The organism is Methylobacterium sp. 1973, from assembly GCF_040545035.1.
In the GTDB taxonomy this organism is placed as follows: domain Bacteria; phylum Pseudomonadota; class Alphaproteobacteria; order Rhizobiales; family Beijerinckiaceae; genus Methylobacterium; species Methylobacterium fujisawaense.
Window position 1 is genome coordinate 336501 of record NZ_JBEPLA010000004.1, and the last position, 45132, is coordinate 381632.

Genomic DNA, 45132 nt, shown 5'->3' on the forward strand with positions numbered 1-45132 from the left:
CCGAACGAGGTCGTGGAGTAGCGTCCGGCGCGATCATCGCCGTCGGGCGATGCCGGCCGGGAAGGACGCTCCCATCCCGGGACCGCGCAGCAGACGGTATCCGATTTCCGCATCGAGGGCCGCACCCCGACCGGAATGGCCGGCGCTCCGGTGTCGCGCGACCGAGCGCAAACGCAAAGGCCCGGACGAATCCGGGCCTTTGCGACGATCCTGATGGTTCCGAGCCGTGCCGCGGCGTCAGCCCTGACGGCGGCCCGCCGGCCGGCTGCGGCGCAGGCGTACGATCACCTCGACCCCGGCGATCTCCATCCCCTCGGGGGCCTCGGGCAGCGAATCGACCGTGATGCCGCAATCCGGCATGTCGATGACCTGGCTCTCGTCTTCCAGGTAGAAGTGGTGGTGCTCGGTCGGGTTCGTGTCGAAATAGGCCTTCGACCCGTCGAGCGCGAGCTGGCGCAGCAGCCCCGCCTCGGTGAACTGATGGAGGGTATTGTACACCGTCGCCAGCGACACCGGCACCTTGGCGCGCATCGCTTCGTCGTAGAGCATCTCGGCCGTGAGATGGCGGTCGCCGCGGCCGAACAGAAGCCAGCCGAGGGAGAGACGCTGCCGCGTCGGCCGCAGGCCAGCCCGACGCAGGCGGTCGCGGAGGTCGGACAGCGGGCACCCGCGCCGCGGAGTCCCGTTGGCCTCCAACTGGGGGGCGGGGACCCGGCCGTTGAAGACGGCCTGGAATGGCACCGGTTCGGACATCGCTGGACTGAACGCTCGACGAGGGGCCTGAAGGAACGGATGTCGCCCGAGTATATTGAAGTGGTCAGGCTGTCGCAACCCGAGCGTTGCCGCATGCCTGCGGCCGCAGGCTTTGAAGGCGCGACGCCCCGTGCTAACCCGCGCGCCAGCCGACGGGCCGAGTATAGTCGCCCGCGACGCGAAGATCGCGCACATCCGAGGAAACAGCCAACCCAATGCCGCCAGACGCCGAGACACAAGCGCAGGACGCGAACCGCCGGTCGCACTATTCTTACGAGGATCTTCTGGCCTGCGGGCGCGGCGAACTCTTCGGATCCGGGAACGCGCAATTGCCGCTTCCGCCGATGCTGATGTTCGACCGCATCACGTCCATCGCGGCCGACGGTGGCGCCCATGGGAAGGGCCACGTGACCGCCGAACTCGACATTCGGCCGGACCTCTGGTTCTTCCCCTGCCACTTTCAGGGCGATCCGGTGATGCCGGGCTGCCTCGGGCTCGATGCGCTCTGGCAGATGCTGGGCTTCCATCTCGGCTGGCTCGGCTCGCCGGGTCGTGGCCGCGCCCTCGGCGTCGGCGAGGTGAAGCTCGCCGGCCAGGTCCTGCCGACGATGAAGAAGGTGGTCTACAATGTCGACGTGAAGCGCGTCCGTCAGGGCAAGCTCGTCCTCGGCATCGGCGACGGCTGGCTCGAAGCAGACGGCGAGCGCGTCTATCAGGTTCAGGACATGCGGGTCGGCCTGTTCCAGAGCTGAATCGCGTCGGCCGGGCGTCCGGTTCGCGGCTCGGCCGCAACGCCGGACGATCTCGGTGGTTGAGATTGTGTCCGCGTCACCTTAGCTGACCGGTACGTGGCCCGGGCGACCGAGGCCGCGACGGAGGTAGTGTCACCATCATGCGCCGTGTCGTCATCACCGGGATGGGCATCGTCTCGTCCATCGGCAACAACACGCAGGAGGTGCTCGCCTCCCTGCGCGAAGCCCGCTCGGGCATCGCGCGCGACGCCAGCTACGCCGAGCACGGCTTCCGAAGCCAAGTCTCGGGGGCGCCGACCCTCGACCCCGAAGGCGTGGTGGACCGGCGCGCCATGCGCTTCCACGGCGGCGGCACCGCCTGGAACCACGTCGCCATGGATCAGGCGATCCGGGACGCGGGTCTGGAACAGGGCGACATCTCGAACGAGCGCACCGGCATCATCATGGGTTCGGGCGGTCCGTCGACCCGGGTGATCGTCGAGGCCGCCGCCATCGCCCGGGAGAAGGGCCCCAAGCGCATCGGCCCGTTCGCGGTGCCGAAGGCGATGTCGTCCACCGCCTCGGCGACCCTGGCGACGTGGTTCAAGATCCGCGGCGTGAATTATTCGATCTCCTCCGCCTGCGCGACGTCGAATCACTGCATCGGCAACGCCGCAGAGATCATCCAGGGCGGGCGGCAGGACATCATCTTCGCGGGTGGGTGCGAAGACCTCGACTGGACCCTCTCGGTGCTGTTCGACGCCATGGGCGCCATGTCGTCCAAGTACAACGACACGCCGTCCCGGGCCTCCCGCGCCTACGATGCCAACCGCGACGGCTTCGTCATCGCCGGCGGCGCGGGCGTTCTGGTCCTCGAGGAGCTGGAGCACGCCAAGGCGCGGGGCGCCCGGATCTACGGCGAGGTGGCCGGCTACGGCGCCACGTCGGATGGGCACGACATGGTGGCGCCGTCGGGCGAAGGGGCCGTCCGCTGCATGCGGCAGGCCATGGAAGGCCTGAAGGGCGCGCGGATCGACTACATCAACCCGCACGCCACCTCGACGCCGGTCGGCGACGACAAGGAGATCGAGGCGATCCGCGAGGTCTTCGGCCGGGGCGACGCATGCCCGCCGATCGCCGCCACGAAGTCGCTCACCGGTCACTCGCTCGGCGCCACCGGCGTGCAGGAGGCGATCTACAGCCTGCTCATGATGAACAACGGCTTCATCTGCGAGAGCGCGCATATCGACGAACTCGATCCTGCCTTCGCCGACATGCCGATCCTGCGGGCGCGTCGGGACGACGCGCAGCTTGGGCACGTGCTGACGAATTCCTTCGGCTTCGGCGGCACCAACGCGACCCTGGTCCTGAAGCACGTCGACGCCTGATTACTGAAGGGAACCGCCGGCTCGAGGTCGGCGTTTACTGGATGTTGAGATCTGGTGGTGGCAATGGGGACTTTCATCTTCGGGACGCTGAGCGGACTGGTCATCGCCGGTTGCGCCGCGATCTACGCGAAGCAGGCCCTCATCGACGAGGCGCAGTCGCATACGGACGGCCATTTCTGAGTTCGGCCGCCCCGCCAGGAACGCCCCGCCAACAGGCGGGGCTTTTTTTTGCCTGCCGTCCGACCGCCGACCGGTTTGGAACGCACGGCGAGCCGCGCTAAGGCACCCTTTGGCGGTTCGCTTGCGCGGATCGCGGACCGTCCCCGCCTGGTAGGGGCGGCGTGCTTGGTCAGGATGTGAGTCGGCATGACGGGATTGATGGCAGGCAAGCGCGGCCTGATCATGGGCGTCGCGAACGATCACTCGATCGCCTGGGGTATCGCAAAGGCGCTGCACGCCCAGGGCGCGCGCCTGGCTTTCACCTACCAGGGCGAGGCTTTGGGACGCCGCGTGGCACCGCTCGCCGCCAAGCTCGATTCGGATCTCGTCCTGCCCTGCGACGTCGAGGACCTCGCCTCAGTGGATGCGACCTTCGAGGCCCTCGATGCGCGATTCGACGGCGGCCTCGACTTCGTGGTCCACGCCATCGGCTTCTCCGACAAGGCGCAGCTCAAGGGCCGCTACGTCGACGTGACCACCCGCGAGAATTTCGTGCGGACGATGACGATCTCGTGCTTCTCGTTCACCGAGATCGCGCAGCGCGCGGCCAAGCGGATGACGCAGGGCGGGTCCCTGCTGACCCTGACTTACGGCGGGGCGACCCGGGTCATGCCGAACTACAACGTGATGGGCGTGGCCAAGGCGGCGCTGGAGGCGTCCGTCCGCTACCTCGCGAGCGATCTCGGTCCGGACGGGATCCGCGTCAACGCGCTGTCCGCCGGCCCGATGCGGACGCTGGCGGGCGCCGGAATCGCCGACGCGCGGCTGATGTTCAATCACCAGCGGGCCCATGCGCCGCTGCGGCGCACGGTGAGCCTGGAGGATGTCGGCGGCTCAGCCCTCTACCTCCTGTCGCCGCTCTCGGGCGGTGTCACCGGCGAGGTCCATTTCGTGGATGCCGGCTACAACATCATCTCGATGCCGCGCCCGGACGTGCTTCAGGCCCAGGACGCGGCCGGAGTCGTCGGCGACGCCTGAGCCTCACTCCTCCGGGATGCGGCCCGGAGGCAGCGGGCCGCGCCGGACGCCGCGTTCGTCGCGCACGTCCCGCCGCGCCCGCACGGCGCGGATTTCTTCCGCGGAGGGCGGCGCGGACGGGTAGTTCGAGGCGAACGGATTGGGCGGCGTCTCGCGCCCGGAACCGCCGAAGAGCTTGTCGAGGAACCCCTCCTCGGCGCTGGCGGGCCGGGCGACCAGGAGAAGGGCGAGGGCGAGAAGCGGGCGAAGCTGCATCGGGATCGTCTGGATATCGGGATCCGCTGCCGATAGCGGCACTTTCCGGCGGATCGGAGGCCGCCACGCACCACGCCTGGAACCCCCAGCACATCCGGCGGGTTCGCGCTCAACAATGCCGGGCGTGAACAGGAGGCGTGATGTCTGAGGTTACCTATCGCATCGTCGAGCACGACGGCGGGTTCGCCTACAAGGTCGGCGACGTCTTTTCCGAGACCTTCCCGAGTCGCGAAGAGGCGCTGCAAGCGGCCCAGGCCGCGGCGGCAGAGCAGCAGGTCCCCGGCTCGACCGAGGGCATCCGCTACCAGGATCAGGCCGGCGGCTGGCACGACGAGACCGCCCAGGGCAGCGATCGGCCCCGCGCCCGCGTCGTGGAGTAGCCGGCGCGGACGGGACGGCCGTGTGGAACCCGAACCATCGATGGAGGCCATCGTGGCGCGCGCGCGGCGGGTGACACCGGAACCGCCGCCGCAGGGACGCCGGAAGGCGCCCGCCCTCCCGAAGGGCGTGCGCCGCACGACACCGTCGCCGGAAACGCTGGCGGCGCTCGGCCCGGACCGGTTGATCGGGCTGATCCTCGGCGAGACCGCGCGCAATCCCGCCTTCAAGAAGCTGGTGAGCGCCGCTTTGGCTTCCCTCCAGGGGCCGGACGCCGTGGCGGCCATCGTCGACCGGCGGCTGACGGCCCTGGAGGGGGCCCAGGGCTATATCGACTGGCAGAAGCGACGGACCTTCGCGGCCGATCTCAACGCCACCGTGACGGTGATCCTCGACGAGCTGCGCCCCCTCGATGCGGGCGCCGCCCTCGATCGCCTGAGGCGCTTCCTCAACGGTGCCGACGCGGTCCTGAACCGTGTCGACGACAGCACCGGCGCGGTGCAGGGCGTGTTCGATCGCGCATCGACGGCCTTCGTGGAGATCGCGGGCAACCTGCCTCCGGCGGAGGCCGCCGGGTTGGCGGCACGCCTCGTCGAGCCCTTCGCGGCGGATCCGTTCGGTCCACTGGGACTCGTCCTCGGGGACATGATCCCGACGCTGCTCGAGTCGGCCCTTGCCGAGATCGACGACAGGCTCGCCGCGGCCGACGCCGCGATGCCGACGGGCGGCGATCCGCGCCGCGAGGCGACGCATCATCGGCAGGCCGCCCGGATCCAGATCCTGCGCCTCCGGCAGGCCATAGCCGACCGGCGCGGCGATCCGGACGCCTTCATCGCCCTGGAGCGCACGGTGCTGCCGGGGCGGGAGAACCGCGTCGAGATTGCCCGGCGCCTCCTCGCCGCCGGACGGGCGGAAGAGGCGCTGGACTGGATCCGGCGCATGCAGGATCCGGGATTGCGCATCGCGACGCGGGCAGATCTGATCGCGGGATTCGATACGCGCGGGCCGGAGCGCGAACGGCAGGCGCTGGAGATCGAGATCCTCGATGCCCTCGGCCGGTCCGACGAGGCACAGCTCCTCCGGTGGACCCGATTCGAGCGGGAGCTCGACGCGCCGATGCTGCGGACCTTCCTCGCCAAGCTTCCGGATTTCGAGGACGAGGAGGCGCTCCAGCGCGCCCTCGACCATGCCGAGGCCTTCCCGCAGCCGCACCGGGCTCTGACCTTCCTGACGGCTTGGCCGGATCTTCGCCGCGCCGCCGCATTGGTGGTCGCGAGGCCCGGGATCTGGCAGGGCGATCAGTACGCGGTGCTGGCGCCGGCGGCCGAGGCGCTCGCCCAGGAACACCCCCGGGCGGCCACGATCCTGTATCGCCGGCTCCTCGACTCCATCCTCGAGGGCGGCCGCAGCGCCGCCTACCCGCATGGGGCGCGCTACCTCGCGGAACTCGACGCCCTGGCGGGGCGCCTCGCGGCCGGCGAAGCCGAGCCGGATCCGAAGGCCTACCGCGCGGCGCTGCGGCAGGCGCACGGCCGCAAGCACGGGTTCTGGAGCCTCGTCCGGGATTGAATCGGGTAAACCGGGCGGGTGACCGGCTCAGTCCTCCAGCGTGATGGCATCGACCCGGTCCGGATAGAACGCCACGTGGTCCCGGATCGCCGCGACGGCCGGGTACGGGTCCCCGTAGCTCCAGACCGCGTCGGGGCGCCGGGTACCGTCGACGACGAGGTCGAAATAGTGGGCGTCGCCCTTGTACGGGCAGTGTGTGGTGCGCGCCGAGGCGACGAAGCGATCGGCCCGGATGTCGCTCCGCGGCACGTAGAAGACCGGCGGATACCGGGCCTCCTGCAGCCGGAGGGCGTTCCGGCTCTCGGCGACCGCGACACCCGCCACGACGACGCGGACGCGGCGGGGCTCGGGCTCGATGGTGATCGGGTGGTCCGGTCCAGGCACCTTCATGGCGTGCTCCCTCCCTCGGGCTTCAACTCGACGGTTCCGAGCGCGTCGGCGAGGCGCGTCTTCGCGGTCCCGGGCCGCAGCGGCTTCTGCTGGGTCTCGTGCGGGACCCAGCCCGAAAGCCACAGCACCTCGAAGGTGGCCCGCACGCGCCCATCCGGATCCGCGAACCGCTCGGCATAGATCTCTGCCGTCCGCAGGAGCGTCGCCCGCCGCAGCGGCGTCCGCCGCCGCTCGGTGAGTACGTTGGTCATGCCCATGGCGCGCAGATCGCGCATCAGGCCGAACGGATCGGCGTAGCGGACCGTCAGCGTATCGGTATCGGCCACCGGCAGGGCGAAACCGGCCCGCTGGAGCAACCCGCCGGCCTCACGTACCGCCGCGAAGGGCGCCACGCGCGGGCTGATCCCGCCCTCGACCTCGCTCTCGGCCTGGGCGAAGCTCTGGCGCAGCTCGGTCAGGGTGGCGCCGCCGAGCAGGCAGCCGAGGAACAACCCGTCCGGCCGCAGGGCGCGGCGCAGCTGGATCAGCGTGCCCGGGAGGTCGTTCACGGCGTGAAGGCTCAGCAGCGAGACGGCGAGGTCGAGGCTTCCGGCCGCCAGCGGCAGCGCCTCCGGGTCGCCGACGATCAGGCCGCCGCCCGTCTCGGGCCGGGCCGCGAGACGGAGATGCCGCGCCTCCGGATACCGGGCCGCGAGCATCCGGGCCGCCACCGGGACGGGCGTCGCGAGGTCGAGCACCGAAGTGAAGCGGCGCAGGACCGCCCCCAGGCGGTCATCGAGATCCTCGGCGAGCCGATCGACGAGGAAGCCCGCGTAGCCGCGGCCCTGGGCTCGGGCGAGGCGGCGGCGGGCGAGGGCCGTGTCGAACAGGGCGGAGGGAGCATCCATCGCGGGGGAGATGGCATCTGAAGCCGTCCCGCGCCACCTCTCGCACGGCCGCGCGCACGGATCCGTGAGCCGCGCTAGAATGTCGGAACGACTCGGCAGCGTCGCTGTTCCTGCTGCAACCGGCTTAAACGGCCGAGATTCGTCATGGAGCATTGATCATGAAGCGTATGCTCGTCGGGGCCGCCGTGGCCCTCACCACCCTCGCGGCCGCCGGCGGCGCCGAAGCCAAGGGCTGCATCAAGGGCGCCATCGTCGGCGGCATCGCGGGGCACTATGCCGGCCATCACGGCCTCGTCGGCGCTGCGGCCGGCTGCGCCATCGGCCGTCACCGCGCCAACGCCCGCGACCGCCAGATGCAGCAGCAGCAGATGGCGCCGCAGGCGCGCCCGGTCTCGGCCCAGTAGAAGCGCGGATTCGGGCGGCGCGTCCGCCGCATGACGGCTCTCGAGGCCGTCGCAAGGACCCTGCGCGGACTGCCGCGCGGGGTCGTCTCGCTGATCTATCCGCCCACCTGCGCGGGCTGCGGCGGCGCCACCGCGGATCCCGGCGCCCTGTGCCCGGCCTGCTGGTCGAGCCTGCGGCTGATCGAGGAGCCGGTCTGCCAGCGCTACGGGACGCCGTTCGCGGTCGATCTCGGGGTCGGCCCTTTGCTCTCACCCCGGGCGATCGCCGAGCCGCCGGTCTTCGAGCGTGCCCGGTCTGTAGCCCTGTACGATGCGGTGGCGCGCCGCCTCGTCCATCGCCTGAAATACGAGGACCGCCTCGATCTGGCCCGCGTCATGGCCCGGATGATGGCCGCGAGCGGCCGAACCCTGATCGCCGACGCCGAATGCCTGGTCCCGGTACCGCTCCACCGCGGACGCCTGTGGCGCCGGCGGTTCAACCAGTCCGCCCTTCTGGCCCGGGCGATTGCCGGACCGGCCGGGCTCCCCTTCGTCGCCACGGCGCTCGTGCGCGTCCGCGCGACGCGGTCCCAGGTGGGTTTGAGCCGTGCGGCCCGCGCCGAGAACCTGAGCGGCGCCTTCCGCGTGGCAACCGCCGAACAGCACCGGATCCGCGGGCGCCGGATCCTCCTCGTGGACGACGTCATGACCACCGGCGCGACCGGCAACGCCGCCGCTCGGGCATTGCTGCGCGGCGGGGCCCGGTCGGTCGATCTCCTGACCTTCGCGCTCGTCGGCGACGCCGCCGGGTGAGCGCGCGGGCTCTCCGCGTGGACGGCGCTCGCGGATTCAGGCCGGGGGCCGCATCTGCTCCGGAAAGCTTGCCGCCAGGGTGAAGTCGAAAGCCTCCGCGATCCCTTCGTACCAGAGGGAGAACGGCGTCGGACGCGCGAGGTGGAGGGCGCCCTCGATCTCACGCCCCTCGTGCTGGAGGGCCGCCCCGTGCTTGGCCGCGAGCCGCAGCATCGGTCCGTTCCCCGACAGGCAGCGCACGTGCAGATCGACGACGCCGCGATGCCGCGCCGAGCGCGCGATCCGCGCGAACAGGGCGGCGCCGATGCCGCGCCGACGGAATGCCCGCTCCACCGCGAAGGCCGCCTCGGCATGCGGCCCCAGGACGTAGCGCGAGGCACCCGGTCCCATGGGCCGCAATTCGCCGAGGCCGCGCAGCGCACCACCCACGAACGCGCCGTACATCACGCCCTCGGCGGTCAGGGCCTGCGTGGCGTAGGCCCTGACCCCGGCCTCGCTGACATTGCCCATGAAGCGGCTCGCCCGGGTCTCCGGATCCAGCCGCAGGAAATAGTTCAGGACCGCCGTGCGGTCGGCCGGCCACAGACGGCGGACGGTGTGGGCCAGACCCTCGAGGGCTTGTGCCGCCATGATGAAGCTCCGGTTCGTGCGCGGTGCCGCGCAGGGAGATCCGGACGCTCCTCCCAAAGACGGAGCGGATCTCGCATCCTCAAAGTCGTTGTGCAATGCAGCGAAACGCTTGGCTGACCCTCCGCGGATCTGCCATGCGCAGGGCCGATGGGACGCTTTCCTGCGACTGTTCAGCCGCGGGGTTGATTCAGGCCGAGCTTGCGCGGCACTGGAACAGGTCCCGGGTCGTTGACCGCCGACGCGGGCGCGGGGGGTGCCGAACCGGTGCCGCGACCAGCAGCGAGGAACCGGCGGCGTGAACGACAGATCCGGCAAGCACATCGCCCCGTCGCCGGCGGCGCGGGCCAGCGCGGTCTCGCCTGGGCCGGTCCACGAGCGCTACGAGGCCCTGGTCGCCACCGGGGCGATCGAGCGCGATCCGGCGCAAGGACATCTGGTGCGCGCCCTCGACCGCTTGGTCCTGGACCTGCAGCGTCGCAAGCGCGCCAGCAAGACGAGCGCCCTCGGCTGGCTGTTCCGGCGCAAGGACGAAGCCGAACCGATCCGGGGCCTGTACGTCTGGGGCTCGGTCGGGCGCGGGAAGACCATGCTGATGGACCTGTTCCACGAGGCGGCCCCCGAGCCGAAGCGGCGGGTCCATTTCCACGGCTTCCTGGCTGACGCACACGAACGCATCCACGCCTACCGGCAGGCGCTCAAGGCCGGCACCGTCAAGGGCGACGACCCGATTGGGCCGGTGGCCGACCAGCTCGCCGACGAGGCAACATTGCTGTGCTTCGACGAGTTCACCGTCACCGACATCGCCGACGCGATGATCCTGGGTCGCCTGTTCAACCACCTGTTCCGGCGGGGCGTCACGATCGTCGCAACCTCGAACGTCGAGCCGGACAGGCTTTACGAGGGCGGGCTGAACCGGGCGCTGTTCCTGCCGTTCGTCGCGACCCTGAAGGAGCGCGTGGACGTCGTCCGGCTCGACGCCCGTACCGACTTCCGACTGGAGAAGCTCGGCGGCGCGGCCGTCTATCACGTTCCCGCCGACGCCAAGGCGCGCGCCGCCCTCGACGCCGCCTTCAAGGGACTGACCGGAAAGGTCCGGGGCCTTCCGGCGACGGTCACGGTTCACGGCCGGGCCGTGGAGGTCCCCGAGCAGGCGACCGGCGTGGCCCGGTTCGGTTTCGACGATCTCTGCCGCAAGCCGCTCGGCGCCTCCGACTACATGGCGCTCGCCCGCGCCTACCACACGGTCATTCTGGACGGGATCCCGGTCATGGCAGAGGCGGACCGGAACGAGGCCAAGCGCTTCATCACGCTGGTCGACACGCTCTACGACCGGCACGTGAAGCTCGTGGCCTCCGCGGACGCCGACGCGCAGGAGCTCTACACCGCCGAGACCGGCCGCGAGGCCTTCGAGTTCGACCGGACCGTCTCGCGCCTCATCGAGATGCGGTCGCGGGAATACCTCGCCCAGCCGCACGGCCGGCCCGATTCCGAGGCGTCGGGTGCCAGCACCGGACTGGTGGAGACGTGAGCGCCCCGTCTCGCGTCGGATCGATCTTCTCCTTGCGTCGGCGGAACTGGCGCAGCGCCGGCCCGCTCGGCTGGCTCCTGGGCTCCCCGGCGGCCTTCGTCCTGCTGGTCGTCGCCCTGGGCAGCGGCACGGCGAACTACCTCACCGGCGAGGCCGACCGGACCGCGACGGCCCACGCGAACGACACCGTCGCCGGGATCGAGCGCCTGATCTCCGAGGTGAAGGACCTGGAGACGAGCGAGCGGGGCTTCGTCCTGGTCGGCAGCGAGGATTACCTCACCCCCTACACGAGCGCCCTCACCAAGATTGAGACGGAACTCGCCGGCCTCGGCTCGGCCGCGCAGGATCCGGTCCGCGCCGGCGGCCCCTCGCTCGCCGGCCTGATCGCGCAGAAGCGGGACTTCGCGGCCCGGGTCGTGGCGGCGCGGCGCAATCAGGGGTTCGAGCCGGCCATCGAGCTTGTCCGCACCGGCGAAGGCAAGCAGCTGATGGACGCGATCCGCGCCGAGGCGGCGGCCCGTCAGGCCGCGACGCTGGAGCGTCTCGCCACCCTTCAGGCGATCGAGGGTTGGCGCGGGCTCCTGCTGTTCCTGCTCTCGGGGGCGGCGGCGCTGGGCGCGATCGTGCTGCTCGCCCGCCTCGCTCTGGTGCGCCGGCAGGAATCCTTGCGCATGTCGCGCCTGCTCGACGGCGTGCTCGCCAACGCGCCGGTGGGCCTCGGCTTCCTCGACCGCGACCTGAAGATCCGGCACATGAACCGGGCGCTCGCCACGATGAGCGAACGCGGCTTCGGGGCCGATCTCGGCGCGCCGATCTGGGCCATGCTTCCGACCCTCCGGGAAGAACTCGCCCTGAAGCTCGCCGCGGCCCTGAAGGACGGCCTGGTCTCGCCGAACGTCCCGGTGGCCGTGCCGGCTCCCTCCGCTCCCGGCGGTGTCCGCCACTTCTCGATGAGCTTCTACCCGCTCCGGGGCGTGGAGAGCGCCGCGACCGATGAGAACGTGGAGGGCGTCGGACTCGTCGTGGTCGACGAGACCATCCGCCATTTGGCCGAGGCCCGTCTGCGTCGCAGCGAGGAGCGGTTCCGTTCGCTGATCGAGGCCAGCGCGGCCATCGTCTGGACCGCCAACCCGGAGGGCAGCCTGCACCGACGCCAGGTGGCCTGGAGCCGCTTCACCGGTCAGGACGAGGCCGCCTATGCAGGGCTCGGCTTCCTGGATGCGGTCCATCCCGAGGATCGCCCGCACACCCGGGCCGCGTGGTCCCGCGCCCTGAGCAGCCTTGAGCCCTACGCGACGGAGCACCGGATCCGCGCGGCCTCCGGGGCATACCGGCACATGAGCGTGCGCGCCGTTCCGATCCTCGAATCCGACGGTACCCTGCGCGAATGGGTCGGGACCCATACGGACATCACCGAGCGCAAGGAGGCCGAGGCCGCCATCGAGGCGGCCCGCGCCGCCGCAGAGGCCGCCAACGCCGCCAAGAGTCAGTTCCTGGCCAATATGAGCCACGAGTTGCGCACCCCGCTCTCGGCGGTGATCGGCTATTCCGAGATGGTGCAGGAGGAGCTGGAGGATATCGGCGAGGCCGGCTTGGTCGCCGACATGAAAAAGATCGAGACCAACGCCCGGCACCTCCTCGGCCTGATCAACGACGTGCTCGACATCTCCAAGATCGAGGCCGACCGGGTCGAGGTCTACGCCGAGGATTTCGACGTCGCCACCGTGGTGCAGGAGGTCGCCGTCACGGTCGAAGGTCTGATCGCCAAGAAGGGCAACACCCTGGCGCTGGCGCTGGAGGCGGATCTGGGCAGCGCCTACACCGACGTCACCAAGCTGCGCCAGTGCCTGATCAATCTCTTGAGCAACGCCGCGAAGTTCACCGAGAACGGCCGGATCACCCTGTCGGTCGCCCGGGTCGACACGACGATGCGCTTCTCCGTGACCGATACCGGGATCGGGATGACACCGGAGCAGGTGGGGCGGCTTTTCGAGCGCTTCACCCAGGCCGACGCCTCGACGACGCGCCGCTTCGGCGGGACCGGGCTCGGCCTCGCGATCACCCGTGCCTTCGCCGAGATGCTGGGCGGCGCGATCGCCGTGGAGAGCCGGCAAGGGGAGGGCACCACCTTCACGCTGACCCTGCCGGTCCGCTTCGAGACCGGTGCGGCGGAGGAAGCGGATGCGGACAGCGCCGCCGGTCCCGGCGAACGCGGAACCATCTTGGTGATCGACGACGACGCCGCGACCCGGGATCTGCTCGCCCGCTTCCTGGAGCGCGAGGGCTTCTCGGTAACGGTCGCCGAGGACGGGCGGCGGGGGCTCGATCTCGCCCGCAGCCTGCACCCGCGGGCGGTGCTCCTCGATGTGACCATGCCGCAGATGGACGGCTGGGCAGTGCTGCGGGCCATGCGCGCCGATCCCGAGATCGGCGCGACACCGATCGTGATGGTGACGGTCCTGGACGAGCAGAACCTCGCCTTCTCGCTCGGCGCCACCGACTACCTGCAGAAGCCGATCGACTGGGGAAGTCTGCGCCAGATCGTCGACCGCTTCCGACCTACGGCCGGTAGCGGGCCGATCCTCGTCGTCGAGGACGAGGCGGACGTTCGGGGCCATGTCTGCGCCTATCTCGAACGCGAAGGTTTTCCGGTGCGCGAGGCCGCGAACGGCCTGCGCGCCCTCGCGACCCTCGAGTCGGAACGGCCGTGCCTGATCCTGCTGGATCTGATGATGCCCGAGATGGACGGCTTTGCCTTCCTGCGGGCGCTCCGGGCGCGCCCGGACAGCCGCGACGTGCCGGTGGTCGTGCTCACCGCCAAGGACATCACGGCCGAGGATCGGCGCCGACTGGCCGGTCAGGCCGACCGGGTGCTCACCAAGGGATCGACCGGTCTCGGCGAACTTGCCCGGGAATTGCGGGCCCTGGTCCCGACGATGGACGGCGCGGGCTGACCGGGAAACCGCAACACGAGCCGGGCGAGCCGACCCGGCAGCGCGCGACGAGACCGTGCGATCACCCCCGTCGCGTGGACCCGCGATGCGGGTTCACCCCCCGCGGAACGCCAGCATCAGCGCCCCGGCGGCAATCGCCCAGAGAGCCAGCGTCGACCAGATCGCCCGATAGCGTTCGTTGCGGGCGAAGCGCTCCAGGCGGCGGGCATCGCCCGTTCCGGCCTCGTCGAGGCGCACCAGCACGCGCTTCAACCGCATGGCGAGATCCGGAATATCGCCGACCACGTCGGAGACCACCCGCAGGGCCTCCAGGCCGCTCTGCGCCCGGCCGACCGGGCCCATGTTGCGGGCGATCCAGGCGCGCACGACCGGCTCGGCCGTGGTCCACATGTCGAGCCGCGGGTCGAGGGAGCGGGCGACGCCCTCCACCACCACCATGGTCTTCTGGAGCATCACCAGCTCGGTGCGGGTGCTCATGTCGAACAGGGCCGTGACGTCGAACAGCAGGGTCAGGACCTTGGCCATCGAGATCTCGTCGGCCCGGCGCTGGTGGATCGGCTCGCCGATCGCCCGGATCGCCTGCGCGAAATCCTCCACGGAATGGTGGGCCGGCACGTAGCCCGCCTCGAAATGGACCTTCGCCACCCGGCGATAGTCGCGCAGGATGAAGCCGAGCAGGATCTCGGCGAGGAACCGGCGCTCGTTCGGGCCCAGGCGGCCCATGATGCCGAAATCCACCGCCACCAGGCGGCCCTCGGCGTCCACCAGCAGGTTCCCCTGGTGCATGTCGGCGTGAAAGAAGCCGTCGCGGATCGCGTGCCGCAGGAAGCTCTGGATGACGGTCCGCCCGATGGTCTGCGGGTCGTGCCCCTGGGCGGCGATCTCCGCCGCGCTGTGCAGGCGGGTGCCCTCGATCCACTCGGCCGACAGCACCTCGCGGGCGGTCAGCTCCCATTCGGGCTTCGGCACGCGGAAGTCGAGGTCGTCCTTGGTGTTCTCGGCGAGCTCGGAGGCGGCGGCCGCCTCCAGGCGGAAATCCATCTCCATCAGCACCGAGCGGGCGAGGATCTCCACGACTTCGCGGGGACGCAGCCGCTCCGCCTGCGGGGACAGGGCGTGCACCACCCGGGCCATGAAGCGCATGACCTCGAGGTCGCGCATGAAGCGCTCGCGGACGCCCGGCCGCATCACCTTCACGGCCAGCGCGCGCTGCGTGCCGTCCGCATCCTGGACGATCGCCTTGTGGACCTGCGCGATGGAGGCGGCGGCGATCGGTTCGCTGAACGACACGAAGAGCTGACTGACCGGCTTGCCGAGCGCCGTCTCGACGGTGCGGAGCGCGACCTCCTGCGGGAAGGGCGGCACCCGGTCCTGCAGCTTCTCCAGGTCGAAGGCCGCCCGCATGCCGACGATGTCGGGCCGCGTCGCCAGGAACTGCCCGAACTTGACGTAGGACGGGCCGAGGCGGGTCATGGCCGCCGAGAGCCGAGCGGCGCCGTCGTCGAGACCCGGCCGCTCGAGGGAGCGGCCGAGCCGCAGGGCGAGCCGCAGATGCGGCGGCAGCTCTGCGGGATCGGCGAAGGCGAGGGCGCCCTCGCGGGCCAGCACGAAGCCGACCCGCGCGCCGCGGAACAGGTTGATGGCGGCGCTGATCACCGGTGCTGGCTCCCGTCGCGCAAGGCGGCGGTCAAGAGACCTTCCAGCCCGAATGGATCGCCACGATCCCGCCCGTGAGCGGCCGGTCGGTGACGTGCCGGAAACCGGCACGCTCGATCATGCCCGCGAAGGCGCCGCGCGTCGGAAACTTCCGGATCGATTCCACGAGGTAGCGATAGGATTCCGCGTCCCCGGCGACCCGGGCGCCGATGCGCGGGATCACGTTGAAGGAATAGGCGTCGTAGATCCGGTCGAGCAGCGGGATGTCGACGGCGGAGAATTCCAGGCAGAGGAAGCGCCCGCCGGGCTTCAGCACCCGCCGCGCCTCGGCGAGCGCCGTCTCGATCCGCGGCACGTTCCGGATGCCGAAGGCGATCGTGTAGGCGTCGAAGGTCGCGTCCGGCAGGGGCAGCGCCTCGGCGTTCCCGGTCACGAACGCGATCCGGTCGCCGGCCTCGTCGAGCTTGCGCTCCCGGGCCCGCTCCGCGCCGACGCGCAGCATCGACTCGTTGATGTCGAGAACCGTGACCCGGGTGCGGGGGCCGCCCGCGGCCAGGACCCGGAAGGCCACGTCGCCGGTGCCGCCGGCGACATCGAGATGCGCGAAGGCCCGGTTCTGGGAGGGCCGCAGCATCGAGACGAGCTGCGCCTTCCAGGCCCGGTGCAGGCCCGCCGACATCAGGTCGTTCATGATGTCGTAGCGGCGGGCGACCGAGTGGAAGACGCTGTCGACGCGCCCCTGCTTCTCGTCGAGCGCCACGCGCTCGAAGCCGAAATCCGCGCTCGCGCGCTCAGACGCCCCGTTTCCGGCCTTCATGACGCTCCCATTCCTCGATGGGCGCGTCATAGCGAAGGTCGGGCCCGGCCGCCATGCGTCGAAACACGCGGCTGGGGACCGACCCCGATGCTGAGACGCGCCGAAGTCCTGTCTCAGCCGACGCGCGCGCGGAGCGCGTCCGCCACCGCCGCCGCCATGGCCCGGGTGCCTATCGGGTTCGTGCCCTCGCCGGCGATGTCGGCCGTGCGCGCACCGCCCGACAGGGCGTCGGTGATGGCGCCGTCGAGGGCGTCGGCGGCGTCGCCGAGGCCGAAGGAATAGCGCAGGCACATGGCGAGCGAGCCGATCATGGCGATCGGGTTCGCCTTGTCCTGGCCGGCGATGTCCGGGGCCGAGCCGTGGACCGGCTCGTACAGCGCGCGCCGCAGGCCGCCCGCATCGACCGCACCGAGCGAGGCGGAGGGCAGCATGCCCAGGGAACCGGTGAGCATGGCGGCGATGTCGGAGAGCACGTCGCCGAACAGGTTGTCGGTCACCAGCACGTCGAACTGCTTCGGCCGGCGCACCAGCTGCATGGCGCAGTTGTCGGCCAGGATGTGCTCCAGCTGGAGGTCGGCATAGTGCTCCGCATGGACCTTGGTGACGACCTCCTTCCAGAGGACACCGGACTTCATCACGTTGTGCTTCTCGGCGGAGGCGACACGTCCCGAGCGCTTGCCCGCGAGGTCGAAGGCTACATGGGCGATCCGCTCGATCTCGGCCGTGGTGTAGACCTGGGTATCCACCGCCCGCTTGGAGCCGTCCTCCAGCACGGTGATCTCCTTCGGCTCGCCGAAATAGACGCCGCCGGTGAGCTCCCGGACGATCATGATGTCGAGGCCCTCGACCAGTTCCCTCTTCAGGGCCGAGGCTTCGGCCAGGGCCGGGTAGCAGATCGCCGGACGGAGGTTGGCGAAGAGGTCGAGCTCCTTGCGCAGGCGCAGCAGGCCGGCCTCCGGGCGGTTCTCGTAGGCGACGCCGGCCCATTTCGGCCCACCGACCGCGCCGAGCAGGATCGCGTCCGCATCCTTGGCGCGCTGCAGGGTCGCGTCGGCGAGCGGGCTGCCATGGGCATCCAGCGCGCAGCCGCCGACGAGGTCGGTCTCGGTCTCGAAGGTCGCGAGACCGGTCTCCTTGAGCGCCTCGAGCACGACCTGCATGCCGGCCGCCACCTCCGGACCGATCCCGTCGCCGGGGAGGAGCAGGAGCTTGTAGCTGGCCATGACGGTCTCGCGGGTTGGTCTCGACGTGCCGGCGGGCTTTATCGAGGCTGGCCCGTCATTGGCAAGGCGCCGGCCCGATCGTCGATGCGCCTTCGTCCTCTCAGAGGAGCGCGACCTTGCCGGTGGCGATGTCGTAGAAGCCGCCCACGACCTTCACCCGCTGGGCGGCGACGGCCTCCGCGATGATCGGCCCGGACTGCTCCAGCCGTCCGACGGTGTGCCGGACGTTCTGGGCGATGGCCTCGGCGAGGGGATCCTGCGCCCGCGCCTTCGCGGCCAGATCGACCGCGGGCCGAATCGCGTCGACCAGCACCGGGAGATGGCCGGGAAGCACCGCCTTGGTCCGCATGACGTCGATCGTCGCCTTCACGGCCCCGCATTCGGAATGGCCGAGGACCAGGATCAACGGGGCGCCCAGGACGGACACGCCGTATTCGAGGCTGGCGAGGCCGTCGGTGTTGACGAAGTTGCCGGCGACGCGGACGACGAACAGGTCGCCCGGTCCCTGGTCGAAGATGAAGTCCGGGGCGACCCGGGCATCGGCGCAGCCGACGATGCAGGCGATCGGATGCTGAGCCGCGGCCCGCGCCGCGCGACCGGCCGAAAAATCCCTGTTGGCGGGCGCGTTGGCCGCGTAGCGGCCGTTGCCGTCGAGCAGCCGAGCCAGAGCCTCCTCGGGCGTGATGGCCTTCGACCGAGCCCCGTCGGAGGCCGCTTCGGCGCGAAACGGCGGTGCGGACGCGCCGGCCAGGGTGCCGACGGCGACGGCCGTCAACAGGCCGCGCCGTGAGAGTCGCCGTGAGAGGGAGGGTCGATGCAGATCGCACACGCTTGGCGGTCCCCTTCGTCGTCCTTGCCGGCCGAGCCCGGCGAGCCGCTCGTCCCGGCAGCAGCGGGCCGAGCACTCCGGATCGTATCCCCTGCGGATCTTCACCGCCGAGTCCAAACTTTGCAGGAAATACTGGACCGAAGGGGCTGCGCCGGGCATCCCGAAGGCATGGATCCGGCTGCTGCGAGGCGCGGATGTTGCACGATCATTTTCGGGACCGGATCGCTCTGCTTCGGTCCGAGCGCGATTTCCGTCGGGCGGTCGCCGGTTACTGCCAGGGGATGATCGAGCCGTCGCAGATTGTTTGGCCGAGTCACAAGCTGCTCAATCAGATCGGGCGCTACGTGGTCTCGTTCATGCTGATCCACAACGACTACGCGTGGCGCCACCATGGCGGCCCCCGTCCGACCCTGACGGCGCTCCAGGCGATGGTCGGACTGAGCCACCGGCAGACGGCCGGTTTCGTGTCGACCCTGAAGGCCGGGCGGTTCGTCACGGCGGTGGCGGATCCGGATGATGCACGCGTGAAATGCCTGCAGGCTTCGCCGGCCCTGGTGACCGAGATCGGCCGGTCCGGGCGCCTGTTCGTCGTCGCCATGGACGCCGTCGCGGGTCGCGATCCGGGCCGCGCGGCAGGACTCGACGGGCCCGGCCGGCTCGGGGAACTCGTCCGCCGGTCGGCGGCCCATGTGCTGCGGCACGGGACGCTCATCGCGCCGTTCCCCCGGGTGCTGCATTTCGCCGGCCGGGATTGCGGCTACCCGCTGCTCGCCACCCTCGTCGGCGCCCACTACGCCGCCACGATTCCCGGGGCGCCGCCGGCCGCGCCGCTCAGCCTGCGCGGCCTCGCCGAGCGGCTGAACGTGTCCCGGGCGCATGTCGGCAACCTGCTCGCCGAGGCGGAGGCGGCCGGATGGATCCGGATCGCCGACAGCCGCCTGACCTTTTTCGATCCGACAGTGCTGGCGGAATTCGAGGACTGGGCCGCCGGACAGATGCTGTTCTACGACGATCTGGCGGCGGCGGTTCTCGCGGATCCGCCGGCCGTACGGGTTCCGGACTGTGCCTGCACCTCCTGATCCACCGGGTGCGCGGCGCTCGCTTGTGTTCCGGCCGTTCCGGGGATACCTACGGGCTGCACCGCGCCGTGAGACCATCCGGCGTGGGTCGCCGACAGGAGAGACGAGCCTTGGCCAGAGCCGGCTCAGCGCCCGAGATCGCCCGCGCCGCCATGACGGCGCCGCGGTCGCGCGCGCGCCGCGCCGGGCTTGCTCTTCCGCTTCTGCTTACCCGCCCCTGAGGGCCGTCCGGGCGCGCGCCTGGGCCTTCAGGGGAGTTCTTCCATTCGCGAATCCGCCCGCGAGGGCACCACGCCGCGCCGCGCCATCTCGAGCCGGGCGGCCCGCGACAGGGTAATGCCATGACCACGACGAACACCACCTCCGCCCGCGACCGCATCGTGATCTTCGACACCACGCTGCGCGACGGCGAGCAATGCCCCGGCGCCACCATGACCTTTGACGAGAAGCTCGCGGTGGCCGAGCTGCTCGATACGATGGGCGTCGACATCATCGAGGCCGGCTTTCCCATCGCGTCGAACGGCGATTTCGAGGCCGTGTCGGAGATCGCCCGGCGGACCAAGCGCGCCACCATCGCGGGGCTCGCCCGCGCGATTCCCGCCGACATCGCCCGGGCCGGCGAGGCGGTGCGCCATGCCCAGCGGGCGCGGATCCACACCTTCGTGTCGACCTCGCCGATCCACCTCGCGCACCAGATGCGCAAGAGCCAGGACGAGGTCGTCGAGATCATCCTGAAGACCGTGGCCCAGGCCCGCGACCTCGTGGAGGACGTGGAATGGTCGGCCATGGACGCGACGCGCACGCCCCTCGACTATCTGTGCCGCTGCGTCGAGGCGGCGATCAAGGCCGGCGCCACGACGATCAATCTCCCCGACACGGTGGGCTACGCCACGCCCTCCGAGTACCGCGACATGTTCGCGAATGTGCGTGAGCGCGTGCCGAACGCCGACAAGGCGGTGTTCTCGGTCCATTGCCACAACGACCTGGGTCTCGCGATCGCCAACTCCCTGGCGGGCATCGAGGGGGGCGCCCGGCAGGTCGAATGCACGATCAACGGCATCGGGGAGCGTGCCGGCAACGCGGCGTTGGAAGAGATCGTGATGGCCCTGCGCACCCGCGCGGACGTGCTGCCCTACGAGACGGGGGTCGAATCGACCATGCTGACCCGCGCCTCGAAGCTCGTGAGCCACGCCACGAACTTCCCGGTGCAGTTCAACAAGGCGATCGTCGGCCGTAACGCCTTCGCCCACGAGAGCGGCATCCACCAGGACGGCATGCTCAAGAACGCCGAGACCTACGAGATCATGACGCCGGCCTCGGTGGGGCTGACGAAGACCTCCCTGGTGATGGGCAAGCACTCGGGCCGGGCGGCGTTCCGCTCCAAGCTGGAGGATCTCGGCCTGCACCTGTCGGACAACCAGTTCCAGGACGCCTTCGACCGGTTCAAGGCTTTGGCCGACCGCAAGAAGAACGTCTACGACGAGGATATCGAGGCGCTCGTCGACGAGAACCTCGCCACGGCCCACGACCGCATCCGGCTGGTCTCCCTGTCGGTGATCGCCGGCACCCGCGGGCCGCAGCGCGCGACCTTGCGCATCGCCGACGAGGCCGGCACGCGGATCGAGGAGGCGGACGGCAACGGGCCGGTGGATGCGGTGTTCAACGCGATCTCGGCGCTGGTCCCGCATCAGGCGCAGCTGGAACTCTATCAGGTCCATGCCGTGACCGGCGGCACGGATGCCCAGGCCGAAGTCTCGGTGCGCCTGCGGGACGGCGAGCGCAGCGTCACGGCCCGCGGTGCCGATCCCGACACGCTGGTCGCCTCCGCGAAGGCGTATCTCTCGGCGCTGAACAAGCTCTCGGCCCATTCGGTGCGCGTGCATGCACAGCATGCGGCGGCGGAATGAGAAAAAGCTGCGGCGGGGGGTGGACACCCCCCAGCCGCGTTGGTATCAGCCCGTCACCCCGGACGGACTTGGTGGCCACCGGGCGGTCGCAGACGCGATCGGGCGCATAGCTCAGTTGGTAGAGCAGCTGACTCTTAATCAGCGGGTCCTAGGTTCGAACCCTAGTGCGCCCACCAATCATCTCAAAGACTTAGAGGCGGAATCGCCTCGGTCTGGTTGATGTTGTGTCGGCGGACGTAACATCTGACGTAACGACGAGCGGCTTCAGAGATTTTTTCCAGCCGTTCAGTCTGCTCCGTTTCGTTACGGTTGTGCATCTCCCGCCCAGCTTGGTCGACTTACTAACGCCTGTGAAGTCGAGTGTTCGGGCTCACCCCGATACCGACCGCCGCGCACCCGCATCAGCGAACTCGGCACGTAATCGAAGTCGTGTTCAAGGACGCGAAGCTATGCCCATTATCCACAGCCAACCAAGCTTGACCGTAACGCGATAACTCGGACACCATACGCAACCTGAGATTGAGGTTGCTTAACATGGTGTTGCGTCGCGTAGTCGTGGTCCAAGGCCGCCTCGCGATGGCGGACGCGCGCCTAGAGGCAGCGCGTCGAAGCGAGCACGGTGTCCGGGTGCTGTCGATCGAAACCCTGGTTGCCCGTTTGGCCGGGGGCTTCGCAAGGCCGATCGACGACGAGACGCTCAGGTCCACCTTGAAGCGCGTGCTTCCCGAGACGGAACTCGGCGAGCTGAATCCAATTAAGGCCCTGCCGGGCATGATCGATGCGGCGGCGGAGACCTTGCGGAAGGCTTGGTCCGCCGCCTTCGACCTCCAGTCTGCGGACGGCGGTGGAGGCCGTATCGCCTCCGTTGCATGCCTTGAGCGAGCGGTGGTCGCGGCGCTGCCGCCGGGCATTCTGCCCCCTGGCGACCTGACCGCGGCCGCGGCGGCGCGGATCGACCACGCCTCCGAAATCCTCGGTCCCATCGACTTCGTCGAACTGGTCGACCTCGCCCCTTGCTGGCGCCCCGTAGTTGTGGCCCTTGCGGAGCGCGTCCCGGTCACCTGGATTTCCGGGCCGCGCCCGGTACCCGCCTGGGTTCGCGCGACCGCCATCCGAGTCGTCGGCCGCGAGCGCGAGACGCCGGCCGTCGAGGTCTGCAGCGCGGCTACGCCCCGGCACGAGGCGTTGGAGGCGCTGCGTTGGGCCCGCGGGCTGATGGCTTCAGGCCGAGCCAAGCCGTCCGAGATCGCCATCGCCGCGTGCCGCACTGAGGATTACGACGACGTGCTCCTCGCCCTGCGGGCGGAGGCGAACCTCGACGTCCGCTTCGTGCACGGCATCCCGTCCGCCTCCGTGCGCGAAGGGCAGGCCGCGGCGGCCCTCGCGGACATCCTAGTGAGGGGGCTCTCGCAGGATGGCATCCGCCGTCTCTCCGCACTCCTGCGCCGCGGCCCGGGACCGTTTGGTGCCCTCCCTGACGAATGGACCCGCATCCTCCCGAAGGATGCCCCCCTCGCGGATCTCGCCGCCTGGGAACGGCTGCTCGCGGGACGGGACGTGCAGCAGCGACCGGACGGGCCGGCCCTCGCACAAGACCTCGGCGCCATCCTGACGCTGCTGGCGCGCGGGACGGGCGCCGCCTCTGAGGCCGGCGAGACGCTCCTGAGTGGACTCGCGCTGCGGATCTGGCGCAAGGCACTCCTGGAGGGGGCGCCGGCCGTCATCGACCTGACCCTCTCGCGACAACGCATCGACGATGACGCCGACGCCGGCACCTCGGTCGTTTGGGCTCCGGCCTCGGCACTCGCCTGCGCACCCAGGCGGTTCGTCCGGCTTCTCGGGCTGAGCTCCCGCGGCTGGCCCCATGTCGTCTCCGAAGACCGCCTGCTCTCGGACCACCTCGTGCCGTCCTGCGTACTCGACCCGGTCCCGCGCTCGGTCGCCGACCGGGGGGATTTTGACGCCATCCTGTCCACCAGCGCCGAGGCAGTCGTGCTGTCGCGTCCCCGCCGCGGTGGGGACGGACGACTGCTCGGGAGAAGTCCCCTCCTGCGCGCCTACCCCGACGGCAGGCACCTCGGGCGCAATCGCGTGCCCGAACACGCCGTCGGAGAGGTCGACCGTCTTATGGCCAGGCCCGAGGAGTTCCAGGAGACGGCCCACGCTCGCGCCGCCGTGGGGTGCTGGAAATCGTGGGCTAGCGCCGAGTTAACGCCCCACGACGGCCGGATACGCGCGGACCACCCCGTCGTGGTCGCCATCCTGGGACGCACCCACTCCGCCCGCTCGCTGCGTAAGCTGCTCCGCGACCCACTCGGGTTCGTTTGGCGATACGGCCTCGGCCTGGAGGCGGTCGACCCCAGCCAAGAGCCCCTGATGCTCGACCACAAGGCGTTCGGCACTCTCATGCACGAGGTGCTTGAAGCCGCCGTTGTCACCATGGAGGCCGGTGTCGGCCTGGCCACGGCTGACAGCGCGGCCAAGCAGGCGGCGCTAACCGAGGCTGTCGCGGCGATTGGCGACGCCTGGGAGCGCGAAAGACCGGTCCCTCCGGCCCTAGTCTGGCGCCGCACTCTGGACGAGGTGCACGACGTCGCGCTGGCCGCGCTGTCCCATCCTGACGTGCCCTACGGCGGCCAGACGAGCTGGGTCGAGGTGCCGTTCGGCGGACAGGAACCCAAGTCGAACGCGAGCGCCATCCCGTGGGACCATGCCTTGCCGGTCGAAATCCCGGGGACCGGCTTCCGCATCTCGGGCTACATCGATCGGCTGGACCTTTCGGAGTGCCGCTCCCAGGCGCGGGTCCGCGATTACAAGACCGGGAAGCCGCGCAAACCCTCCGAGATCCTCGCCGGCGGGCGTGAGTTGCAGCGGTGCCTCTACGGTTACGCCGCTCGAGTCCTGCTCGGCGCCGGCGTGTCTGTCGACGCATCGCTGCATTACCCGCGGGAAGGCGTCTGTCTTCCTCTCGAACAGCCGGGCGAGGCGCTCGACGATCTCGCCCGACACCTCACGGCCGCCGGCGCGAGCCTCAGGTCCGGCAACGCGCATCCCGGCCCGGATGCGGAGGACGCCTACAACGACCTCGCATTCGCGCTGCCGGCGAACGCCATGGGGCTGTACTGCAGCCGCAAGCGCGCAGCCGTGAGGGCGGCGCTGGGCGATGCCGCGGGGATCTGGGAGGCCGCCTGATGACCGCACACGACAAGAGTCTGACCGACGCCGGCCAACGCGCGCTTGCCGTAGCCGCGCACGACAGGTCGATGCTCGTCGAGGCGGGTGCCGGCTCCGGCAAAACCGCGCTTATGTCCGGTCGGATCGCCTTGATGCTCGCCTCCGGCGTCGCCCCCGGGGCGGTCGCCGCCGTCAGCTTTACTGAACTGGCCGCGAGCGAGCTGCTGGAGCGCGTCGGCGACGTCGTCGCCCGGCTCGTCGCGGGCGAGGTCCCCGTGGAACTGAGGCTGGTCCTGCCGCACGGGCTCTCGCCGGCCCAGCGCGATTGCCTGGTCGCGGCGGAGGGCCGCCTGGACGAGCTGGTCTGCACGACAATCCACGGCTTCTGTCAACGTCTCGTGAAGCCATACCCTGTCGAGGCTGACATCGACCCGGGCGCCCGGGTCGCCGACGAGGTCGAGGCGGACGGGCTCTTCCGGGACATCCTAGAAACGTGGTTCCGGGAGCAGCTCTCCGCGAGCGGCCTTATCGCCGAGATGACGCTGGTTGACCCGAAGGCCGCGAAAGACGCGGTCGACCACGTGGCCGGATGCCTGCGGGAGGGCCGGTCGGTCGGTACCCGTCCCTCGGAGCCGTTGGCCCTGGCGGCGGCAACCTTCCTCGAACGGGTAGCGGCCTTCGTCGATTTTCTCGGCTCCTCGCCCGTCACTGAGCCCGACACCGTGGCTACCGTGCTGGCGTTCCAGGTGATGGCTGAGCGCGTCCGCTCCCTTGCCGGTAACGACGACGCGACGGTGGTCGCGCTTCTAACGGCCAAGGCGGATGGGAGTCTTTGCAAGAAGGACGGCGACTTCGCGGCCTATCGCGGCGGGAAGGGCAAGTGGGCAGCGGCCGCCAAGCAGGTCGGGATCGCGAAGGCCGAGGCGGACCGGTTGCAGGCGGCGGCCAAGGACCTGCATGGGGCTTGTTGCAAGGCCTGGGGCGGCTTGCGGGCAAATGCCGCGAGCGAGCTCCTGGTCAGGCTAGTCGTGCAGGTGCGCGACGTCCTGCAGCGGTACCAGGATCGCAAGCGCGCGGGCGCCCTGCTCGACTTCGACGATCTGATCGAGTCGGCGGCTAGGCTCCTGCGCGACCACGAGACGGTGCGGCAGACGCTCGGCAAACGGTACCGCCACGTCCTCGTCGACGAATTTCAGGACACCGACCCACTGCAGGCGGAGATCCTCTGGCTCCTGTGCGGTGAGCTGCCGGACGGTACCTCCAGCAGCGGCTGGACCGAGCGCGTGTTGCGACCCGGCGCGTTGTTTCTTGTCGGCGACCCGAAGCAGGCGATCTACAGATTCCGAGGCGCTGACGTCTCCACCTACATCCGGGCGCGCGACTGCATCCGCGCCCGGTCGCCAGACGATGTCGTCTCTGTCTTCACGAACTTCCGTTCATGCCGCTCCATCCTGGCGTTCGTGGACAAGCGTTTCGAAAACGTGCTGCGAGGGGCGGGACAGCCTGGATACCTGGCGCTCGACCCCTTCCACGAGGACCACGACCGCGGCCCCTGCGTCGCGGCACTCGACATTCCGCCCGCCGGTGAAGGCGTGAGGAGGAACGCGGACGCGATACGCGACGCGGAGGCGGAGGCAGTCGCGGATCTCTGCGCGCGCCTGATCGGCCAGCAACTCGTGACCTGCCGGCGTGACGGGACACGCCTGCTCCAGGCCGGTGATATTGCGCTCCTGGCGCCGAGCGGCAGCGAACTCTGGCGCTATGAGGAAGCTCTCGAAGCCCGTGGTATTCCCGTGGCGACTCAGGCGGGGAAGGGCTTCTTCCGCCGTCAGGAGATCCAAGATCTCATCGCCTTGACCCGGGTGCTCGCCGACCCGCGCGACACCTTGGCCCTAGGCGCCCTGCTGCGTGGCCCGGCGGTGGGCTTGAGCGACGAGGAGCTGCTCGATCTGGTCGACGGCCTACCGCGCGAACCTGGCCGACCGGACGCGCGGCCGAAGCTCAGGCTAGATCTCGACGTCACGCACGTCGCCCATCCCGTCGCGCGGGAGGTTCTGGCGCGCCTCCAGGCGTTGGCGAGGCAGGCGCTCGGCATGACGCCGCACGATATCCTGAGCCAGGCTGTTGACGCGATCAGGTTCCGACCCGTGGTCCGGCAGCGGCACGACGGCCACGCCGAGCGGGCGCTGGCAAACGTCGACTTGTTCCTGGAGATGGCGCGTCCGTTCGCCGTGCGCGGCTTGCGCGCGTTTGCAAGGGCGATGAAGGCGTCTTGGGACGGGCGATCCCGCACGGTCGAGGGGAGGCCCGACGCCCAGGAGGCGGCGGTGTCCCTGTTCACGATGCATGCGTCGAAAGGGCTGGAATGGCCCGTGGTGATCCCGATCAACACCTCCACCGAAACGTTGGCGGCGCGGCCACCGCTCGTCGACCGTGCGACGAACTGCCTGTTCTGCCCCGTTTTTGGCGTCCATCCAGTCGGTTACGAGGAGGCGTTGCAGGCCGAGCGACGGGAGGTCGGAAACGAACGCGTCCGGCTCTGGTACGTCGCAGCCACGCGGGCGAAGGAGACCCTGGTGCTGCCGCGGTTCCCGGAACCGGCCGAGGACAACGCCTGGGCATCGGTGATCGCCTTGGACCTCGACGAGGTCTCAGCCATCGATGTGGGCTGCATGCCGGCCCGGAGCGTCGAGGTGCCGGGCGACACGCGCAACGTCCAATCCCGGGACATCTTCGCCGCCGAGGCGGCCGAGGTGGCGCGTCATCGCGGGCTAACCTGGGTAGTACCGAGCCGGGATGATGCCTCGATGCCGGAAATAGAAAGCGCCGGATCCGAGCTCCACCAGATCCGCACAATTCAGGACCTGGGGACGCCACAAGGTGGTCGGGAGCGCGGCACGGTCATCCACAAGCTGCTGGAAGAGGTCCTCACCGGTGAGGTGGACGAGCGTGACGGGCTGGTGGACCGCGCCCGTCTACTCGCGCAGCAGCTGGGCTCGTCCGGGGAGGGCGGCCGGCCCGTTGTTCTCGATCCCGCGGATATCGCCGCCTGCGTCACCAGGGCGCTCGCCCTTCCACAGGTCGCCGGCATCCGCGGACGCCTCCGGGCCGAGGTGCCGGTTTATGGCTTCGAAACGCTCGAAGAGGAAGAGAGGGCAACCGCAGGCGTCGCCGATGCCCTGGCCTGCGACGATGAGGGGCGACCGGACGTCGTCGTCGACTGGAAGAGCGACGTCGCCCCCTCCGCGGGCGCGCTACTGATCTATCGCGCGCAGGTGACACGCTATCTCGCCGCGACTGGCGCGCGCCTGGGCCTGATCGTGTTCGTAACCGACGGAACCGTTGTCTCCGTCGCGCCAACGTGAGACCAGTGCCGAGTTCAACCTCACTCGAACCGTCCGCCTGTCCTCTTCCTTCCCTGAGCTCCTGTTCCGAAGCCGACGTTCGAGCCGCCTTCCTTTAGATTCAATCGCAACACCATCCAGACCCGAGCAGCTCTCTACCGGAACGTGCGCTTCCGGAATGGTGTCGAGCTCGGCTGGAGGGCGGCAGTTGGCGCAGAGCGGCTGATCGGAGTCGGCAGAAAGCGGACTGGCGGCTTTAGAAGGATATCTGGTCTGAGCAGGCCTGCCGCACGAGGTGGGCCGACGGCGTCGAAAGACGTGAGCGCAGTCACCAAGAGAGGCAGGGTCACACGCGCGATAGTGGCGGGCGTTAGCATAAGCAAGGGTTCAATTTCCGAAAGGAGTAAGGCTCGAAATTTCTTTAAACGTCAGTAAGCACAGTGGGCGCGAGCTCAACAGCTCAGCTGCAATAAGTTGGACCCAATCTTTCGAAGATGCGTCTCGGAAAGTCTAAAGCTACCGCATGTTTACGCCATACCATAGCAAGTACGTCGCACATGATCTGACGAAACTCGCTCCGCCGGGCTCTAACGACCAATTATCGATGTCGTTGTTCGACACCTCAGTCGATCTCAACCCTCACCAAATTGACGCGGCGTTGTTCGTGCTTCAGTCGCCACTTGCCGAGGGTGCCATCCTTGCGGATGAAGTTGGGCTCGGGAAGACCGTCGAGGCAGGAATCGTCCTTTGCCAGAAATGGGCCGAACGCAAACGCAAGCTGATCATTATCTGCCCGGCGGCAATTCGACAGCAGTGGGCCGCGGAGCTAATCAGCAAGTTTAATCTTCCCGCAGTCGTCATTGACGCTAGAACCTATCAACAAATGAAAACGGACGGTATTTCGTCGCCTTTAATACGGAAACAGATCGTCGTGCTGTCGTATCACTATGCAGCAAAGCTGCAGGACGAACTGCGGCAGATTGAATGGGACTTGGTCGTTATCGACGAAGCCCATAAACTTCGAAACGCATACCGTCCTGGCAATCGGATCGGGCAAGCCCTAAAATGGGCGTGCGAAGGGCGAAAGAAGCTTCTTCTCACAGCCACGCCTCTCCAAAACAGCTTGATGGAAATTTTTGGACTTGCCAATTTCATCGACCCAAACATTTTCGGGGACGCGAGCACCTTTCGGTCGAAGTATTTGAATGCTGGTGGCGATCTGCCCGAGCTGCGGGCAAGGCTTGCAGATTTTTGCAAGCGAACGCTCAGGAAGCAGGTCCTCGAATACGTCAACTACACCCAGCGGCGCGCAATCACGCAGCCCTTCTTTCCAGCGGAGAATGAGCAGGCGCTCTATGATGGCATTACGCTCTTCCTTCAAAGGAAGGACACTTACGCCATCCCCTCTGAGCAGCGCCACCTGACCGTATTGATCCTGCGAAAGCTTCTCGCTTCGTCTTCATTAGCGATTGCCGGAACTCTCGAGACACTCCGCGACCGCTTGGTGGCGATTCTGAAGGGAGAACCGGCAAAGGATAATCTGACGGAATTGATTTCTCTCGAGAACGAGCTGGAGGAGGAAATTCTAGAGGAGTGGGGCGAAGAGGATCCGCCTGACGACGCAGCGCCCAATCGGATTGACTTCGCCAAGCTTCGCGGTGAAATCGACGATGTTTCCAACCTGATCCAGCTCGCGCGCTCTATCCAGACAGACACCAAATCGACGGCCCTATTGAAAGCTCTGGGGATAGGCTTCTCGGAGCAGAGGCGGATGGGTGCTCTGCGAAAGGCTCTTATTTTTACCGAATCGCGACGTACCCAAGAGTACCTGCGCGATTTCCTCGAACGAAACGGTTACGTGAACCAGGTCGTGACCTTCAGTGGCACCAATTCCGACCGCAAGGCACAAGACATTTATGAGCGCTGGCTCGCAGATCATAAAAACGCGGAACATGTGACCGGATCGCGGGCGATCGATGTGCGTGCCGCTTTGATAGAGGAATTCCGCGACCATGCCTCGATTATGATCGCGACCGAAGCTGCTGCGGAAGGCGTCAATCTTCAATTCTGCTCCCAGGTTATCAACTACGATCTGCCGTGGAACCCGCAGAGGATCGAGCAGCGTATTGGCCGCTGCCATCGCTATGGGCAAACACACGACGTGATCGTTGTAAACTTCCTGAATGAGCGAAATGACGCCGATAAGCGGGTGCACGCGCTTTTTACCGAGAAGTTCAATCTGTTTGACGGCATCTTTGGGGTGTCGGACGAGGTGCTGGGCACGATCGAGTCTGGCGTCGACTTCGAAAAGCGTATCTTGGCTATTTACCAGGACTGCCGCACGCCTGAGGCCATCGCTGCTGCGTTTGACGAGCTGCAAGCTCAACTCGAGGAACAAATTCAAGGTCGAATGGAGGACACGAGGCGGGCGCTACTTGAAAACTTCGATGAGGATGTCCACGGCCGGCTGAAGTTGCGGCTGGCCGATACTCGTGAACAGCTGGACCGTGTCGGACGCCGGTTCTGGGACCTGACGACCACCATCCTGGCCGACAGGGCGACGTTTGACGAAGCCAGTCTCGCCTTCGATCTTCTCACTTCTTCGGCGTCCAACATCCGGCCCGGGCGCTATCACCTGATATCGCGGAATTCTGCGGCGGATCGTGGCACGAACGAGCACGGCCACTTCCTGTATCGCCTGTCGCACCCATTGGGCGAGCATGTCATCTCTGAGGCCAAGGCCGGGGATACGCCGGTGGCGGAACTGCGGTTCGATGTGACCAATCACCCGACACGTGTGGCCGTTGTCGAGGCGCTCAGAGGGCGGGGCGGCTGGTTTACGCTGCGCAAGCTGATGGTGACCACCTTCGAGATTGAGGAATACCTGCTACTTTCCGGCATTGACGACAATGGGCGCTCTATCGATCACGAGGCCTGCGCCAAACTGTTTTCGGTCGGTGCCGACATTCACCCTGTCGATACGCCCGCCAGCGCCATTGCGGACCGCCTTCAGGCCGAGGCCGAACAGCACGTTAAGGCCATGCTGAACCGGTCACTCGATGCCAACCATCGGCACTTCGCAGCGGCACGCGAACGGCTGGAGCGCTGGGCGGAGGACAAGATTCACGCCGCCGAGAAAGCGCTGAAGGACACCAAGGAGCAGGTCAAGGCGGTGCGGCGCGAAGCCCGGGCGGTGACCACGCTCGAGGAAGAGGCAATCATCCAAGCTAAGTTGCAGGAACTGGAACGTCGCCAGCGCAAGCAGCGGCAGGAGATCTTCAACGAGGAGGACGAGGTGGCCGACAAGCGGGATGAGCTTATCGCCAACCTGCAAAGGCGCCTCAGCCGCGGCCACATGGTCGAAACCCTGTTTACGATCCGCTGGGCGGTCATCTAATACGGCACAGTGACATTAGAGAAACAAGAACAATGAGCAACTTCGATGCCCTCGTTGCAAAGCTGCGTGAAATCTTCCAGATCGACCGGCCTGACCTCGATTTTGGGGTCTACCGTATCCTAAACGCCCGCGCGGGCGAGATCGAAGAGTACCTGTCCAAACGGCTTAAGGCGCGGGTGACCGAGGCGCTGGCCGCCGGGGCTGCGGCCAATACCGAAGCGCTGAAGGCCGACATCGCCAAGGCCGAAAAGGCCGCCGAGGATGTAGGGATTAGCGCTGATCAGTCGCCCAAGGTCCTGCAGCTGCGCGCTCAGCTTGCCGCCGCCAGCGCGGGCGCCTCCGAGCACGAGAGTCAAGTGTTCTCACACCTGCTGACCTTCTTCTCGCGCTATTACGACAAGGGCGATTTTATTAGCCAGCGCCGCTACAAGGGCGACACCTATGCCATCCCATACTCAGGGGAGGAGGTGACGCTGTACTGGGCGAACCGCGACCAGTATTATACCAAGTCCGGCGAGTCGTTTTCGAACTACAGCTTCAGGCTGGACGACGGCCGCGCCGTCCACTTCCGTCTTGTCGCCGCCGACATAGCCAAGGACAACCGCAAGGACAATGACAAGGTGCGCCGCTTCGTGCTGGCCAACGCCCGCACCGTGAGCCGCACGGATGAGGATGGCGAGACCTTCGAGGAAGCTATTCTCCCCGTTGCAGAGGAAGACAGCGCGCTGGTGATCCGATTCGACTATGCTCCCCAGCCAAAGGGCACGAAGCAAGAGGCGCTGGTCGATCAGGCCGTGGCGGTGATTCTCGACGATGAGGCGGTCAAGGCACGTTGGCGGACGCTGACCTCTCGCGCGCCCACGGAAAAAAACCCCAAGCGCACGCTATTGGAAAAGCACCTGACTACCTACACTCAGAAAAACACCGCGGATTACTTCATCCACAAGGACCTGGGCGGCTTCCTGCGGCGGGAAATAGATTTCTACATCAAGAACGAAGTTATGAACCTGGACGACGTGCAGGGGGCGGGGGCCTTAGCCGCAATCGAGCGGAACCTGCGGATGATCCAGTGCCTGCGCGCTATTGCGCTGGACCTGATCACCTTTCTGGCTAGTATCGAGGAATTCCAGAAAAAACTATGGTTGAAGAAGAAATTCGTCGTAGCGTCGCAGTATTGCGTTACGCTGGACCGGGTGCCCGAGGCGCTCTATCCCGCGATCGCTGCAAACCCCGCGCAATGGGCGCAGTGGCATGACTTTGGCATGCGAGGGACCGCGGCGGCTGGAACCGTGGAAAATCTTAAAGCTGCGCCGTTCCTCATGGTGGACACAGCTCTGTTCGATGCAGGGTTCCGGGCCGACCTGCTGAATGCGATTCCCGATCTGGATGCCAGCCTCGACGGGCTGCTGGTGCATGGGGACAATTTCCAGGCGCTGATGCTCTTGGGAGAGCGGTACAAGGAAGGTTTCGACTGCGTTTACATCGATCCGCCCTACAATACTGACGCCTCTGCCATCGACTACAAAAACGGCTACAAGTCATCCAGCTGGATCACGCTGTTGGACTCGCGGCTTAGAGCTGGAAAGCCACTACTCAAGCAAGATGGCGTACTATTGGCGGCAATCGATGACGCGCAGTTTCGCGAGCTGAGCTTCTTGGCAGAAGAGATTTTTCCAAGGGTCCTTGGGACGTTTGCGGTGCGTTCGAACCCGTCCGGACGGCCAACAAAGACCGGCTATTCCGTCTCGCACGAGTATATGATCGCTGCGGGCGCTTCAGACAAATCGTCGATCGGTCGGCTTCCGCCAACCACTGCTCAAAGAGCGCGCTTCAATCAAGAAGACAAAAATGGACCCTTTGAGTGGCGCAACCTTCGCCGCGAGGGCTCGGACTCTAATCGCGACGATCGGCGCACGATGTACTATCCGATCTTTATTCAGGGTGACCAATATCGAATTCCGAAAATGGAATGGGATGAAGTCTCGGAAGAGTGGGTCAATGTTGAGGAGCCTCGTGAAGCTGAAGTCATAGTTTACCCGGACAACGAGGAAGGTGTTCAGAAACGCTGGCGCTGGGAAGCTGAGACCGTTCGGACGAAGCCGAGTGAAGTGGCGGTAAGGCCGGATCGGTCAGGCAAGCCATATATCTATGTAAAGAGACGCCCAAACGATGATGGGGTTGTCACTGTATCGACATGGGCGGACGCAAAGCATTCTGCGACGGAACATGGCACTGCCGTTCTGAAATCGATGTTCAATGGTACGAAATTCTCTTATCCGAAGTCAATTCATGCTGTGACAGATGCGATTTACATTGGCGGGGCGGCGGGAAGGTATTCGTCGACCCTAGACTTCTTTTCCGGTTCCGGCACCACTGGCCATGCGGTGATCAATCTGAACCGACTTGATAGGGGCAAGCGGAAATATGCCCTGGTTGAGCAAGGCCAATACTTCGAGACGGTACTAAAGCCCCGCATTCAGAAAATTGTTTATTCCGCTGCTTGGCAGGACGGAAAACCCGCCGCGCCTGAAACCGGCATCAGCCATGCGTTCAAGGTCCTCAAGATTGAGGGCTATGAGGATACGCTGAACAACCTCGACCTGAAACGGACGGACGCGCATACGAGCCTGCTCGACGGGTTCAGCGCCGAGAAGCGCGACGATTACCTGATGCGCTACATGCTGGCTGTCGAAGCGAAGGAATCGCTTCTTTCCATCTCGGATTTCCGCAAGCCCTTCGATTACACACTCAAGGTTGCGGTCGACAGCGCCGGGGCTTGGGAGGAGCGTAAGGTCGATCTGGTCGAAACCTTCAATTACCTGATTGGCCTGACCGTCCGCACCATCGACATTCAGCTGGAGCGTGGCTTCGTGACCGTCACCGGCGCCCTGCCCACCGGAGACGAGACCCTGATCCTGTGGCGCGACTGCGAAAAGATCGGCTACGAGGCGCTGACGCGCCTCTGCGACAAGCTGGCGATCAACCCGGCCGACAGCGAATTCGACGTGGTCTACATCAACGGCGACCACAACATTCCCTCGGTGGTGGAAACGGCCGAAGAGGAGGGCAGCGTGGTGAAAAAGCTGATGCTGCGTCAAATCGAACCCGCCTTCCTGGAGGCAATGTTCAACGTGGATGACGTCTGATGGGCTCAATTTCCAAAGGCAGGCCCCCGAAGAAGAAGCGCACTTTCCATCAGGAGCTGGTGCTGAACCGTTGGATGCTGAGCCATTTCCACGGGGATGGCCTGATGACGCTGAAGGCGCGGCTGGGTGAGGACCGGCACGAAGGCATAGACGACGACGGACAGACAAAGTTTTTCCATGAGCTCAAGCGTGACCTATTCAGCACGGACCTGATCAGCGAGACCGAGTTGCGCCGTTATGACCTGAACATCGTGGGTCACTGGCAGAAGATCACCCAACGTCGCAACGCGACCTCGGGCGAAGTGCTTACAATGAAGTATTTTCAGTACGTGTCGTTACTGTTCACGGAGATTTATCTCGACTGGTATTTCAAGCGGCGGCCGGACCTGCTGGACGGACTAAATGCCAAGCTGGCCGAGTATCACAAGGAAGACGGCGCCGAGCAATTTAAAAATTACATTGCCGACGACCTGAACAAGCTCGCCTTTTGGAACGCGACGGGCAGCGGGAAGACTCTGATCCTGCACGTCAACATTCTACAATACCTGCACTACTTCCAGGCCGGGAATGTCCACCTGTTCCCCGACCGGATAGTCCTCTTGACACCGAACGAGGGCCTTTCGCGCCAGCATCTGGAGGAGTTCCGCGAGTCCGGCATCAATGCTCATGTCTTCGACAAGAACCAAACCGGTTTGCTGTTCAAGGGCTGGGTAGACGTGGTCGAAATCACGAAGCTGGCCGATGAGATGGGCGACAAGACCGTAGCGACTGGCGCCTTCGAGGGTAACAACCTTGTGCTGGTTGACGAAGGCCACCGCGGTACCGGCAGCGCGGGTGGCGTCTGGATGGCGCGGCGGGCCGCGCTGGTGAAAGGCGGCTTTGCGTTCGAATATAGCGCGACCTTCAGCCAGTCGGTCGCCAAGGGCTCCACCGTTGCGAAGGCCGAGGAAGATATTCTGAAGGCCAAGGCGAAGCGGTTGTTCGACAAGACGCTGAGGCAGCTTAACGACACGGAGCGCGCGCAGTTGCAGCTGACGACCGAAGATCGCGCTCGCACCCGGATCGACGGCATCCGCGAGGCTTACGCCAAGGCGGTTCTGATCGATTACAGCTACAAATATTTTTACGCTGACGGGTACGGAAAGGAATCCCTGATCCTCAACCTAGACGACAAGGGCTATAACAAGCACGGCGATTTGTACTTCACGGCCTGCCTGCTCAGCTTTTACCAGCAGCTCTGGCTGTGGAACACGCACCGCGATAAGATCGGAGGTTTCAACATCGAGAAGCCCTTATGGGTCTTCGTCGGTAACACGGTGGCGGGCGAGGACAGCGACATCCTCGAAGTCATCAGGTTCCTCGCTTGGTTCCTGAACCATCCAGGTGAAGCCACAGCATGGATCTCGGACCTTGTGGCGGACAAAGCTCGGCTGCTGGACCCGCGGGGCAATGACATCTTCGCAGGGCGCTTCATGACCCTCATGCAACGCGAGGCGGCTACAATCTACGATGATATACTTAGACGGCTGTTCAATGCGGATGCCCGGCAACGGCTAAAGCTTGTTAACTTGCGCAACAGCAAGGGCGAATTAGTTTTGCGGGTCGGATCGTTCAGGCCTTTCGGCCTCATCAACATCGGCGACGATTCCGGGTTCTTCAAGAACGCAGAGGGCAGTACCGACTTCGACACTGAAGCGGATGATTTCGAGACGGGCCTGTTTGGCACGATCAATCAGAAAGACAGCAAGCTGAACGTTCTGATCGGCTCGCGGAAGTTCACAGAGGGCTGGTCAAGCTGGCGGGTTTCGACCATGGGCCTGCTCAATATGGGGCAAGGCGAAGGTTCGCAGATAATCCAGCTTTTTGGCCGCGGCGTCCGTCTTAAGGGGCGAGGCATGTCGCTTAAGCGATCGCTTCCCGCAGAAAGGCCCAAAGGAACGCACATGGAGCGCCTGGAAACGCTGAACATCTTCGGCGTCCGCGCGAACTACATGGCGGTATTCAAGGATTACCTGAAGGAGGAAGGCATCACGCCGAGCGACGAGATCATTCAGCTCGATTTCCTTACCAGAACTAATCTTCCTTCTGGTACGCAATTGAAGACACTTAAGCTGAGGGACGGCTATCGAGACAACCAGATTAAAGGATTCAAGCGCACCCATTATCCGACACTGTACGATGTACCGGCAGAGTTCGCTGGCAAGATCAAGTCGCCTCATGTCGTGCTCGACCTGTACCCCAGGGTTGAAGCTATCACGACCGCAGCCAGTACTTCAGCGAGCGCGGCAGACAAGCGCAATCGCGGCAAACTGAGCAGGGAGGCCATTGCCTGCTTTGACTGGGACTACGTTTTTAACGCTGTCCAAGAATACAAGCTGTTGAAGAGCTGGAGCAATCTCAAGGTAAACCGGCAGCGCCTTATGCAGTTTTGCCTTGCCGATCATAGCTGGTACACCCTTCTGGTTCCTCAGGAAGAACTTAGAGTACGAGGCTTTGATGACGTGTTGAGACAGCAAGACATTATGCTGCAGCTACTTATCGATTATACCGACCGCTTTTATCAGGGGCTGAAAGCCGCCTATGAAGGCAAATTCTACGACGTCTCGCCGGTCACTGAGGATTCCGGGTCGATCATCAAGCTGTATCAGTTTGAGATCGAAAACACCGATGCCGGGCTTGAGTACAAGGCGAAGCTCGAGGTCCTCAGCGCACTCGTTACGTCTGGGAAACTCGGCGAGGCCAGCAAGTGGAACGCTCCACACATGGTCGCGATCAGCTTTAATCAGCACCTCTACTATCCCCTGCTCTCACCGGTCAAAGACGCCGTCGTACCCCTGAAGATGCGGCCACTCGCGATTGGCGAGCCAAGCGAAGTCCAGTTTGTCGAGGATGTGAGGGCATTCCATGACTCGGACGCTGGCAAGGAGAGGCTGAAAGGTCTCAGCCTTTACTTACTGCGTAATGCGGACAATCGGGCGAAAGGGCTCGGGTTCGCTTTGGCAGGGAACTTCTATCCCGACTTCCTTCTATGGCTCGTAGACGACAACACAGGCAAGCAGTGGCTATCATTCATCGATCCGAAGGGCATCCGGAATCTGGACTTATCGGATCCGAAGTTCGGGTTATATAGAGAAGTTAAGGAGATCGAGAAACAGATAGGCGATGGAACGATCAGCCTTAGCGCCTTCATCCTGTCCGCCACACCATTCCAAGACCTTCTAAATGTGGAGCGGTCCGCCGCCAAGTCAGATCTGGAAAACAAGAATGTTCTATTCATCGATGACAGAAGCCCAGCCTATCTGGACAAACTATTTACGAGAGCTCTTGCCTGATCTGCAATGCACGCTGAACCGTTTGAGTGATCTTGTATCACGCTCGGCGATGTTAATGGCTATGCCGAACTTCGGAGAAGTCGCCAGTGTCACCTGAACGGCCGGAATGCGCGCATCTTGTCGAAAAATTTGTGATGGGTTTGCAGCGCTTCCGTTACCGAGGCGCGCAGGCGAAGGACTGACCATCGGACGACTCGAAAGCCGCCGCGACGGCGTGACGGCAAAGCCTCTGAGAGAACAAGGTCCTCCGAAATGTTGTCCTGGATCTTGCTCGAGGCATTGCCTCCAAGTTTTCCGACGAAATCGGTGCGAAACTGAAGGCCGCTTTTTCCGCGGCACACCTCCGCTTGTGGCATCCCACAAGACGTTAAGCTACACTCGGAGGGCAATACGCTCGCTCTCAGAAAATGGCGCTTAGCGCACTATCCAGGCTTGTGTTACGCATATGCTACGCGAGCCAATAGGCGCTAGCCGGATCTCCCGGCTGAGTAAGCAGAAAACATCACTAATTTAAGTCCACAGCAGGTCATTATAAATGAGCTGCTTTAGAATGTCTGACAACGAGGGCAGGTGCATCGAAACTGGCCGCCGTCCCAATATGCGCGCTTCAATTGGGGCCTGGTCGCAGAAGCCGTCCGCAGCCGACGCTATTTCGGCTTGAATCCGAACCGCACGCCCTCGCCGAGCAGGCGGAGCACGCCATCCGCTTCGTCGCTCATCGGATTTGGCAGGATATCGATGCGCGTCGTGTTCGAGGTCGCGGGGTTGGCCACATAGATGACAACATAGCGCTGACCCGAACGGGGCCGCGCCGCCTCGCGCGCGGCGCGTACCTCGGATTCTCCCATCTCGAACTGGCAACGATCGCCCTGACTGGCCTTGACTTCAATCAGCCAGGTGCGGCGATCATGCTTCAACTCAAAGTCGTATCCGATGTCGTCGGACCACGCCTTGCCCTTTTGCAGAGCGCCGAAGCGCGAAACCCACGCCTTATCGATGTCCTGGTTGCGGAATCGATCCTTCAGCCAGTGATAGACTACAAGTTCCCCAAGTCGCCCGATCATATCCTTCTTGGCCTGTGGAGTCCGGTCCTCGCCGGGTGGCACGCCGCGCGGGTGACGGTTCGTCGGTGTTTTGGGGGTCCGCTTCTCGAAGGCCGCCAACTCGGTCTGCGTGGTAAGCCGCGCCGCCTTGATCTGCTTCGAAAGACGGGCGGCGATCTCTGCTGAAATTGCCGTCCAATCGGCATGCTCCGGGTCGACGTTGCGGTCGTTGACCCACACGGACCGGGCCTTCGCTGCGCGCTCTTCGGCCTCCCGCTGAGCTTCCTTCGCCGCGGCGTCGATCGCCGCGGCACCAATGCCAAGCGCCTCGCGATCGAGGGTCGGGTCCATCCCGTCCGGCCAGAGCCCGAGCTTCACGCACCAAGTGATCAGCGCGCTCTCATCCATCGCCCTGAAATCCACCGCGCCGGCCGCGTCGAGTTCCGAGCGGATGTGTAGCTCCGCTGCCTTGGCCTCGCGCCAATAGTCGGGGATGCTTGAGGCCGAGCCCCTCCAGCACGCTCTCACGACGGGCGTCGCGGCGGTCGCAAAGCGGCTGATTGCGGCTAGGTTGGCGGTTCGAACGTCGGCGAGGTTTGGCAGCGCATGGGGGTTCGAGCCTATCGCCGACGCCCCCAGGCTTTCGAGCCGCTGGGCAACATGCTCCGCGAGCACGGCTTCGGGGACAAAATGGTAGAGAGTCAGCCAGGCCGGATCCGGCTTCATCGAGCGCAGGCCGTCACGGCGCTGCGCATACTCGGGGGCGGGCACGAAGGTTTCCAAGGCAGGTGCCGCCGCATTGCGTAGTGCCACCAGGATGGACATCTCGTGCTCGACGATGTGGTTCAGAAGCTGAGAGGAATGGACAGCAGGGTAGGTCAGCGGCTCGCTTCCCGTCGCCACAAGGCTTTCATTGAACCGCGCGAAGTCGAGTTCGAGAATCTCGCGAAACTGCGCTGCGGACTGGGCTTGCCGGCACGCCTTGAGCAATGCGTCAGGATCCTTCCACGCGGCCCTGATGAGCGGCATCAGCTCGGCAAGCAGACGATCGGGGTCCGCGCCATGCTCGGCTTCAAGACGATCGCAGTCGTTCAGAGCTTCCGCGCCGGATCCATAATGGATTGCGGCACGGATCCACGGCATGCGTAGGTCGACCCGTTCGCCGACGAGATGCTGGACCGAGGCGACCGACCCGTCGTCAAGCTGGAGAGTTCGGCCGAGCCGGGAGATCACATCCTCATCGAGGTGGAGTTCGTCGACTTTCTCGCCGGCTGCGGCAAGCTCGTGCGCGAGCAGTCGCATACCGTTGGCGACCGGAGGCAGGTCGATCGCCTCGCAGATCCCCGGCAAGCACAGTTGGAGCGCGTTCCAGGTGAGGAGATCGCCGACCCGGGTCACAACAAGGGTGGGCTGGCCAGAGCGTCGAAACACATACGCCGGCCGGTCGCCGGCAGCCGTAATGCGCTGATCGTTGATCTCGAATGAGACGTCCTCCGCCGCAACAAGTGCGACATCGCTCATGCGTCCGAGAACGAGGCCGCGGTCCGCAGGAAGCTGACCGGCGTCCGTTCCTCGCAGCCCCTCCATTGCCACAGCGAGCATGATGCGGAGCCAAGGGCATTGATCGAGCACCGTCTCGCTCGTCTCAATGTCACCGAGCGCCACGTTATCGATCTTCACATCGTAGCGCATCGCCGACAAGCGGCTCACCTTCTTACCGAACAGCGCCTCCGCTGCCGAACCCACACGGGTACGATCGACGCCCTTAATGTCGAGGAGTAGGCCATCAATCGACGCCACAAGGCTCGGCGAGAGATCGTCGTCGCTGTCACGTACATAGAGGGGGGCAGTCTCTTTCCCCGGGATGGCTACGGCGAGGTCCGCGCGTCGGCGCACCAGGATCGGCATATCATTCGCCGCCTTCCCGGTGGCGTGCGGTTCGGCGGCGTGCTTGTCGGCGATTAACTTCCAGGTCGCGTTGTAGAGGTTTGTGAGTTGAGGCTCATAATGCGGGCGGACCGTTCCCGCGGCATATTGGGATGCGAGGAAGCGGGCCTGATCGATGGCGGTTGCGCGATCGTTGAGCACGCGGAGCCGGCCGAACGTGCGCAGCTTCGATAGGGAGTCAGGCTGCCGACGATCAATGATCTTGCCGATCGAGACCGCCACCTGCCGCAGGTAGAAAGGAAAGCGGTCGTTCGCCGCGCCGGAGACCCAGACATCGGCCGGCCGATAGAAGCGGCGAACTGGTCCCTCGGATGAAGGATCGTCTGCGGGCAGCCAGGCACTGCTTCGAATGAAGGCGCCCGCCGGAGTCGACCAGAGGTATTGGTCGCTCGAGAAGTGTTCATGACGGAGCTCACCTCTGAGCAGCTCCTCGCCGGCTCCGGCCAGCCATTCGATGACCAGCCCCGCATAGATTTCGCGGCAATCATCCGAGAAGCACTGGTGATCGCTCTGCCCCGGCAAGTACCAGAGTGAATTCACGAACTTGTAATTCGTCGAATAAGCGAGGCTTAGGCTCCGCTTGGCGAAGGTGCTGACGTCGCGTTTCCAGTCGTCGACCGCGCTTTCACTCAGCCCGAGCTTCTTCGCGAAGCCGAAGCCTGTCACCTCATCGGCCCGGGTCAGCGGCATCATGGGTAAGTCGAGTGCCCGCAGACCGATCCCGACCCCCAATCCACGGAGGAACTCCGCCCAAAGGGCAGCCTGCCCCTTGAACGCCCTGTGGCTTGTCGGCGCGAGGAGACGCTTTCGATACGCGGCAAAATCGGCCACGTCCGGCGGCGCAGCGCTGAAAAGCGCGTTCAACCGCCGACCGAGCAGTTCTTCGGGCCAAGTCTCCGAAAAGACGGCGTCGGTCGCGTGAATCATGCCGTCGGTTGTCGGTACGAGGAGCCGGTACGAGGCATCAATCTTGATCGGCCGCGTTGCCTGAGCGCGGCGCCAGATGGCGAATGCCCAGCGCAGCCCAGCCAGCGCCTCCTCGACGGAGGCACCCGCGTTGACCACCTGAGAGATACGACTGAGGACCGTTTCGCCGTCATAGGCCGAGACTTGGCCGCGCTCGAGAAACTCCCGCGCCGCACGAAGCTCACCGTGCCACGGGAGCGTGTTCGCGGCGAAGGCGAAATGAGCTGCCAGCGGCGTTGGCACTCTGAGCAGTTCGAGCGGGATCTCGGCATTCTCGCTCGCCGGGCGTGTCGCGGGCGGGAAGAACAGCGACGGCTCGACCTGCTCACCTTTGCGGCGGCGGCGGCGGACGCGCGGAAGCTCACCGTCGGTCTGCACGGCCGCGCGCCCGGCCCTGACCGTTCCGTCGTCGCACAGGATGACCGGCAACCCGGCCAACATCTCCGGCCCTTCTTTCATGAAGGAGGGCAGATCTCTGTAAAAGGCAGTCCACTGCGTGGTGGCCGGACGCCGACCAGCCCGGAGGGTGCTGGCGACCTTTGCCGCGATCCGCGCGCACTCGATGGGCGCCAACCTGTCGCGGAACAGGTTCGGCGCGTACTGCCGAAGGAAGGCGGTCAGGCGATTAATGCGATTTGGCTTGAGCTCGGGCAGAAGCGGCGCGATCGGCGGAGAGATCGCTGCGCCGTGCTTCGCAACGGTTGAGAGGTCGAAGGTCGCGGAAGCCTCGAAGCTCGCGCGGATCTCCTTGGCCGGACGCCACCCGACAGCAAGCAGACCGCCCAGAGTCACAGCGCATGGAATGACCGGCGCCGATCCGAAATCCTCCTTCCCGAGGCGGCCGATCTCGGTGGCCGAGAGCGCCGCCAAGTCGAGGCGCTCGCCCGGGGTTTTCGCCGCCGTGAGGCTGGATGGATTGGCCCAGACGAGAAGGTCGACGGATGCCTTAGCCCGCGCGTTCAACGTCAGGGCCAGATGACTGCGACCTGCATCTCGATCCGTCAGCCAGCGAACACTTGCAGCAGCGAGGGTGACAGCCTGCGTCAGGAGGAGGCGGTTGAGCGCGACGCCGGCATCAAGGGCCTTGCGGTTCGAGGACGGGAAAAAGCTGCCGTGAAGATGACCCTGGAAGGGCGCGCGGGCCCCCTCGCCCATCGGCAGGAAGGTGTAGAGGCGCGGCGATGAAATCTCGTGATCCAGGGAAACCGCAAGTCCTACCTCACCTGCGCCCGACCATGCCTTCCAACTGCTGTGGAGTTGCTTGGCTTTGACGCCGTCGTCGACCGCGCGCCGCATGAGAGCCTCGGGCGCCTGATCGCGGATCAGCAGCCATTGCACGCCGCTCAGCGTGACGATGGACGCACTGACCGGGGCGGATGCGATTGCTTCTTCATGCCGCTCGAGCGTGAATGCAGTAGAGACCTCTCCCGCGCGGTTCCGGACCTTAGCATCGAGCTTCTGCAGCCGGTCGAGAAAGAGAAGCAGCGGGGCGGAAGCGTCATCGAGCGCGGCCACTTCATCTTGCGCGGTCTGCAGCGAATCCGCGTCTCGGAGCGGCAGCCGAATAACGGACGAAAAGCCACGCGCAGCATAGTCGGAGACAGTCGCGGGCTGCGTACCGAGGGCGATCGGGAGGAAGAACATCGGCAGGTCTGACTGCGCGAAGGCGAGGACGGTCGAATTGTCGATCCGGGAACTCAGGTCCTCCGCCCGGGCGAAGGTGAAGCAGAAGCCCTCGAACCCAGAAGCGCCAATCGCGTCGGATGCTTGCGAATAGATCTCGGGGGCATCGCAGACGTGGCTCACGCTGCGGAAGCCGAGTCCCTTGTTACCGATCGATTCTCCTGGCGGTTTGGTCGACATCCCGATGCGCGAGAGCGCGACCACATTGTTGTGCGCGAACGGCTTTCCGGAATTCGCTACATAGAGCGTCCCGAAATCGCCTTCGTCCTCAACCAGGGTCACCTCGATCCGACCGTCGCGACGGCCGCGCTCGTGGACGTCATTGGCATTCTGGACGAGCTCGATGAGAAACCGGCCGTGGTAATCGGCTGCAGTATGCTCGGCGACGCTCTTGTTTTGGGCATAGACGTCGTCGAGGTAGACACCACCATTGACATCGATCGTCCCGGCAAACGCCTGCAGCTTCCCGTCCGCTATACGATCGATCTGATCGGCGGGCGTTAGAGCCTCGCCCTCCTCCGCAGCGACGGCGGCGGGCATAAGACCAATTGCGTTGTACAAGCTGCCCCCGGGTCTGTGCTTCAGATTACCTACTGTCGCCGCACAATCGTCGAACTTGTACAGAAATGGTGCGCAAATCCACTTGTTGTCGGGGCGTGAAATCTCAGACATTCAGGTGGCGCTCAACGGCAGCTATACTAACTAAGAATCCGAAACCCACCAGTCCGCATCCGGCCGATGCTGTTGAAAAAGTCCACCTAATCCTCGTTAGCGCATTTGATCTGTGATCCGTTTGTCTGGGCTCTTGGCGGAGGCGAGATCAATGATGGGGCGCCGCACGGTCGATCAGGCTCGGCTCTCTTACGCCTTAAGCCCCGACGAGCAGGTCCCAGCGACAGCAGACCTTCCAAGGGCCCGCTTTGGGTCACTTTGACGCCTTCTCCTGAGCCGCGCCGAACGTCCGCTCTCCCACCTCCCAAGAATCGAAGCGGACAAGCCGCTTACAGCCACCATCAGCCGCTCGCGCCAATAAAACCAGGCTGCCGAAAGCGGGCACTTTCGGGTGTCCTCTCCCGCTGACCGGCCCTGCAACAGCATGGCCATGGGGCATCAAGCGTTCGGGCGCGTGGGACGGCGCTCAGAGGGGCGACAGCGGCGGTCAGGTGTTTGGTGTACGTCGTTGCGGTGGGCAGGCTCCCCGCCGTCTGAGCCGCGCTCTGGCGGCTTCTCGCTACTGGTGTTGCTGATCGGCCTGCAGCGTCTCAAGCCAGGCGTCGAGACGCCCCACGACGCGGGCCTGAACGCCAATTAGACGGGCAGTCAGCCGCGCGTGAGTTGCTGCGTGCATGCCTTTCGGCCGGTGAGGCAGAGGGCTGAGCGCTCCGTTCGGCGGAGCCTCACCTGCGATGCGCGCGTAGAGGCGGCAGGCCTGGGCGATGTCGTTGGTGTCCTGAGCCCCGTGCTCGACGGCGTAGCGGAGCCCGTGCGCGTCCCGAGAGAGGAAGCGCTCGCCCTCTCGGGGCAGGTAGAGGCGGCAAGCCCGAGTGCCTGTCTGCGGGCAGATGAAGAACCAGCGGCGGCCACCGATTGGAGGGCGGGGCAAGGATGTGAGGGAGATGCGCTGCTCATGAACGCGGCTGACCTTGCCCCGTGTTTGCCCCCGTTCATAACCAGAGTCCGTTCTGGTTCTGGTCCTGTTGGGACCGGGTTGCAAATGCGTTCGGGGTGAGCCC

28 protein-coding genes and 1 tRNA gene (1 of these 29 cut by a window edge) are annotated in these 45132 nt (G+C 66.0%); 19 read left to right on the forward strand and 10 right to left on the reverse strand.

Going from position 1 to position 45132, the window contains the following annotated elements; translation table 11 throughout:
• Positions 1–21, forward strand: partial view of an SH3 domain-containing protein gene (locus ABIC70_RS11135; protein ID WP_043355011.1) — the final stretch only. Its footprint begins 543 nt before the window's first position; the window shows 21 of its 564 coding nt (coding positions 544–564); its start codon lies beyond the left edge, outside the window; its stop codon occupies positions 19–21.
• Between the two features lie 216 nt (positions 22–237).
• Here ABIC70_RS11135 and irr read toward each other — a convergent pair whose 3' ends face one another.
• A complete protein-coding gene (gene irr / locus ABIC70_RS11140; protein WP_012319639.1) occupies positions 238–753 on the reverse strand; it encodes a Fur family transcriptional regulator Irr in 516 nt (171 codons plus the stop codon).
• A gap of 215 nt (positions 754–968) precedes the next feature.
• Here irr and fabA point away from each other — a divergent pair, with 215 nt between their 5' ends.
• The 4 genes from fabA to fabI all read left to right on the forward strand — a co-directional run bounded on the left by fabA (position 969) and on the right by fabI (position 4069).
• On the forward strand, positions 969–1505 hold the full coding sequence (gene fabA, locus ABIC70_RS11145; protein WP_043380682.1) for a 3-hydroxyacyl-[acyl-carrier-protein] dehydratase FabA: 537 nt from the start codon (positions 969–971) through the stop codon (positions 1503–1505).
• Positions 1506–1645: 140 nt separating this feature from the next.
• A complete protein-coding gene (gene fabB, locus ABIC70_RS11150; protein WP_043380680.1) occupies positions 1646–2872 on the forward strand; it encodes a beta-ketoacyl-ACP synthase I in 1227 nt (408 codons plus the stop codon).
• 57 nt (positions 2873–2929) lie between these two features.
• Entirely contained in the window at positions 2930–3052 is a 123-nt protein-coding gene (locus tag ABIC70_RS11155) for a hypothetical protein (protein ID WP_257787406.1), read from the forward strand.
• A 186-nt stretch (positions 3053–3238) separates the two neighbouring features.
• Positions 3239–4069 (forward strand): enoyl-ACP reductase FabI, encoded by an 831-nt coding sequence (gene fabI, locus ABIC70_RS11160; protein WP_043355017.1) that lies wholly within the window; start codon positions 3239–3241, stop codon positions 4067–4069.
• Positions 4070–4072: 3 nt separating this feature from the next.
• Here fabI and ABIC70_RS11165 read toward each other — a convergent pair whose 3' ends face one another.
• Positions 4073–4324: a hypothetical protein gene (locus ABIC70_RS11165; protein ID WP_354439736.1), complete on the reverse strand. Its 252-nt coding sequence runs from the start codon at positions 4322–4324 to the stop codon at positions 4073–4075.
• A 140-nt stretch (positions 4325–4464) separates the two neighbouring features.
• On the opposite strand from ABIC70_RS11165, the gene ABIC70_RS11170 reads away from it, so the two are divergent.
• Together ABIC70_RS11170 and ABIC70_RS11175 are read left to right on the forward strand one after the other, a co-directional pair.
• Entirely contained in the window at positions 4465–4704 is a 240-nt protein-coding gene (locus ABIC70_RS11170) for a hypothetical protein (RefSeq protein WP_020092122.1), read from the forward strand.
• A 52-nt stretch (positions 4705–4756) separates the two neighbouring features.
• Entirely contained in the window at positions 4757–6271 is a 1515-nt protein-coding gene (locus ABIC70_RS11175) for a DUF6880 family protein (protein ID WP_354439750.1), read from the forward strand.
• Positions 6272–6298: 27 nt separating this feature from the next.
• Here the strand turns inward: ABIC70_RS11175 and ABIC70_RS11180 are convergent, their stop codons facing one another.
• Together ABIC70_RS11180 and ABIC70_RS11185 are read right to left on the reverse strand one after the other, a co-directional pair.
• A complete protein-coding gene (locus tag ABIC70_RS11180) occupies positions 6299–6661 on the reverse strand; it encodes a DUF427 domain-containing protein (RefSeq protein WP_354439737.1) in 363 nt (120 codons plus the stop codon).
• On the reverse strand, positions 6658–7548 hold the full coding sequence (locus ABIC70_RS11185; protein WP_043380670.1) for a methyltransferase domain-containing protein: 891 nt from the start codon (positions 7546–7548) through the stop codon (positions 6658–6660). Before ABIC70_RS11185 ends, ABIC70_RS11180 begins: the two co-directional genes overlap by 4 nt.
• Before the next feature lie 158 nt (positions 7549–7706).
• Between ABIC70_RS11185 and ABIC70_RS11190 the strand changes: the two genes are divergently transcribed.
• Both ABIC70_RS11190 and ABIC70_RS11195 read left to right on the forward strand, forming a co-directional pair.
• A complete protein-coding gene (locus ABIC70_RS11190) occupies positions 7707–7952 on the forward strand; it encodes a hypothetical protein (protein WP_043355746.1) in 246 nt (81 codons plus the stop codon).
• A 30-nt stretch (positions 7953–7982) separates the two neighbouring features.
• Positions 7983–8744, forward strand: coding sequence for a ComF family protein (locus tag ABIC70_RS11195; protein ID WP_354439738.1), 762 nt, complete (start codon positions 7983–7985; stop codon positions 8742–8744).
• 36 nt (positions 8745–8780) lie between these two features.
• On the opposite strand, the gene ABIC70_RS11200 is transcribed toward ABIC70_RS11195, so the two are convergent.
• Positions 8781–9374: a GNAT family N-acetyltransferase gene (locus tag ABIC70_RS11200; RefSeq protein ID WP_043757817.1), complete on the reverse strand. Its 594-nt coding sequence runs from the start codon at positions 9372–9374 to the stop codon at positions 8781–8783.
• A gap of 295 nt (positions 9375–9669) precedes the next feature.
• Here ABIC70_RS11200 and zapE point away from each other — a divergent pair, with 295 nt between their 5' ends.
• A complete protein-coding gene (zapE, locus tag ABIC70_RS11205; protein WP_043757815.1) occupies positions 9670–10902 on the forward strand; it encodes a cell division protein ZapE in 1233 nt (410 codons plus the stop codon).
• Positions 10899–13856, forward strand: a complete 2958-nt coding sequence (locus ABIC70_RS11210; RefSeq protein WP_354439739.1) for a response regulator — start codon at positions 10899–10901, stop codon at positions 13854–13856. Before zapE ends, ABIC70_RS11210 begins: the two co-directional genes overlap by 4 nt.
• Before the next feature lie 93 nt (positions 13857–13949).
• On the opposite strand, the gene ubiB is transcribed toward ABIC70_RS11210, so the two are convergent.
• From ubiB to ABIC70_RS11230, 4 genes are all read right to left on the reverse strand, one after another.
• Positions 13950–15512: a 2-polyprenylphenol 6-hydroxylase gene (gene ubiB / locus ABIC70_RS11215; protein ID WP_043345888.1), complete on the reverse strand. Its 1563-nt coding sequence runs from the start codon at positions 15510–15512 to the stop codon at positions 13950–13952.
• Positions 15513–15543: 31 nt separating this feature from the next.
• The gene (ubiE, locus tag ABIC70_RS11220) at positions 15544–16329 is read right to left on the reverse strand and encodes a bifunctional demethylmenaquinone methyltransferase/2-methoxy-6-polyprenyl-1,4-benzoquinol methylase UbiE (protein ID WP_043345890.1); all 786 of its coding nucleotides are present in this window, start codon (positions 16327–16329) and stop codon (positions 15544–15546) included.
• Between the two features lie 113 nt (positions 16330–16442).
• Positions 16443–17552: a 3-isopropylmalate dehydrogenase gene (gene leuB, locus ABIC70_RS11225; protein WP_043380654.1), complete on the reverse strand. Its 1110-nt coding sequence runs from the start codon at positions 17550–17552 to the stop codon at positions 16443–16445.
• Positions 17553–17652: 100 nt separating this feature from the next.
• Positions 17653–18381 (reverse strand): carbonic anhydrase, encoded by a 729-nt coding sequence (locus tag ABIC70_RS11230; protein ID WP_043757808.1) that lies wholly within the window; start codon positions 18379–18381, stop codon positions 17653–17655.
• A 194-nt stretch (positions 18382–18575) separates the two neighbouring features.
• Here ABIC70_RS11230 and ABIC70_RS11235 point away from each other — a divergent pair, with 194 nt between their 5' ends.
• The 8 genes from ABIC70_RS11235 (at position 18576) to ABIC70_RS11270 (ending at position 37760) form a co-directional block, all read left to right on the forward strand.
• Positions 18576–19460: a hypothetical protein gene (locus ABIC70_RS11235; protein ID WP_354439740.1), complete on the forward strand. Its 885-nt coding sequence runs from the start codon at positions 18576–18578 to the stop codon at positions 19458–19460.
• Positions 19461–19801: 341 nt separating this feature from the next.
• On the forward strand, positions 19802–21367 hold the full coding sequence (locus ABIC70_RS11240; protein ID WP_043380649.1) for a 2-isopropylmalate synthase: 1566 nt from the start codon (positions 19802–19804) through the stop codon (positions 21365–21367).
• 100 nt (positions 21368–21467) lie between these two features.
• A tRNA-Lys gene (locus ABIC70_RS11245) sits at positions 21468–21543 on the forward strand.
• A 358-nt stretch (positions 21544–21901) separates the two neighbouring features.
• A complete protein-coding gene (locus ABIC70_RS11250; RefSeq protein ID WP_354439741.1) occupies positions 21902–24559 on the forward strand; it encodes a PD-(D/E)XK nuclease family protein in 2658 nt (885 codons plus the stop codon).
• A complete protein-coding gene (locus tag ABIC70_RS11255) occupies positions 24559–27906 on the forward strand; it encodes a UvrD-helicase domain-containing protein (RefSeq protein WP_354439742.1) in 3348 nt (1115 codons plus the stop codon). Before ABIC70_RS11250 ends, ABIC70_RS11255 begins: the two co-directional genes overlap by 1 nt.
• 583 nt (positions 27907–28489) lie before the next feature.
• Positions 28490–31282, forward strand: coding sequence for an SNF2-related protein (locus ABIC70_RS11260; protein WP_354439743.1), 2793 nt, complete (start codon positions 28490–28492; stop codon positions 31280–31282).
• A 32-nt stretch (positions 31283–31314) separates the two neighbouring features.
• Positions 31315–34428: a DNA methyltransferase gene (locus ABIC70_RS11265; protein ID WP_354439744.1), complete on the forward strand. Its 3114-nt coding sequence runs from the start codon at positions 31315–31317 to the stop codon at positions 34426–34428.
• A complete protein-coding gene (locus ABIC70_RS11270; protein ID WP_354439745.1) occupies positions 34428–37760 on the forward strand; it encodes a DEAD/DEAH box helicase family protein in 3333 nt (1110 codons plus the stop codon). Before ABIC70_RS11265 ends, ABIC70_RS11270 begins: the two co-directional genes overlap by 1 nt.
• A 647-nt stretch (positions 37761–38407) precedes the next feature.
• On the opposite strand, the gene ABIC70_RS11275 is transcribed toward ABIC70_RS11270, so the two are convergent.
• Positions 38408–43939, reverse strand: coding sequence for a sacsin N-terminal ATP-binding-like domain-containing protein (locus tag ABIC70_RS11275; RefSeq protein ID WP_354439746.1), 5532 nt, complete (start codon positions 43937–43939; stop codon positions 38408–38410).
• Positions 43940–45132 lie beyond the last annotated feature (1193 nt).

Coding starts and splice junctions, on each gene's coding strand:
- ABIC70_RS11170 (WP_020092122.1), top strand. CDS start 4,465: ATGTCTGAGGTTACCTATCGCATCGTCGAGCACGACGGCGGGTTCGCC.
- fabI (WP_043355017.1), top strand. CDS start 3,239: ATGACGGGATTGATGGCAGGCAAGCGCGGCCTGATCATGGGCGTCGCG.
- ABIC70_RS11265 (WP_354439744.1), top strand. CDS start 31,315: ATGAGCAACTTCGATGCCCTCGTTGCAAAGCTGCGTGAAATCTTCCAG.
- ABIC70_RS11275 (WP_354439746.1), bottom strand. CDS start 43,939: ATGCCCGCCGCCGTCGCTGCGGAGGAGGGCGAGGCTCTAACGCCCGCC.
- ABIC70_RS11165 (WP_354439736.1), bottom strand. CDS start 4,324: ATGCAGCTTCGCCCGCTTCTCGCCCTCGCCCTTCTCCTGGTCGCCCGG.
- ABIC70_RS11260 (WP_354439743.1), top strand. CDS start 28,490: ATGTCGTTGTTCGACACCTCAGTCGATCTCAACCCTCACCAAATTGAC.
- fabB (WP_043380680.1), top strand. CDS start 1,646: ATGCGCCGTGTCGTCATCACCGGGATGGGCATCGTCTCGTCCATCGGC.
- ABIC70_RS11190 (WP_043355746.1), top strand. CDS start 7,707: ATGAAGCGTATGCTCGTCGGGGCCGCCGTGGCCCTCACCACCCTCGCG.
- ABIC70_RS11250 (WP_354439741.1), top strand. CDS start 21,902: ATGGTGTTGCGTCGCGTAGTCGTGGTCCAAGGCCGCCTCGCGATGGCG.
- ABIC70_RS11200 (WP_043757817.1), bottom strand. CDS start 9,374: ATGGCGGCACAAGCCCTCGAGGGTCTGGCCCACACCGTCCGCCGTCTG.
- ubiE (WP_043345890.1), bottom strand. CDS start 16,329: ATGAAGGCCGGAAACGGGGCGTCTGAGCGCGCGAGCGCGGATTTCGGC.
- ABIC70_RS11235 (WP_354439740.1), top strand. CDS start 18,576: ATGTTGCACGATCATTTTCGGGACCGGATCGCTCTGCTTCGGTCCGAG.
- ABIC70_RS11270 (WP_354439745.1), top strand. CDS start 34,428: ATGGGCTCAATTTCCAAAGGCAGGCCCCCGAAGAAGAAGCGCACTTTC.
- ABIC70_RS11240 (WP_043380649.1), top strand. CDS start 19,802: ATGACCACGACGAACACCACCTCCGCCCGCGACCGCATCGTGATCTTC.
- ABIC70_RS11185 (WP_043380670.1), bottom strand. CDS start 7,548: ATGGATGCTCCCTCCGCCCTGTTCGACACGGCCCTCGCCCGCCGCCGC.
- ABIC70_RS11255 (WP_354439742.1), top strand. CDS start 24,559: ATGACCGCACACGACAAGAGTCTGACCGACGCCGGCCAACGCGCGCTT.
- ABIC70_RS11195 (WP_354439738.1), top strand. CDS start 7,983: ATGACGGCTCTCGAGGCCGTCGCAAGGACCCTGCGCGGACTGCCGCGC.
- irr (WP_012319639.1), bottom strand. CDS start 753: ATGTCCGAACCGGTGCCATTCCAGGCCGTCTTCAACGGCCGGGTCCCC.
- ABIC70_RS11180 (WP_354439737.1), bottom strand. CDS start 6,661: ATGAAGGTGCCTGGACCGGACCACCCGATCACCATCGAGCCCGAGCCC.
- leuB (WP_043380654.1), bottom strand. CDS start 17,552: ATGGCCAGCTACAAGCTCCTGCTCCTCCCCGGCGACGGGATCGGTCCG.
- fabA (WP_043380682.1), top strand. CDS start 969: ATGCCGCCAGACGCCGAGACACAAGCGCAGGACGCGAACCGCCGGTCG.